Origin of the sequence: Nocardia vermiculata NBRC 100427, from assembly GCF_001613265.1 — a bacterium.
GTDB classification, from domain to species: Bacteria; Actinomycetota; Actinomycetes; order Mycobacteriales; family Mycobacteriaceae; genus Nocardia; species Nocardia vermiculata.
On record NZ_BDCA01000016.1, the window covers coordinates 1 to 55,917 of the forward strand.

60 protein-coding genes and 1 pseudogene (1 of these 61 only partly in view) are annotated in these 55,917 nt (G+C 66.0%); 31 read left to right on the forward strand and 30 right to left on the reverse strand.

All coding sequences use genetic code 11. From position 1 onward, the window contains the following. The 3 genes from NV2_RS31735 to NV2_RS17300 all read left to right on the forward strand — a co-directional run. The coding region (locus NV2_RS31735) for a hypothetical protein (protein WP_168436173.1) at nt 1-196 on the forward strand (196 nt) is incomplete at its 5' end. A gap of 234 nt (nt 197-430) precedes the next feature. Then, nucleotides 431-1,690, forward strand: coding sequence for a carotenoid oxygenase family protein (locus NV2_RS17295; protein ID WP_067875052.1), 1,260 nt, complete (start codon nt 431-433; stop codon nt 1,688-1,690). 19 nt (nt 1,691-1,709) lie between these two features. Beyond that, nucleotides 1,710-2,618, forward strand: a complete 909-nt coding sequence (locus tag NV2_RS17300) for a GntR family transcriptional regulator (protein WP_067875055.1) — start codon at nt 1,710-1,712, stop codon at nt 2,616-2,618. Nucleotides 2,619-2,644: 26 nt separating this feature from the next. Here NV2_RS17300 and NV2_RS17305 read toward each other — a convergent pair whose 3' ends face one another. Then, the gene (locus NV2_RS17305) at nt 2,645-4,540 is read right to left on the reverse strand and encodes an alkyl/aryl-sulfatase (RefSeq protein WP_067875057.1); all 1,896 of its coding nucleotides are present in this window, start codon (nt 4,538-4,540) and stop codon (nt 2,645-2,647) included. Between the two features lie 723 nt (nt 4,541-5,263). Between NV2_RS17305 and NV2_RS17315 the strand changes: the two genes are divergently transcribed. Beyond that, the gene (locus NV2_RS17315; protein ID WP_084474938.1) at nt 5,264-6,811 is read left to right on the forward strand and encodes an MFS transporter; all 1,548 of its coding nucleotides are present in this window, start codon (nt 5,264-5,266) and stop codon (nt 6,809-6,811) included. Between the two features lie 216 nt (nt 6,812-7,027). Here NV2_RS17315 and NV2_RS17320 read toward each other — a convergent pair whose 3' ends face one another. Further along, the gene (locus tag NV2_RS17320; RefSeq protein ID WP_067875066.1) at nt 7,028-8,275 is read right to left on the reverse strand and encodes a hypothetical protein; all 1,248 of its coding nucleotides are present in this window, start codon (nt 8,273-8,275) and stop codon (nt 7,028-7,030) included. A 130-nt stretch (nt 8,276-8,405) separates the two neighbouring features. On the opposite strand from NV2_RS17320, the gene NV2_RS17325 reads away from it, so the two are divergent. From NV2_RS17325 to NV2_RS17345, 5 genes are all read left to right on the forward strand, one after another. Beyond that, nucleotides 8,406-9,557 carry a sensor histidine kinase gene (locus NV2_RS17325; protein WP_067875069.1) on the forward strand — a complete coding sequence of 384 codons (1,152 nt, stop codon included), beginning with the start codon at nt 8,406-8,408 and terminating at the stop codon, nt 9,555-9,557. Beyond that, nucleotides 9,554-10,210, forward strand: a complete 657-nt coding sequence (locus tag NV2_RS17330) for a response regulator (protein WP_218018998.1) — start codon at nt 9,554-9,556, stop codon at nt 10,208-10,210. Before NV2_RS17325 ends, NV2_RS17330 begins: the two co-directional genes overlap by 4 nt. Nucleotides 10,211-10,323: 113 nt before the next feature. After that, complete coding sequence (locus NV2_RS17335; protein ID WP_168436172.1) at nt 10,324-10,974, forward strand: GOLPH3/VPS74 family protein; 651 nt, start codon at nt 10,324-10,326, stop codon at nt 10,972-10,974. 112 nt (nt 10,975-11,086) lie between these two features. After that, a complete protein-coding gene (locus NV2_RS17340) occupies nt 11,087-12,739 on the forward strand; it encodes a carboxylesterase/lipase family protein (RefSeq protein ID WP_084474941.1) in 1,653 nt (550 codons plus the stop codon). Continuing rightward, complete coding sequence (locus NV2_RS17345) at nt 12,739-13,380, forward strand: hypothetical protein (RefSeq protein WP_067875081.1); 642 nt, start codon at nt 12,739-12,741, stop codon at nt 13,378-13,380. Before NV2_RS17340 ends, NV2_RS17345 begins: the two co-directional genes overlap by 1 nt. A gap of 363 nt (nt 13,381-13,743) precedes the next feature. Here the strand turns inward: NV2_RS17345 and NV2_RS17350 are convergent, their stop codons facing one another. The 3 genes from NV2_RS17350 to NV2_RS17360 all read right to left on the reverse strand — a co-directional run bounded on the left by NV2_RS17350 (nt 13,744) and on the right by NV2_RS17360 (nt 15,132). Beyond that, nucleotides 13,744-14,064, reverse strand: a complete 321-nt coding sequence (locus NV2_RS17350) for a DUF222 domain-containing protein (RefSeq protein ID WP_245662647.1) — start codon at nt 14,062-14,064, stop codon at nt 13,744-13,746. A 92-nt stretch (nt 14,065-14,156) separates the two neighbouring features. Then, on the reverse strand, nt 14,157-14,402 hold the full coding sequence (locus tag NV2_RS17355) for a nuclear transport factor 2 family protein (RefSeq protein ID WP_084474944.1): 246 nt from the start codon (nt 14,400-14,402) through the stop codon (nt 14,157-14,159). A 55-nt stretch (nt 14,403-14,457) separates the two neighbouring features. Next, the gene (locus NV2_RS17360) at nt 14,458-15,132 is read right to left on the reverse strand and encodes a LysR family substrate-binding domain-containing protein (RefSeq protein WP_245662648.1); all 675 of its coding nucleotides are present in this window, start codon (nt 15,130-15,132) and stop codon (nt 14,458-14,460) included. A 57-nt stretch (nt 15,133-15,189) separates the two neighbouring features. Here NV2_RS17360 and NV2_RS17365 point away from each other — a divergent pair, with 57 nt between their 5' ends. Beyond that, entirely contained in the window at nt 15,190-15,501 is a 312-nt protein-coding gene (locus tag NV2_RS17365) for an EthD family reductase (RefSeq protein WP_067875090.1), read from the forward strand. A 31-nt stretch (nt 15,502-15,532) separates the two neighbouring features. On the opposite strand, the gene NV2_RS31465 is transcribed toward NV2_RS17365, so the two are convergent. Both NV2_RS31465 and NV2_RS17370 read right to left on the reverse strand, forming a co-directional pair. Further along, nucleotides 15,533-15,691, reverse strand: a complete 159-nt coding sequence (locus tag NV2_RS31465; RefSeq protein ID WP_157102953.1) for a hypothetical protein — start codon at nt 15,689-15,691, stop codon at nt 15,533-15,535. A 222-nt stretch (nt 15,692-15,913) separates the two neighbouring features. Continuing rightward, nucleotides 15,914-16,498, reverse strand: a complete 585-nt coding sequence (locus NV2_RS17370) for a TetR/AcrR family transcriptional regulator (RefSeq protein WP_067875093.1) — start codon at nt 16,496-16,498, stop codon at nt 15,914-15,916. Nucleotides 16,499-16,615: 117 nt separating this feature from the next. Here NV2_RS17370 and NV2_RS17375 point away from each other — a divergent pair, with 117 nt between their 5' ends. Further along, nucleotides 16,616-18,208: an FAD-dependent monooxygenase gene (locus tag NV2_RS17375; protein ID WP_084474946.1), complete on the forward strand. Its 1,593-nt coding sequence runs from the start codon at nt 16,616-16,618 to the stop codon at nt 18,206-18,208. A gap of 76 nt (nt 18,209-18,284) precedes the next feature. Here NV2_RS17375 and NV2_RS17380 read toward each other — a convergent pair whose 3' ends face one another. After that, nucleotides 18,285-19,070 (reverse strand): SDR family NAD(P)-dependent oxidoreductase, encoded by a 786-nt coding sequence (locus NV2_RS17380; protein ID WP_067875098.1) that lies wholly within the window; start codon nt 19,068-19,070, stop codon nt 18,285-18,287. Between the two features lie 267 nt (nt 19,071-19,337). After that, a complete protein-coding gene (locus NV2_RS17385) occupies nt 19,338-19,961 on the reverse strand; it encodes a TetR/AcrR family transcriptional regulator (protein ID WP_067875100.1) in 624 nt (207 codons plus the stop codon). A 114-nt stretch (nt 19,962-20,075) separates the two neighbouring features. On the opposite strand from NV2_RS17385, the gene NV2_RS17390 reads away from it, so the two are divergent. The 3 genes and pseudogenes from NV2_RS17390 (at nt 20,076) to NV2_RS32980 (ending at nt 21,843) form a co-directional block, all read left to right on the forward strand. Further along, nucleotides 20,076-20,297: a hypothetical protein gene (locus NV2_RS17390; protein WP_067875103.1), complete on the forward strand. Its 222-nt coding sequence runs from the start codon at nt 20,076-20,078 to the stop codon at nt 20,295-20,297. Nucleotides 20,298-20,578: 281 nt separating this feature from the next. Further along, a pseudogene (locus NV2_RS32975) lies at nt 20,579-20,962 on the forward strand (carboxylesterase family protein); the annotation flags it as partial. Nucleotides 20,963-21,096: 134 nt separating this feature from the next. Further along, nucleotides 21,097-21,843, forward strand: a complete 747-nt coding sequence (locus NV2_RS32980; protein WP_067875105.1) for a carboxylesterase family protein — start codon at nt 21,097-21,099, stop codon at nt 21,841-21,843. Nucleotides 21,844-21,888: 45 nt separating this feature from the next. Here the strand turns inward: NV2_RS32980 and NV2_RS17400 are convergent, their stop codons facing one another. The 6 genes from NV2_RS17400 to NV2_RS17425 all read right to left on the reverse strand — a co-directional run bounded on the left by NV2_RS17400 (nt 21,889) and on the right by NV2_RS17425 (nt 27,377). After that, nucleotides 21,889-22,725: a class I SAM-dependent methyltransferase gene (locus tag NV2_RS17400; RefSeq protein WP_067875107.1), complete on the reverse strand. Its 837-nt coding sequence runs from the start codon at nt 22,723-22,725 to the stop codon at nt 21,889-21,891. Nucleotides 22,726-22,845: 120 nt separating this feature from the next. Then, nucleotides 22,846-23,487, reverse strand: coding sequence for a TetR/AcrR family transcriptional regulator C-terminal domain-containing protein (locus tag NV2_RS17405; RefSeq protein WP_157102954.1), 642 nt, complete (start codon nt 23,485-23,487; stop codon nt 22,846-22,848). After that, nucleotides 23,484-24,389: an alpha/beta fold hydrolase gene (locus NV2_RS17410; protein WP_168436171.1), complete on the reverse strand. Its 906-nt coding sequence runs from the start codon at nt 24,387-24,389 to the stop codon at nt 23,484-23,486. Before NV2_RS17410 ends, NV2_RS17405 begins: the two co-directional genes overlap by 4 nt. Nucleotides 24,390-24,664: 275 nt before the next feature. Continuing rightward, a complete protein-coding gene (locus tag NV2_RS17415) occupies nt 24,665-25,849 on the reverse strand; it encodes an NAD(P)/FAD-dependent oxidoreductase (protein ID WP_067875115.1) in 1,185 nt (394 codons plus the stop codon). 80 nt (nt 25,850-25,929) lie between these two features. Further along, nucleotides 25,930-26,889 carry an RNA polymerase sigma factor SigJ gene (gene sigJ, locus NV2_RS17420; RefSeq protein WP_210749626.1) on the reverse strand — a complete coding sequence of 320 codons (960 nt, stop codon included), beginning with the start codon at nt 26,887-26,889 and terminating at the stop codon, nt 25,930-25,932. A gap of 77 nt (nt 26,890-26,966) precedes the next feature. Next, nucleotides 26,967-27,377, reverse strand: a complete 411-nt coding sequence (locus NV2_RS17425) for a winged helix-turn-helix transcriptional regulator (RefSeq protein WP_067875118.1) — start codon at nt 27,375-27,377, stop codon at nt 26,967-26,969. Nucleotides 27,378-27,444: 67 nt separating this feature from the next. Here NV2_RS17425 and NV2_RS17430 point away from each other — a divergent pair, with 67 nt between their 5' ends. The 3 genes from NV2_RS17430 (at nt 27,445) to NV2_RS32285 (ending at nt 30,957) form a co-directional block, all read left to right on the forward strand. Then, nucleotides 27,445-28,338 carry an NADP-dependent oxidoreductase gene (locus tag NV2_RS17430; RefSeq protein WP_067875121.1) on the forward strand — a complete coding sequence of 298 codons (894 nt, stop codon included), beginning with the start codon at nt 27,445-27,447 and terminating at the stop codon, nt 28,336-28,338. A 112-nt stretch (nt 28,339-28,450) separates the two neighbouring features. After that, on the forward strand, nt 28,451-29,995 hold the full coding sequence (locus tag NV2_RS17435) for an ArnT family glycosyltransferase (protein ID WP_067875124.1): 1,545 nt from the start codon (nt 28,451-28,453) through the stop codon (nt 29,993-29,995). A gap of 83 nt (nt 29,996-30,078) precedes the next feature. Next, nucleotides 30,079-30,957 (forward strand): GNAT family N-acetyltransferase, encoded by an 879-nt coding sequence (locus NV2_RS32285; protein ID WP_245662649.1) that lies wholly within the window; start codon nt 30,079-30,081, stop codon nt 30,955-30,957. A gap of 142 nt (nt 30,958-31,099) precedes the next feature. Here NV2_RS32285 and NV2_RS17445 read toward each other — a convergent pair whose 3' ends face one another. Beyond that, nucleotides 31,100-31,429, reverse strand: a complete 330-nt coding sequence (locus NV2_RS17445; RefSeq protein ID WP_067875126.1) for a hypothetical protein — start codon at nt 31,427-31,429, stop codon at nt 31,100-31,102. A gap of 89 nt (nt 31,430-31,518) precedes the next feature. Here NV2_RS17445 and NV2_RS30905 point away from each other — a divergent pair, with 89 nt between their 5' ends. Continuing rightward, nucleotides 31,519-32,031 (forward strand): GNAT family N-acetyltransferase, encoded by a 513-nt coding sequence (locus NV2_RS30905; protein ID WP_157102955.1) that lies wholly within the window; start codon nt 31,519-31,521, stop codon nt 32,029-32,031. 98 nt (nt 32,032-32,129) lie between these two features. On the opposite strand, the gene NV2_RS33055 is transcribed toward NV2_RS30905, so the two are convergent. After that, complete coding sequence (locus NV2_RS33055; RefSeq protein WP_245662650.1) at nt 32,130-32,297, reverse strand: VOC family protein; 168 nt, start codon at nt 32,295-32,297, stop codon at nt 32,130-32,132. A gap of 342 nt (nt 32,298-32,639) precedes the next feature. Between NV2_RS33055 and NV2_RS17460 the strand changes: the two genes are divergently transcribed. The 4 genes from NV2_RS17460 to NV2_RS17475 all read left to right on the forward strand — a co-directional run bounded on the left by NV2_RS17460 (nt 32,640) and on the right by NV2_RS17475 (nt 35,251). Beyond that, on the forward strand, nt 32,640-33,164 hold the full coding sequence (locus NV2_RS17460) for a helix-turn-helix domain-containing protein (protein WP_067875452.1): 525 nt from the start codon (nt 32,640-32,642) through the stop codon (nt 33,162-33,164). A gap of 14 nt (nt 33,165-33,178) precedes the next feature. Continuing rightward, a complete protein-coding gene (locus NV2_RS17465; RefSeq protein ID WP_067875131.1) occupies nt 33,179-33,499 on the forward strand; it encodes a VapC50 family PIN domain-containing toxin in 321 nt (106 codons plus the stop codon). A 20-nt stretch (nt 33,500-33,519) separates the two neighbouring features. Beyond that, nucleotides 33,520-34,380 (forward strand): protein kinase family protein, encoded by an 861-nt coding sequence (locus NV2_RS17470; protein ID WP_210749625.1) that lies wholly within the window; start codon nt 33,520-33,522, stop codon nt 34,378-34,380. A gap of 103 nt (nt 34,381-34,483) precedes the next feature. After that, complete coding sequence (locus NV2_RS17475) at nt 34,484-35,251, forward strand: class I SAM-dependent methyltransferase (RefSeq protein ID WP_245662651.1); 768 nt, start codon at nt 34,484-34,486, stop codon at nt 35,249-35,251. A 12-nt stretch (nt 35,252-35,263) separates the two neighbouring features. Here the strand turns inward: NV2_RS17475 and NV2_RS17480 are convergent, their stop codons facing one another. Beyond that, a complete protein-coding gene (locus NV2_RS17480) occupies nt 35,264-35,971 on the reverse strand; it encodes a protein kinase family protein (protein WP_067875134.1) in 708 nt (235 codons plus the stop codon). A gap of 167 nt (nt 35,972-36,138) precedes the next feature. Between NV2_RS17480 and NV2_RS17485 the strand changes: the two genes are divergently transcribed. Continuing rightward, a complete protein-coding gene (locus tag NV2_RS17485; protein ID WP_067875137.1) occupies nt 36,139-36,384 on the forward strand; it encodes a hypothetical protein in 246 nt (81 codons plus the stop codon). A 181-nt stretch (nt 36,385-36,565) separates the two neighbouring features. Here the strand turns inward: NV2_RS17485 and NV2_RS17490 are convergent, their stop codons facing one another. Then, nucleotides 36,566-37,480: an NAD(P)H-binding protein gene (locus NV2_RS17490; protein WP_067875140.1), complete on the reverse strand. Its 915-nt coding sequence runs from the start codon at nt 37,478-37,480 to the stop codon at nt 36,566-36,568. A gap of 61 nt (nt 37,481-37,541) precedes the next feature. Between NV2_RS17490 and NV2_RS17495 the strand changes: the two genes are divergently transcribed. After that, nucleotides 37,542-38,243, forward strand: a complete 702-nt coding sequence (locus NV2_RS17495) for a helix-turn-helix transcriptional regulator (RefSeq protein WP_067875145.1) — start codon at nt 37,542-37,544, stop codon at nt 38,241-38,243. A gap of 7 nt (nt 38,244-38,250) precedes the next feature. Here NV2_RS17495 and NV2_RS17500 read toward each other — a convergent pair whose 3' ends face one another. After that, nucleotides 38,251-39,393, reverse strand: coding sequence for a macrolide family glycosyltransferase (locus NV2_RS17500; RefSeq protein ID WP_067875147.1), 1,143 nt, complete (start codon nt 39,391-39,393; stop codon nt 38,251-38,253). A gap of 161 nt (nt 39,394-39,554) precedes the next feature. Here NV2_RS17500 and NV2_RS17505 point away from each other — a divergent pair, with 161 nt between their 5' ends. Continuing rightward, nucleotides 39,555-40,730, forward strand: a complete 1,176-nt coding sequence (locus tag NV2_RS17505) for a serine hydrolase domain-containing protein (RefSeq protein WP_084474953.1) — start codon at nt 39,555-39,557, stop codon at nt 40,728-40,730. 14 nt (nt 40,731-40,744) lie between these two features. Here NV2_RS17505 and NV2_RS17510 read toward each other — a convergent pair whose 3' ends face one another. After that, nucleotides 40,745-41,308 (reverse strand): dihydrofolate reductase family protein, encoded by a 564-nt coding sequence (locus tag NV2_RS17510; protein ID WP_067875150.1) that lies wholly within the window; start codon nt 41,306-41,308, stop codon nt 40,745-40,747. 126 nt (nt 41,309-41,434) lie between these two features. Further along, nucleotides 41,435-41,821 carry a DUF4143 domain-containing protein gene (locus NV2_RS30915; RefSeq protein WP_084474956.1) on the reverse strand — a complete coding sequence of 129 codons (387 nt, stop codon included), beginning with the start codon at nt 41,819-41,821 and terminating at the stop codon, nt 41,435-41,437. Nucleotides 41,822-41,998: 177 nt separating this feature from the next. Between NV2_RS30915 and NV2_RS17520 the strand changes: the two genes are divergently transcribed. Further along, the gene (locus NV2_RS17520) at nt 41,999-42,571 is read left to right on the forward strand and encodes a TetR/AcrR family transcriptional regulator (protein WP_245662652.1); all 573 of its coding nucleotides are present in this window, start codon (nt 41,999-42,001) and stop codon (nt 42,569-42,571) included. Between the two features lie 34 nt (nt 42,572-42,605). Here the strand turns inward: NV2_RS17520 and NV2_RS17525 are convergent, their stop codons facing one another. Further along, a complete protein-coding gene (locus tag NV2_RS17525) occupies nt 42,606-43,460 on the reverse strand; it encodes a class I SAM-dependent methyltransferase (protein ID WP_067875463.1) in 855 nt (284 codons plus the stop codon). Between the two features lie 243 nt (nt 43,461-43,703). On the opposite strand from NV2_RS17525, the gene NV2_RS17530 reads away from it, so the two are divergent. Continuing rightward, a complete protein-coding gene (locus tag NV2_RS17530; protein ID WP_067875157.1) occupies nt 43,704-44,225 on the forward strand; it encodes a GNAT family N-acetyltransferase in 522 nt (173 codons plus the stop codon). A gap of 163 nt (nt 44,226-44,388) precedes the next feature. Then, the gene (locus NV2_RS17535; RefSeq protein WP_067875160.1) at nt 44,389-45,417 is read left to right on the forward strand and encodes a glycoside hydrolase family 113 protein; all 1,029 of its coding nucleotides are present in this window, start codon (nt 44,389-44,391) and stop codon (nt 45,415-45,417) included. Between the two features lie 115 nt (nt 45,418-45,532). Here NV2_RS17535 and NV2_RS17540 read toward each other — a convergent pair whose 3' ends face one another. Together NV2_RS17540 and NV2_RS17545 are read right to left on the reverse strand one after the other, a co-directional pair. Continuing rightward, nucleotides 45,533-46,621: a sensor histidine kinase gene (locus tag NV2_RS17540; protein WP_281198543.1), complete on the reverse strand. Its 1,089-nt coding sequence runs from the start codon at nt 46,619-46,621 to the stop codon at nt 45,533-45,535. 29 nt (nt 46,622-46,650) lie between these two features. Beyond that, nucleotides 46,651-47,316, reverse strand: coding sequence for a response regulator transcription factor (locus tag NV2_RS17545; protein ID WP_067875465.1), 666 nt, complete (start codon nt 47,314-47,316; stop codon nt 46,651-46,653). Between the two features lie 114 nt (nt 47,317-47,430). Between NV2_RS17545 and NV2_RS17550 the strand changes: the two genes are divergently transcribed. The 3 genes from NV2_RS17550 (at nt 47,431) to NV2_RS17560 (ending at nt 50,312) form a co-directional block, all read left to right on the forward strand. Next, nucleotides 47,431-48,000: a D-alanyl-D-alanine carboxypeptidase family protein gene (locus NV2_RS17550; RefSeq protein ID WP_245662653.1), complete on the forward strand. Its 570-nt coding sequence runs from the start codon at nt 47,431-47,433 to the stop codon at nt 47,998-48,000. Next, on the forward strand, nt 47,997-49,376 hold the full coding sequence (locus NV2_RS17555; protein WP_067875168.1) for a hypothetical protein: 1,380 nt from the start codon (nt 47,997-47,999) through the stop codon (nt 49,374-49,376). Before NV2_RS17550 ends, NV2_RS17555 begins: the two co-directional genes overlap by 4 nt. 177 nt (nt 49,377-49,553) lie before the next feature. Next, nucleotides 49,554-50,312: an SDR family NAD(P)-dependent oxidoreductase gene (locus tag NV2_RS17560; protein ID WP_067875170.1), complete on the forward strand. Its 759-nt coding sequence runs from the start codon at nt 49,554-49,556 to the stop codon at nt 50,310-50,312. Between the two features lie 431 nt (nt 50,313-50,743). On the opposite strand, the gene NV2_RS17565 is transcribed toward NV2_RS17560, so the two are convergent. The 5 genes from NV2_RS17565 to NV2_RS17585 form a co-directional block, all read right to left on the reverse strand. After that, the gene (locus NV2_RS17565) at nt 50,744-52,060 is read right to left on the reverse strand and encodes a lipase family protein (RefSeq protein WP_245662654.1); all 1,317 of its coding nucleotides are present in this window, start codon (nt 52,058-52,060) and stop codon (nt 50,744-50,746) included. A 117-nt stretch (nt 52,061-52,177) separates the two neighbouring features. Next, nucleotides 52,178-53,557, reverse strand: a complete 1,380-nt coding sequence (locus NV2_RS17570) for a phosphotransferase family protein (RefSeq protein ID WP_067875173.1) — start codon at nt 53,555-53,557, stop codon at nt 52,178-52,180. A 76-nt stretch (nt 53,558-53,633) separates the two neighbouring features. Next, a complete protein-coding gene (locus tag NV2_RS17575; protein WP_067875176.1) occupies nt 53,634-54,548 on the reverse strand; it encodes a hydroxymethylglutaryl-CoA lyase in 915 nt (304 codons plus the stop codon). Continuing rightward, nucleotides 54,545-55,816, reverse strand: a complete 1,272-nt coding sequence (locus tag NV2_RS17580) for a CaiB/BaiF CoA transferase family protein (protein WP_067875179.1) — start codon at nt 55,814-55,816, stop codon at nt 54,545-54,547. The genes NV2_RS17575 and NV2_RS17580 overlap by 4 nt, the downstream gene beginning before the upstream one ends. A gap of 84 nt (nt 55,817-55,900) precedes the next feature. Then, nucleotides 55,901-55,917 carry the 3' portion of a TetR/AcrR family transcriptional regulator gene (locus NV2_RS17585; protein WP_067875182.1) on the reverse strand. Its footprint extends 619 nt past the window's final position, so 17 of the gene's 636 nt are visible here — the last part of the coding sequence; the start codon falls outside the window, past its right edge — the gene reads right to left on this strand; it ends in the stop codon at nt 55,901-55,903.

Sequence of the window (55,917 nt, forward strand, 5' to 3'; positions counted from 1 at the left end):
CATGGCCCTCAACGACTTCAACGAAGATCCTTCGCCACACACCAAAGCCATCGTGCTAGACCTTGTGGCGCTCTCCGTCATCGCGGCGACTGTGGTCGCGTTGGTTGTCGCCGGCGCAGCGAATGCCGCTGTGCTGATTGCCGCAGGCGGGCTGATCACCACCTGCTTCCGAGTCTGGCGTGCCGGCCATAAATAGAGCAGCCACTCTGAGCGCCCTGGCCCCGACAACAGCTCGTGCGCAGTGGGACGCGAGGACCGTAGCGCAGTATCCGGGGGCTGATCGAGTTGGCCCCCTCACTCCCAGCGGCCCTCCGTACATGTAGCACTTTTGTATCCGGGACTCGGGACGTCCGCGGCCTGTACTAGTACACAGCGTGGTGATTATGTTGTGCGGGAGCGTCTTTGGACCGCCCGTTTCTACGGTGTTCTCATGAGGTATCTGGAAGGTCATTTCGCGCCGGTAGAGGCAGAGGTCACGGCCTACGATCTGCCGGTGACCGGGCATATCCCGGCTGAACTCGGTGGCCGGTACGTGCGTAACGGTCCCAACCCGGTGAGCGTGGAGGATGCGAGCGCTCATGTGTGGGGAGTGGGACAGGGGATGGTGCACGGGGTGCGGCTACGCGATGGGCGGGCGGAGTGGTACCGCAATCGTTTCGTGCGTGTCCCGGGATTCGCGCCCATGGTGCATGTGATCGAGCATGGGGGCCGGACATTCGCCATGGCGGAGGGCGGAGTTCCGCCGGTGCTACTGGACGACGAGCTGAATACCGTCGGATTCTGCGAGTTGGGCGCTACGGCGGAGGGTTTCACCGCGGGGGCGCACTCCAAGCACGACCCGCGGGCCGGTGAGTTGCATTCCCTGTCTTATATGCCCGGCCGTGAAGTCGTGCAGTACATCGTGACCGATACCGCGGGGGAGGTGGTTCGCGCAGTACCGATCGCGATGCCGCGCAGCCCGTTTCTGCACGACTTCGCGCTCACCGCTGACCATGTGGTGCTCTGGGATACTCCGCTGGGCTTCGACGGATTCGACTGCCGATGGCTGCCGGAACACCCCACCCGTGTGGGCGTGATGCCGCGGACGGGTGGTGAGGTGCGCTGGCACGATATCGACCCCGTGCATGTCAGTCATACGCTCAACGCCTACGACGACGGCGATTCGGTTGTCGTGGACCTGATCACCGCCCAAGGGCCGTTCGATCCCGCCGACCCGGGCGCGATCCGTCCGGTGCTGGATCGTTGGACGATCACCACCGACACGGTCGGGCAGCAACGCATCGACGACCGGCCGCAGGACTTTCCCCGGATCAACGACGCCTACGCCGCGCACCCCCACCGCTACGGCTACTCCGCGGCGACGGCTCTGTACGGGATACCGTTCGTCCCCGAGGGCGCGGCCCCGGACGGGGCCTTCACCAACGCGCTGGTCAAACACGATTTTGTGCGGGGTACCGCGGAGGTGCACGCGTTCGGGGCGGAGGAAACCGGGGGAGAGGCAGTGTTCGCGGCGACCGGGCCGGGCGAAGACGAGGGATATCTGCTCAGCTATGTCCACGATCCGAACCGCAACGCTGCCGATCTGGTCGTGCTGGCCGCTCAGGACTTCACCGGTGAACCCGTCGCGCGCATCCACCTGCCCGCCCGTGTGCCACTGGGCCTGCACGGCAACTGGCTGCCCGACCACTGACTCGTGCCAGCATGATGGGGTGACCGATCCCCGACCGCCCTACCTCCGAATCGTCGCCGAGATCGAGCGGCGCATCGCCGTGGGAGAGCTGCGGCCGGGAGACCCGGTTCCTACCACCAGGGCGATCGCGCGCGAATGGCGCGTCGCGATCGCCACCGCCACCAAGGCCCTGACCGCGCTCAAGCACTCGGGCGCCATCGAATCCACCTCCCGCGTAGGCGCTGTCGTCGCTACGCGCCGGTTGCCCGCGCGCACGGCCGTGGGGCTCGAACGCGAGCAGATCGTGCAGGCAGCGATGCAGATCGCCGACAGTCGCGGCTTGGCGGCACTGTCGCTGCGGGCAGTGGCAGCCGACCTCGGCGTCGCGACGATGACCGTGCGCGGCCACCTCGACGGCGACGCCGAACTCACCCAACTACTCGCCGATGCCGCGTTCGCCGAGATCGACTATCCCGAGCCGGCACCGGGGTGGCGCTCACATCTGCGCGTGGCCGCACAACTGCAATGGGATGTCTACCAGCGCCATCCCTGGGTGCCGCCGCTGGTGTCCATCACCCGCCCAGCCACCCTGCCGGCGATGATCGCCTACGGACTGTGGACGCTGCGCGCCTTCGACGGCCTGGACCTCGACTCCTCCACCCGGCTCCATGCCTACGTCACCCTGGTCAACTATGTGCGCGGCACAGCGATGAACATCGAAAGCGAAGCCCGCGCCGAACTGGACACCGGAATGACGAGCAAACAATGGGGCGCTGCCCGGCTCGCCGTCGATCGACCGCTGATCACCCAGATCACCGAACCGAACGCGGAAGTGAATCTGGAGTCGTTGTTCGCGTTCGGACTGGAACGGCTGCTCGACGGTCTGACCATGGTGATGACACCGCCGAAGACGCGAGGACCGCGATCACACCTCGGTCCACAGCACTGATCAACAGGCCGTGTGTCCGGCGGGGATCAGGTCGGTGTGACGATCGCGAAGTCCGGGTCACCCGGGTCCAGGACCGCGGCAAGTCGTGTCAGGACCGACGCGTCCCCGCTCACCTCGATCCCGGTGTCCGCCAACTTCTCCGCGGAGAGCCCGCCCAGCGCCAGGGCGGGCAGGGTCCGTGTGGTTGCGGTCAGCGTCGCGTCGGCGTCGCCCTGCTGGGGGCGGCCACTGTAAGTGAGCACGCCATTGGCAAGCCGCAGCCGGAACCGCTCGCCGGTGTCGCTGAGTACGACGTCGATGGTCAGGTTCTCGTCCCACGCCGAGGGGCCGTCGACCTGGATGGCGATGGCGTCGAACAGCATCTGCGGGGTGAGTGCGGACACGACATCGGCCGAGGCCGACACCGTGGGGGTGCCGAAACGTCCCTCACGGAGCTCGGTGGTGCCGGAGAGAAAGATGTTGCGCCACACGCCGTTCTCCGCGCCGTATCCGAGTTGCTCGAAGGTGTCGGCGAGCAATGCGCGGGCGGGCTCGTGATCAGGTTCGGCGAATACGACGTGGCTGAGTATTTCCGCCGCCCACCGGTAGTCGCCCGCCTCGTAGGATTCGCGGGCCTTGGCGACTACCGCGTCGGCGCCCCCGCCGAGTTCGACGTAACGCTTACCCTGCTCCTTGGGTGGGTGCTGCCACAGGTGGGCGGGATTGCCGTCGTACCAGCCCATATAACGCTGGTAGATCGCCTTGATGTTGTGGCTGGCCGACCCGTAGTACCCGCGCGCGTGCCAGGCGTTCTCCAAAACGGGCGGGAGCGGGAGTTCTTCGGCGATCTCGATCCCGGTCCAGCCCTTGTTGATCAGACGCAGCGTCTGGTCGTGCAGGTAGGCATAGAGGTCGCGCTGGGCGGACAGGAACTGAACGACCCGTTCGTTGCCCCACATCGGCCAGTGGTGCGAGGCGAATACGACCTCGGTGTCGGCGCCGAACAGGTCGATGGTTTCGGTGAGATAGTTCGACCAGGCATGCGGGTCCCGCACGAGCGCGCCGCGCAGCGTGAGCAGGTTGTGCATCGTGTGGGTCGCGTCCTCGGCCGAGCACAACGCCTTGTGCTGCGGGAAATATACGAGGAACTCGGCCGGCGCCTCGGTCTCCGGGGCCATCTGGAAGACCATGCGGACCCCGTCGACGGTCTCCTCCTGACCTGTTTCGGTGATGTCCACTGTCGGCGCGATGAGAGTGATGTTGCCGGTCGCCACCGTTTGTGCCAACCCCGTCCCCAACGCGCCGTGCACGCCACGTGCGAGCGCGGCGCCGAACATGTAAGCCGAGCGCCGCGCCATCGCCGTACCCGCGTACACGTTTTCCGACGCGGCGTGCTCGGTGAATCCCTCGGGCGCGATGATCGGAACCCGGCCCGCGTCGACCTCCTCCTGCGTGGTGACACCGCGGACGCCACCGAAGTGATCGACATGCGGGTGGGTGTACAGGACACCGGTAACCGGGCGGTCACCGCGATGCTTGCGGTACAACTCCAGAGCCGCCGCAGCGGTCTCCTCGGTGACCAGCGGGTCCAGCACCAGCACACCCGTGTCGCCCTCGATGAACGACACGTTCGACAAGTCGAAGCCGCGAACCTGATAGATCCCGGGCACCACCTCGAACAATCCCTGGATGGCGTTGAGCTTGGACTGCCGCCACAAGCTCGGATTGACCGTGTCGGGCGCATCCCCGTCGAGGAATGCATACGTGTCGTTGTCCCACACAACCCGGCCGTCCGCGTCGCGGATCGCGTTCGGAACACGACGGCCCACCAGACCGCGAGTGGCATCGTCGAAGTCCTGATTGTCGGAAAATGGCAGTGTGTCCAGCAGCGCCTTCTGCTGGCGGACCACGGTCTCGGATGCCGACTTCGATGTGGTGTCCATGCCGCGAGTATCGAGCACCGCGACGGCCGTTACCTCACCTGTACAGGGTGAACTCGGCGGGCTTTGGCCACTCACTGCCGCGCGGGAGCGTGCACGATTCGCGTCCATCCCCGCGCGGTCGTGAACACCGACCAAAGTCGATGCCGACAGAGACTTTGGCTGGCGCACCCCTAGCCATCGGCCCGACGCTCCGGCGTCCAGTGAGCCACAACACTGGCCGTCGTCGCGTCGTAAGTCGTGCCCTCGATTGCACCGGGGGTGGAAAGGTTGGGAAAAATGGTCCGAAACACTCTTGTCAAGGTGAGTCGTGTGCTGGCAGTCAGTGCTCTTCCCCTCACTGCGACAGTCATTTTCGCCGGATCGTCCGCCGCTGACGCCGGCCCGGCCGCCGCTGCGCAGGCCGCGCCTGTGGCCGGCATTCCGCTGGAATCCGAGGACATCACTACCAACCCTGGTTCCCAGTATCCCGACCCCGTGCTGAACGGCGCGGCTGCGGGTGCGGCTATCGGGTCGGCGGTGGGGTTCTGGACAGGGTCAGGCGGGCCCATCCTCGGGGGCCTGGTCGGTGCTCTGGTCGGCCATTTCAACCCCGACGCAGTCCCTCAGGTTCTTCCCTGACGTTGCCGACCGGCTTCTTCATCGCCCCGGGGGCGGTGGCTCTCGCCTTCCCCGGGCCGATCTCCCGGCATCGACTGTGCCCACAGATCAGAAAGACGAACTGGCATGTCACCATCCTCCGCGCATGGCACATCTGCGATTGCTTCGCCACGGCTGGCCCACCTCGCACTACCGGTCATCTGCCTGGCCCAGCTCATGCTCCTGCTGGATGTAGCGATCGTGAATGTCGCCCTGCCGCCGATCCAGCACGACCTCGGATTCAGGGGCTCGACCCTGGCATGGGTCATCGACGCCTACACCCTGACCTACGGTGGACTACTGCTCATCGGCGGACGGTCTGCCGACTTGTTCGGGCGGCGACGCATGTTCATTGTCGGCGTTGCGGTATTCACGCTGGCGTCGCTGATGTGCGGGCTGGCCACGGCGCCCGGCACGCTGCTCGGTGCGCGGCTGGTGCAGGGCATCGGCGCGGCGATGGCGTCACCGGCGGCGCTCTCGCTGATCACCACGATGGTCCCGGCGGGACCGGCCCGCAACAAGGCCATGGTCCTCTACGGTGCCATGGGGGGACTCGGCGCGGTGCTGGGTCAGGTGCTCGGCGGGGTATTCACCGGTGCCTTTACCTGGCGATTGATCTTCCTGGTCAACGTGCCCGTCGGAATACTGCTACTCGCTCTGGCACCGATCGCACTTGCCGAAACCGACCGTGTTCGACGCGTACTCGACCTACCTGGCGCACTCGCCGGCACCCTGGCACTGATGAGCCTGGTTTACGGCACCATCCACGCCGGCACCGACGGATGGGGCGATCCGATCACGGTGGGCGCCTTCGCCACCGCGGCCGTGCTGTCGGTGGTATTTCTCTGGGTCGAGGCCACCGGTACGCAGCCCATGCTGCCGTTGTCGCTGCTCGCTCATCGCGTGCGGGGCGCGGCGTGCCTGAGTGCCATGCTGCTGTTCGCCTGCATGTACCCGATCTTGTTCTTCCTGACCAAGTTTATGCAGGACGTTCTCGGCTTCGGCCCGATGAAAGCCGGATTCGCTTTTGTTCCTTCCGGTTTGGCGATGCTGGCGTTCGCGGTGACGGCCCGTCGCCTCATCGCCACAACCGGCCCCCGGCCCCTGGTTGCCCTCGGCGCGGTCATGTGTGGTGGCAGCGCGCTGCTGCTCACCGGAATGCAACCCGACGGGCACTACGGCACGGCGGTCGTGATTGCGTTGATTCTGCTCGGTGGTGGTGTGGCCATGGCGATGGTCGCCAATACGCCGCTCGCGGTCATCGACGTCGACGCCGAACATGCCGGTGTCGCCTCTGCCATGCTGGGTACCGCGCAACAGGTCGGCGCAACCCTCGGCGTCGCCGCTCTGGCCACAATCGCCGCTCAGACTACGAACGGTGAAATCGAAGGTGGGGCAGTACATGTGGATGCGTTGACCAACGGGCTGACCACCGGGTGGGCCGTCGTCGTCGCTCTCGCGGCTGTCGCGCTGGTGGTGACGATCGCCGGCGGGCGAAAGCCCCGGGATCTGCGTGATCAATACACGAGTCGCGGCCGGTACTATGCCGTCCCCGCATCTCGCAGCGTTCGAGACCGGGGTGTTGCCGACCCGGTGACAACAGCCGAAACCCGCCCGGCGGAAGAGGAATTCTGATGTCGACAACGAATTATGAGGCTGCACAGCGGATTCCGGACGGGTCCATGCTCGATCGAATGATCGGTGACGCCATGGGAATCCCGAATGTGCAGTGGACGGCGACTCGACCCCAGGGTCGCCGGAATCTCAGCGTCGCGCTTGTGTTGTGCATAGCCGCAGCGGGTTTGGCCGCCGCACTGCGTGGCAGCGCAGCGCGGCGGCAGGAGCGGAAGACTACCGGGTCAGGGTGGCGAGCCATGCGGCGATCTTCGGGAAAGCGGAGATCGCGGTGCCGTTGTGGTCGAGTGGGCCGACGTTGATCAGTTCGGCGTGCGCGCCGCCCGCGGCCAGTTCTTGTCGGCAGCGTTCGGAATTGGCGAAGGCGACGTCCTTGTCTTCGGTGCCGTGGAAGAGTTCGACCGCGCCCCGCGGTGTCCAGCCGCTGCACAGATCGTCGTTGGCGGCCATTTCTTCGGCGAGATGTCTGTTGGGCTGCAACAGTTTCTGGATGAATTCCGGCCGCAGGAGCTGCTGCGGCGAGTCGGGCAGCGCCGGGATTATTTCGTCGAAGGAATGCGATCCGTCGAACAGTGCGTCCATGGTCCGGTCGTAGGGTGCGTTGAACGCTTCGCCCGGGGAGTCGTAGAGGTGGTACGTACGGTTCCAGGAGGTGGTGAAGTAGGCGAGATACAGGGTGGCTTCGTGTGGGTCGAGGCGGCCGTCGAGGGCGGCTTCGAGTTCCGTGCCGAACAGGTCGTGTGGTCCGGCGACGGCAGCGATCGCGCCGAGCGACGATCCGGGCTCGGTGCCGTTCTGAAGTGCGCGGGCGACCGGCATGGTTGCGTGCCCGCCTTGCGAGAATCCTGTGACGTTGACGGCCTTGCCGAGCCGACGGTTCTGCTGGCGCGCCAGGGTGCGGGTGGCGGTAAGACCGTCGAGAGTCGTATTCACGGTGGGCTCGGCGAGCAGGTAAGCGGGGTAGCCGTCGCTGAGGCCGAGTCCTTGATAATCCGGCGCGGTAGTTGCTTGCCCGGAGCCGGCGAGCAGGTAGACAGCGGCACGGTCCGGGGAGTCGGTAACCGACGCCGCGGCGGCGCGCACCGGGTTTGTGCCGTGCAGGTAGGTGGTGACCGGTAAGTCCGCGTGCTGTGATGTCTGTGGGATAGCCACGATGCCACTGACGACGGTCGGCGCTGTGCGGTCGTCGATGCTGCGATATCGGATGCGGTAGGCGTCGACACCGAAGTGGACGGCGGCGGGGTCGAAACCCTGTTGCCGAACGTAGTCGCTGACGTGGGCGGCGTCCAAAGACGCCAAGGGCTCAGCCGAAACGAGCCGACCCCGATCGTTTTTCGGACTGTCGCCGGTAGCGTCGGGTTCTTTGCCGCAGGAGGTGAGCGCCAGCGGCAGTGCGGCCGCGGCGCAGGCGAGTGCCACGATGGTACGGAATGGACTGCGGTCGGGCCGCCGTTCGATGTTCATGGCAGCCAGCGTCGCGAGCCGGGAACCGACAGGCGTCGGGCGAACGGCTAGCGGTGCGGAGCTATGGTCGTAATCGCCATCGACTTTGGTCTATGGCCGTCACGTACGAGGGCGCCCTAGGCTGCAACGCGTGCTGCGCCCCGATCCGACGACCGATGACCGCTCGCGTCGTTCATCCCGTCTGCCCGCCGTGGTGATGGTCCTCGGCGCAGTGCTGTCGGCGTCCACCATGGTCGGCCGGATCGAAGCGGGTATCAGCGGATATGAACTGTCGATTGGCGTCATGGCCGGTGTCCTGGGGTTCGCGCTGCTGGTCGGCGTCGGCCGGTGGCCGCTGTGGTGTGGGCTGGCTCTGGGTGCGCTGGCCACGGTGGCCGGAACCGTGACGACGCCCGCGACCATGGCCATGGTGGTGGTTGCCCGCTGGGAGCGCCCGGCGATCGTCGGCTGGGTCGCGGCGGCCGGCGCTGCCGGGCATGCGGTGTACGGCCTGTGGCGGCCGCTGCCGGGGCTGTCCTACGGCTGGTGGCTGGTGCTGGATATATTGGTGTATGCCGCGCTGGTCGGGTGGGGTCTGCTGATCAAGGCTCGGCAGGAACTGATCGCCTCGCTGCAGGATCGGGCCCGGCGGGCCGAAGCGGAGCAGGGGCGCCGGGTGGCGGAGGCCCGCGCCGCCGAGCGCACCGCCCTGGCGCGGGAGATGCATGATGTTCTCGCGCACCGGCTTTCGCTGGTAGCCACCTATGCGGGTGCGCTGGAGTACCGGGAGGACGCGAAGCCGGCACAGGTCGCGAAGGCCGCCGGGGTGATCCGCGAGGGCGTGCATCAGGCGCTCGGGGAACTCCGTGATGTGATCAACGTCCTGCGCGACGATGAGACGGCCGACCGGCCGCAGCCCGGCCTCGCCGAGGTGGCGGCGCTGGTCGCGGAATCGCGGTCGGCGGGCGTCGCGGTCGATGTCGACGACGAGGTAGCGGACAAGGCGTCCCTGCCCGCGGCGGTGGGCCGAACCGGCTACCGGATCGTCCAAGAAGGTTTGACCAACGCGCGAAAGCATGCGGCCGGACTGCCGGTATTCGTCGGCATCGGCGGCGCCCCGGGCGCGGGGTTGCAGATCGAGATCCGCAATCCGACCGGCCACGCTCCTGCGGAGGCTCCCGGGACCGGCACCGGGTTGGTTGGGCTGACCGAGCGGGTACGGCTCACCGGCGGCCGCCTCGACCACGAATTCACGGCAGCGGGCGAATTTCGTGTGCATGCCTGGCTACCCTGGCCGACGTGAGCAAAGAGGTCCGGGTCCTCATAGCCGACGACGACGCGCTCGTTCGGACGGGATTGACGATCATGCTGGATGGCGCGGGCGATATCGCCGTTGTCGGCGAGGCCGCCGACGGCGATGCTGCGCTGGAAGCGGTTGCGGCACATGCGCCCGACGTGGTGCTGATGGATATCCAGATGCCGAAGATGGACGGTGTCACCGCCACCGGAAGGCTGCGCGCACGCAGCGCGGCGCCGCCCGCGGTCATCGTGCTGACCACGTTCGACACCGACGAGAACATCCTGCGGGCGTTGCACGCCGGCGCGGACGGCTTCCTGCTCAAGGACACCCCGCCCGCGGAGATCGTGGCGGCCATCCAGCGGGTGGCCAGCGGGGATCCGATTTTGTCCCCGCAGGTCACCCGCAAACTGATGAACAAAGTGACCGCCGATGCCGGCAGCTATGAGCGAGCCCGGACCGCGTTCGCGAAGCTCAGCGAACGTGAACTGGAGGTGGCGCTGGCCATCGCTTCCGGCAAGCCCAACGCCGAGATCGCCACCGAGCTCTATATGAGCGTGCCCACCGTCAAAGCGCACGTCTCACACATCCTGACCAAACTCGCGCTGGACAACCGCACCCAGATCGCCCTCGCCGCACACGACGCCGGACTGGCCTGACGAGAAGTCCGGACCGCGCACATCCGTCGGTAGGGCCGTGCTGAACCAAAGTCGGGGCCTGGGTCGACCTTGTGCGGAAGCGAACGGGCGGCATGAGTTTCCACGATGTATGCATGACGGAATCATTGCCCGCGAAGGCCTATCTGCTCGCATACCGGACCGATCGCCGAAGGGTCCGCGATCGCCACCTTCTCGGATACCTCGTCCGCGCTGCCGCATTGGCGGACCTGCTGCTGCGTGGTCACATCGTCGATGTGGGCGGCGCCGCTCGCGTAACCGGAGCCGGTGGCGCCACCGGTGATCCCGTGCTCGACGACACGCTGACCATGATTCGCGCCAGCCGGCCACGCCAATGGCGGCACTGGATCCGCAAAGGCCACCTCGAGGCGTTGCGGCTGGTGCAGGCTCAGCTGGTCGACGCGGGTGTGCTCGTACCCGAGCCCGGACGAGCGATGGGTGTGTTGCCGGTTCATCGCACGGTAGTCCGGAACCGGACGCACCGGCTGAGCTTGTGTTCGGCGGTCGACGGCGCTCTGCGCGTGCCGGGTGACACCGCCGCGATCGCGCCCGCGGATGCGGTCCTCACCGCGCTGATTGCGGCGGCCAAGCTTCACCACGTGGTGTCTCGCGAGGCCCGGCACCACCACCGGTCGCGCCTCGACACGCTGGCATCGAGTGCGCTACCGGTCGTGCGAGCACTGCAGGTGACAGTGCGCAGACAGCGCACGGCGCGTGTCGTCGCCATTGCCGGGCCACACCAATGACGAAGTACCACCGCGGCATTCGCCTCCGGGATGTGGTACCCGGCCGATGCGGCCCGGCGTCGAACGATAGGAACTCGGCCGTGAGCCGCGGCGTGAGCAGGGATGGTCTGACATGAAAACGAAACTATGGCGCACGCTTTCGGCGCTGCTGGTCTCGACGACAGTGCTTGCCGTAACTGCTTGTGGCGCAGACGCCTCGCCCGGAGACGCCACGGGCGATGGTGGTAGCCGACCAGCCCCGGGCCGGGGCGGTAGCGCGGTGGTGCGGACCGAGGGCGGCCTCGTGCGCGGGTCCGTCACCGATATCGCGCGTGTATTCCGGGGGATCCCCTACGCGGCACCGCCGGTCGGCCCCCTGCGTTGGCAGGACCCGAAGCCCGCCGCGGCATGGAACGGCGAGCGCGACGCGACGAAGCCGCCGCCCGCATGCGCGCAGAATCCGGGCGCGGTGCCCGGGGGCAGTACCGCCGAGGACTGCCTCTACCTGAATGTGACCGTGCCGTCCGGGAAAACCACCGGCCCGAAACCCGTCGTCGTGTGGATACACGGTGGCGCCTTCGTCAACGGCACAGGTAGCAGTCTCGACCCGGCACGGATCGCACAGCGCGGCGACGTCGTCGTGGTGACAATCAACTACCGGCTCGGCATGCTGGGCTACTACGGGTTGCCCGGGCTGCCCGGCTCCGGCACATTCGGGCTGAGTGACCAGCAGGCCGCGCTGTCGTGGGTGCAGCGCAATATCGGTGCCTTCCAGGGGGATCCGGGCAATGTGACGCTTGCGGGGGAGTCCTCCGGTGCGATGAGCAGCTGCGCCCAGCTCACCTCGCCCGGCGCAGCCGGGCTGTTCCAGAAGGCGGTGCTGCAGAGCGGAGCCTGCAATGTCAGCTGGCTCGACAACTTCGACGAGCGGCACAAGAAGGCCGGCGCGGTCTTCCGGCCGCGCAGCGAGATCGAGGAGCGGGGGAGGAAGACCGCGACCGAGCTCGGCTGCGGCGGTCGCGACCCGGCAGCGGTCATCGACTGCATGCGCGGGCTTCCGGTAGACAAGCTGATGCCCGTGCTCGGCGGCTTCGTCAACCCCGCCTTCGACACGCCGGTCCTTCCGGTCGACCCGATCGACGCGTTGGATAAAGGGCAGTTCATGCGGGTCCCGATCATTTCCGGGAACACCCGCAACGAGGCCACCCTCAACGCGGTCTACTACGACTACCCGGAACCGGTGACGGACCGGACCTACGACGAGGTCCTCACCGAGACCTTCGGCCCCGACCGCGCGAAGGTCGACGCCGAATATCCGCGCTCGGCATACGGTTCGGCGGCAGAGGCGTTCGCCGCGGTCATCACCGACCGCAAATGGGCCTGCACCCAGTACGATTCATCGCGCAAGCTGGCCCGGTACACTCCGGTGCACCAGTTCGAATTCGCCGACCCGAAGCCGCCGTCGCTGCTCCCGGAACCGACGAAGATGCCGATGGGCGCCTACCACTCGTCGGATGTGTTGTCGCTGTTCGATATCGCCGGCCTTTCAGTGCATTTCACTCCCGAGCAGCAGCAACTGTCCGATCGGATCATCGATTATTGGACGAGTTTCGCCAGAACCGGTGATCCGAACGGTCCTGGGCGGCCGGACTGGCCGACGTTCCGGGCCGACGTGAACCCGCCCTACACCCAGGCCCTCGCCCCCGGTGCGAGCGGTGTGGCGCGAGTCGATCTCGCCGCCGAACATCACTGCGGTTTCTGGGCCGGCATGAGCCGCGGGGGCTGATGACGATGCTGGAAAGTCAGCTGTACGCGGCGGTCTATCTGTGCGCGTGGACGGTTCTGGCGTGCGTACCGGCCCGGCGTCCACGGTGGCGGGTCCCCGTGTGGGGTGCGGCGTTGTTCACCGTCGTCAGCGCCGGGTGGGTCGCCCAACTCCTCGAGCCCGGATTACTGACACGGGCCGAGCGCAGCGCCATGCTCATCCGGCAGGGCGAGGTGTGGCGGCTGGCCACATCGGTGGTGGTGCAATACGGCGGCTGGTGGGGGGCGGGTTTCAACTTGGCAACCCTGGCCGGCAGCGTCGTCTTCACGGCGCGAGTACTCGAATGGCGCTGGGGCATAGTGTTGTTCGTCGTGGGCGGGATTGCCTGCAACTGTGTCCTCGTCGGTGTGGGCGGGCCGGACGACGCGGGGAGCTCCCTGGCGACAATGACCCTGGCAGTGGCCGGGGCAACGGCAACCCGGGCGGCACCACGGGCCGTGTCGCTGCCCCTCCGTATCGGATTCGCCGTGATCGCGGTGACCCTGTTGATCATCGGCGATCAGCACGCAATCGCGGTGACGCTCGGCCTGGGAGTCGGACTCGCTCTGCGCTCAACACAGATTGCGGAATTCCGGGGCACGATTACCAGCTGTGGGTCATGACCAGTGTTCCGCGCCTGAAATACATTGCAGATATCGGGCGAGGGAGTCGAGGATCTCCTCGGCGGTCTTGCGCCAGACGAACGGGCGCGGGGTGGTGTTCCATTGGGTCGATCCAGGTGCGGAGGTCTTTCTCCAGTGCCGCAACGCTTTTGTGGACACTGCAGCGCAGGAGTTGCTGGGTGAGGAGCCCGAACCAGCGTTAGACCTTCCGGACCGTCACTGATCGACAGGTCGACATCTGTTTCTGCCAGCCGGATACCGGTCACCAGCTCTTTGGCTCCGTCGAAGGATGCTGGGGTGCGAGCGCCTGTAGGTGCAGCGCGCCCAAGCGCCGCGCCGAGCCGGCTTTGCGGGCGCCGCCGATCAGAGTGGCAGCGGTGCTACCGCCCGCCATGCCTTTCTGGCACGTGAACGGGCTCGCGGAGCGGCATATCCGATGCGCCGGCGTGCCTCGGAGGCGCTGATTCGCAGTAGATCACTCAACAGCTCCGCGGTGTCGCGGTAGCCGGTGTCGACGGCGAGGCCACGACGCTCGGCCTCCGCGACGGCCCCGGCCATGGCTGCACCCAGCTGGTGTCGGCGGCGTTCGGTTTCGACGAGGGTGCGTAGCAAGTCGACATCGGCCAGTTCCGACCAGCTTCGTGCCGGAGCATTCGGTGCCAGTGCAGTCGAATGTGTGTTCACACGAGCCACTCTATCCCATTGTCGAACGTTTGTTCGATAGATCTGGATGTGTCGCTACCCCCGGCTGCCGCGCTGCAGGTCAGTCCCCGGAATCAGGACGCCTCGGGCGCTGCGGATTGTTCCGGTGCGGCTGCGGTATTCCAGACGACCTCCGGTGAACCGGTCAGCGGAGCGGTGTCGAAGCAGCGCACCTCGTAGGTGCGTTCGGCGAACTTCCGCCCGTCCGCGGTACGCCGGTAGCGGCCGTGGAAAAGCGCGTAGGTGAATACCGACCGGCCGTCGTTCAACCGTCCGAGCTCGCAGATGTAGGCCCGGCCGGTCGCGGTGTCACCATCCAGCTCGACCGACCCCGCATGTGTGGTCCGGACGAAGTACTCCCACTATTGCGGCGCGTCAGTCCGGTAACCAGTGCAGCTCATGTGCCAGGGCTTTGGCGATGGTGCGGACACGGCGATGCAGCGGTGACTGCACGTGCGGGAGGACCAGATGGATGGTCAAGGTGGGTGCGCCCCGCAGCGGTCGCCACGTGAGACCGGCCGGTTGTGTCGTCACCGCGACTTCACCGGCCGGAGCAAGGGTGAGTCCGTCGCGTAGATCGCGCTGAGATATATCGAAAGATACTGCGGGCGTGTGGAACCGGGGTTTCGGCTGGGTGTCACGGAACAGTTCGGACAGCTGGTCGTGGATCACGGGGGTGGCTGTACGGTCGGGGAGTCGCAGCGGATACGAGGCCGCATCGGCGATCTCGATCTCGGGGTGTTCGGCCAGTGGATGGTGCTGTGCCAGTTGGACCCCGATGCGCTCGCGCCGCAGCAGGAACCGGCGCACGCCACGACCCGGCTGTTCACCGCGGGTGATTCCCGCATCGATGCGGCCGTCGGCGACCGCGGGGGAGATCTCCGGTGTCGCCATCGGGACCGCGCCGACCTCGAGTCCAGGGCTGCTGCAAATGAGCCTGTCCACCAGGGCCGGTGCCGTCTCGGCCCCTGTGCTGAGGCTGTATCCGATGCGCAGCGTGCCCAGTTCACCGGCCCCTGCATTCCGTGCGGTGTCCCATGCGCGGTCCACCGACCGAGGTTCCGGCCATCACACTCACCCACATCCCTGATCTGGACGGAGGTCGTCATGCATAAGACGGTGGTCCTGTATCCCAAGCCTGCCGACCCTGACCACTTCCGTGACTACTACGTGAACAACCACCTTCCGCTGGTCAGGAAATGGCCCGGCGTGCTTGCGTGGCGCTACAGCTTCGACGTCGCGGCGACGAACGGGGAGGCGCCGTACTTCGCCATCTTCGAAGCCGACTTCGCTGACGCCGCCGCCCTGGCTGCGGCGCGGTCGTCGCCGCAAGGCCGGCGGCTGGCCGCCGACGTCGTCAACTACGCCACCGGCGGTGTGGTCGTCATCGACTATCCGGTGCAGGACGGCCCCGGGTGAGGGTGTAGCCCCTGACATCCGCACATATGTGTCAGATCGTCCCGGATGAGATCGCGGCCAGGATCAGTGCTGCTGCGCTGTGCGGGGAAGTGGTGCTCGTATCGATCCGAAGGTCTGCGTCATCCCAGACTTCGTATTCGCGAGTCTGGATCGCTCGCCAGTCGGGAAGCTTCAACCCTGCGACATCCACGACTCGATTCTCTGCCCGGTCGCGGTGAGTCTTTGGATCGCTGCAGTACAGCTCGGCTTCGAGTAAGGCCGCCCCATGCGCTTCGGCCAGAGGAGGACGAGCGTCGGACGGGGCATCACGTCAGGATAGTGAGGTTGTCGCGGTCATAGGCCCAGCAGATGCCGAGGGGCCGAGCCTCGCAGAGAAGACCGTGCCGCTCTGCCGGCCTCGGGAGGGCCGGGGTCAGGCCACGCCGTGCATGCCGTGTTCCAGCAAGGCGAAGATCGCATCCAGGGCGGCGCGGGGATCGGGCTCGCCGCCGGCGAATTGAGGAATCTCGAGGACGTAGCGCGCGACGGCACGGGCGGTGATGTCCTCGGGGGGCCTGCCCAATTCGGCGGCGATCGCAGCAGCCAAGGGGGCCTCGCACCGGATCCACAGTCGGCGCGAGTATTCGCGCAATGCGGGGGTGTTCATGATCAGCTCGGTGCGCCGGCGGATCTCCGGGCTCGGATCGGTGAGGAACAGCCCCCGCCCCAGCAGGAACTCGCGCAGCGCTGTCATCAGTGACTGTTCGGCCGGGCGCTGGGTGACCGCGGTCAGCAGGCTTTCGAGACGTTCGGCACCGTCGTCGAACATCATGGCTTCTTTGCCGTCGGGAACGTGGCGAAACATCGTCGGCACCGAGATGTCGACCGCGTCGGCGATTTCTTTCACGCTGACCTGGTCGTAGCCCTTCTCCAGAAACAGCTGCTCGGCGGCGTCCGCGAGGGCGCGGCGGGTCTGGGAGTTCTTCCGGGCGCGGCGTCCGAGTGGTTCAGCAGGCATGGACCCAGGCTAGCAGAGAGCGAAAGTGAGTTAAATACGTAAGTCACTTGTGTTTGTTAGTCAGTTGTGCTTTCCTGGAATGGAGATACCAGCGAGACCTCGGAAGGGATGATCGAAATGAGCGTCAACGAACTCGAACAGACACCGGTCCTCATCGTCGGCGGAAGCCTCGTCGGACTGTCCGCGGCGGTTTTCCTGTCCTGGCAGGGCGTGCCCGTCGTGGTGGTCGACAAGCACTACGGCAGCTCGCCGCACCCCCGGGCGATCGGTTTCACCACCCGCACCATCGAGCACTTCCGTCAGACCGGCGTCGAGGTGCCCGCCTCACTGCAAGGCATGAAACCGCCGCGGCGCGCCCGGGTGGAGAGCCTCAGCGGCACCTGGTTGGAGGAATATCCCTGGAGCCCCGGTGGCAAGGGCTCCTACGGCGCCGACCAGTCGCCGGTCCACGCGATCGCGATCACCCAGGACAAACTCGAACCGCTGCTGCGTGAGCGAGCCCGCGAGTGTGGTGCCGACTTGCGTCTGGGCACCGAACTGCTGCACCTGGCTCAGGACGACGACGGAGTCACCGCGACGTTGCGCAGCCGTGACGACGGCCACGAGTACGCATTGCGTGCCGGCTATGTGGTGGCCGCCGACGGTGCGGACAGCCCGGTGCGCACCGAGCTGGGGATCGAGCGTCACGGCGTCGGCCCACTGTCGGTGCAGCGCAGCATCTTGTTCCGTGCCCCGCTCGAGGAGTACCTGCAGCACGGCGTGGTCCAGTTCGAGATCGAGCAGCCGGACTTCACGGCGTTCTTGACCACCTACTCCGATGGTCGGTGGGTGCTGATGCTCCCCGATGACGTCGAACTCACCCCCGCCGAGCAGATCGAAACAGTGCAGCGCGCGATCGGCCGTACCGATATCCCCATCGAACTTGTCACCACCGGGCGGTGGAAGCTGGCCGGTCTGATCGCCGACCGCTTCTCACAGGGACGAATCTTCCTCGCCGGTGACGCAGCGCACCAACTGCCGCCCAACCGCGGCGGGTACGGCGCCAACACCGGTATCCACGATGTGCACAACCTGGCCTGGAAACTGGCCGCGGTGCTCTCGGGCGAGTCGGACCCGCGGCTGCTGGACACCTACGACGCCGAGCGCCGCCCGACCGCAGACCTGCGTCACGATCAACTGTTCGCTCGCGCCGACTACAAGGCCTTCTTGACAGTCGATACCCCGGATACCCCGGTGCTCGACGATTCGGCCATCGAGTTGGGGCAGCTGTACCGCTCGGCTGCGGTGCTGGGTGCGGACGCGTCCTTGCCGCCCGCGCAACTCCCCGAGCAGTGGGCCGGTCAGCCCGGTACCCGCGCCCCGCACCAGTGGGTGCGTATCGGCGACGACAAGCGCTCCACGCTCGATCTGATCGAACGCGACTGGGTCCTGCTCTCAGCCGATGAGCGTTGGGCCGCAGCAGCCGCCCACGCGAGCGCGCAGCTGGGCATCGGAGTCGATTTCCAGCAGGCCGGGACCGACGTCGAGTTCGACGACCAGGAGGCGTTCGAGCACGCCTACGGCATCGAGTCCACCGGGGCCACACTGATCCGGCCCGACGGCTACATCGCCTGGCGGACCCGCGTCGCCCCGGATGATCCCGCCCAGGAACTGACCCAGGTCCTGGGTTCCCTCACCGCGGCCGCCCGCGCCGACTCCACCGAGAATTGAGGTGATCGCTATGAATGCCACACTGCTACAGCGAATTCAGCTTCGGCACCAAACTGTCCACCGGGGCGGCCACCTGTCACATACGTTGCGACGAGATGTTGCCACCATCGACGACGAGTTCGGTGGCGGTGATGTAGCTGGCTTCGTTGGACAGCAGGAAGCGCACTGCCTGAGCCACTTCCTCGGGTCGGCCCAGGCGCTCGAGCAGGATGCGGCGTTCGAGTGCACCTTCGGGCAGGGCGTCGACGGTCGGCTGCAGCATGGGAGTGAGGATCATTCCCGGCGAGACGCAGTTGATGCGAATACCGCTCGGCCCGAGCCGGTCTGCGAGGGAGCGGACCATCGACAGCATGCCGCCCTTCGCCGCCGTGTAGACCGGATTGATGGCATTGCCCAGGGTGGCGTTGATCGACGCGATGCCGACGATCGCTGAACCCTGGTTCTCCTCGAAATCCGGAAGTAGTTCCTTCACCAGGAGGATCAGCGGCCGCAAATGTGTGTTGATCCCGCGGTCCCACACCTCGACGGTCACGCCGTCGAGATTCCCGGAGTCGACGATGCCCGCGGCGTGGACAAGTCCGCCGATGCTCGGGAGTGCCGTACGGGTGGTGCGCAGTGCGGCGGCGTAACGGTTCGGATCGCTCAGGTCGACACCGACCCCGACAGCCTCGATCCCGAACTCGTCGGCGATCAGGGCTGCTTCGGACACCGCCTTGGCTTCGTTGATGTCCCAGAGCGCGACCGGTCGTCCGACCTGCGCCAGGGCGCGGCCCGAGGCCAACCCGATACCGGACGCACCGCCGGTGACGATGACGCCCGTCGTCAGTGCGGCGGGAGTGTTCCCGGATTCATTGGCAGTCATCAGTGTCCTACCTTTCCGGCGGGGCCCACGGGTCCATGTACTTCACCATTGTCTCCTTCTGCCTGGTTGTTCGGTGATCAACGAGCCTGTTCGGGCAGCTGACCGGCGAGAATGGTGTCGACCACCTCGTCACCTAGTTCCTGCCGCAGCCGCTTCTGCACGACCCGGCCTGCCTGAAAGTCTCTGTCATGGTGTCGAAGCTAAGTGCCCCGCGACGCGAACCGAATCCGTCCTACCGATCAATGGGATTTCGGTTCCTGTGCCGGATCAGATATCTGCCTCGGCACGAGTGTCGTTGATGAAGATGCGGTCCAATTGCATATCGATCAGTGCGACAGCGCGCTCTGTGGACAGCTGCTCGAGCAGAACCCGAGTCTGCAGACCTTCCGTGCCGGCCAAGAGGAACATCGCTTCATCGGTCGGGTCGGCTTCGTTTCGGACCTGACCGAGCCTCTGCCCTTCAGTGATCAGCTCGGCGACCAGGTCGGCCAGTGCGGGCGGCGCATCCCGGGCCACCGAGGTGAGGGTGGGCTCGGTGAGAAAGCGGATGAAATACGCCGCGTACACGATGTGGCGGTTACGGCGTTCCTCATCGAGCGGCAGCATTTCATGGAGGACACCCCGGACGACCGCGCGCATGCCGGGGGACTCACCGAGGGCCGCCATGCGTTGTTTGGCTTGCTGTTCGGCCTCGTTGTTGAGGATTTCCAACGCGCCGAGCAGCAGCTGATCGCGAGTGCCGAAGTAGTACTGCAGAAGTCGTGCCGAGACTCCGGCCTCCGCGGCGACCAGGCGCAGCGTGACCTGCTCCAGCCCACCGCGTCCGGCCAGCCGCCACACCGCTTCCGCGATCTGGTGGCGGCGCAAATCGTGGTCGACCTGCCGAGGCATGAGCCCTCTCCTTTCGCCAGGTCAGTTTATGGTGCGATCGTATCAACAACCTGTTATGGTTCGATCGAACCATAACGGCGAAGTGCTCCCCGGGAGCGATGGGAGAAGGCAGCAGTGCGTCACACAATCACCCTGGTCCTGGGAATGATCCTGCTGGTGCTCGGCGTGCAGAGTGCCATCCGGCTGCTCGCCGACCACCAGAACGGTGGCTTGCTCGGCGGGCTCCCGGGCGGGTTTCCGGTCCTGCTGACCTGCTACGTCGTCATGGGAGCCGCAGGCGCGGCCCTGGCCGGGTGGGGCAGTCGCGGCGCCAAACGAACCGAGCGCGGTAAGTGAGCCGCCGTCGAGCCCTGGCCGCCTACATACTTGTTGCGCTACTCGGGCTGATCGCGTGTACATCGCCGGTCGATGACCCGAGTGACGCCGTCGTCGCCACCGAGTCCGGGAAGGTCCGCGGTACCGGTGGTGATCGTGTGCACCAGTTCCGGGGGATCCCCTACGCGGCCGCGCCGATCGGCGAGAAACGTTGGGCTGCACCGCAACCTGCAACCGACTGGACCGGTGTGCGCGATGCGACGAACTCCGGGCCGGCTTGCATGCAACCGGAAGCGCCCGATATGCCATCCGGGGTGCCGCAGAGCGAGGACTGTTTGACCCTCGACGTGACCGTTCCCGCGGGACCCGGTAAGAATCGTCCGGTCCTGGTGTGGCTTCCGGGTGGTGGCTTCATCACCGGCGCGGGCTCGATCTACGATCCGACACGTCTGGCGCAGTCCGGCGACGTCGTGGTGGTCACCGTCAACTATCGGCTGGGTGTGTACGGCTTCTTCAGCCACCCAGCACTTGGCGACAGCAACTTCGGGCTCCAAGATCAAGTGGCGGCGCTGCGCTGGGTTCGAGCCAATATCGCCCACTTCGGCGGGGATCCGAATCTGGTAACCCTGGCTGGAGCCTCGGCCGGTGCGATGAGCGCCTGCACCCTCATGACAGCGCCGGAAGCTCGAAACCTCTCCACCGCGCGATCATTCAGAGCGGTTCATGCCGAACCAACCATCCGGCCGGGGCTCTCGGGGAAGGTATCGGCGCAATCGCGACCTGGCAGCCGCTCACCACCATCCAGGGCGCCGGCCAGGCTTTGGCCGAGCAGTTGTCCTGCACCGACATCGCGTGCCTGCGTGCGTTACCCGCCGAGACGCTGCTTCCCTACACCGCCATGTTTCCGCTTGTCGCGTACGGAACGCCGCTCGTCCCAGTAGAACCCAGCAGTGCTTTCGCCGCCCGGCAGCAATCCGACATCGCACTGCTGCAAGGCAATACGCTCGACGAACACGCCGAGTTCACGGTGGCGGCCTTCCCTGAACCGATCACCGCCGACCGGTACTCGGCCATTCTGAGAACCGCGTTCGGCGACGCGGCCGATCTCGTCGAACAGCGGTACCCCGTAAACGCGTTCACCTCGCCGACCGCCGCGGCAAGCCGGGTGTTCAGCGACCGCGATTGGATCTGCGGTTCCTGGAGATCCGGCCGTGACCACGCCGAACGGGCCCCCACCTACGCCTACACCTTCACCGACCCCACCGCCCCGACCCCGGGCGGAAACCCGGTGCCCGCACTCCTGCAACCTGCGACCGTCCACGGATCAGAGACGTACTTCCTGTTCGACTTCCCCGACGGCCCCGCACTCACCACCGCTCAGGGCTCCCTGGCCGAACAACTCGTCGGCTACTGGACCCGATTCATCCGAACCGGCAACCCGAACGGCGACTCCGCGCCGACCTGGCCCCGACTCGACGCTTCAGATCTCGCCCTGTCGCTCGAGCCCGACGCAATCGAACCCTTCAACATGCGGACCACACACCACTGCGACCTCTGGGATAGGTAGGCCGCTGTCGCGCGGCACTCGAAAGCCGCTGTGCTCGCCTGGAACTCAGCCGGCCCGGCGCGCGACGATCGCGAAGTTCAACGGTATGCGTGGCAGGTCTGCGGGCAATGTCCAGCCACGCGGTTCGGGAACCAACGCCGGGAACGCCGGCCAATCCATGTAGGGAAGCTCGTGAACCGCCTCGATGCGCAGGCCTGCTTCCAGGAGCGCGGTGAGGACTTCACCGAGATCGTGGCGCCACTCGTAGTTCGTTGTCTGGCGAATCGCCACGTCGGTGTTCTCGGTGTACGTACCGTCGTCGTCATAGGTGCGGGTACCGCCACCGGAGAGGTAGTCATCGCTGATGGTCCACGGCTCGAACTCCATCGCCCCCAGTATCGGATGGTCGTCTCGGATCATGAAGACGCCACCGGGTGTGAGTAGATCGTGAATGGACTGCGCCCACCCCGACAATTCCGGCAGCCATACGATGGTCCCCGCGCTGGTGACAATAGTGTCGAACTGCTCGTCGATCAGGGAGGATGCGACCCGGGCATCGCCCTGCACCCAGGTGACTGCCTGACCGTCTCGTTCGGCGATCCGTTGGGCGTGGCGCAGCGAATTCGGCGACAGATCCAATCCGGTGACCCGGACGGCGCCGAGTCGTGCCCATGACACGGTGTCGGTCCCGATGTGGCACTGCAGATGCAGCAGTGATCGACCGCTGACCCCCGAGGACGGCAGGTGTGGTTGCAGGACCGACAGATCGTTTCGGACCACCGACGAGATCAGTGACCGGTCCGCCAGGAAGCCCTCCACGTCATACATCTGTGACCGGGCATGGATGTCTGCGCGTTCGTCCCAGTTCTCCTGGTTACGGGCCAGTGCATCACCGTGATTCATCGAGCCGCCTTTCGTCCGCTCGGTGACTGCCGCCAATGCTGCATATAGCAAGGAGACCACTTGTGTGACCGCTCGGCATCACAATTTCGGTCCTTCTGGATATCGACGCGTAGCGGTTCGTCAGGGGTTTCCAGGGGCGAGATGGCGGCTGAATCCGTCGAGCATGGCGGTGAGGCCGAGGTCGAAATGGTCGGTGCCGGCGGTAGCGTCCGCTGCTGCCGCGAGTGGGGTGTGGTCGGGGGAGTCGGGTGCCGGTTTACGGCTGCGTCCGGTCACCACAGTCGCCCAGCCCATCACATGTCCGATCGTGTACTCGCGTAAGCAGCGGGTGAGCTGCAGGGCGACCGCCGGGGTGAATCCGGCCTCGCACAGCCGGTCGAGCATTCGGTCGCCGATCTCGATTGCTGCAGGCGCGCGGACCGGGCGGCTCGCGAACACCGGCACGGCGTGCGGGTGGCGCTGCAGGGTGACGCGCAGCCGGTCGGCATAGTCGCGCATCAGCTCCCGCCAATCGGCCTGCCAGGCAAGGTTGTCGAGGTCCATCTCGGCCGACAGCCGGACCGCGACCGCGTCGAAGAGGCCCTGCTGATCGGTGACATGCCGGTAGGCGGCCATCGGATCGGCACCGAGCGCGGCAGCAAGCTTGCGCATGGAGAATCCGTCGAGGCCGGTCTCATCGATCACCGACAGAGCTACTGCCGCAATGTAATCGCGGTTCAAGGCGGTTCTTACCGTGCGCTTCGGTGCCTTGTCCGCGCTCACGAGGTCAACTCCGCGAGCGTCTCCAGCAGCTGCTCTGCGAATTCACCGGGGTCGGTCTGAAAAGCGGTGTGCCCGCCAGGGAATTCGACGCATGTGGTGCCGAGCCGCGTAGCCAGCGTTTCAGCAGCGACGAAATACGGGCGGCCGGAGCTGTCGCGGCCGACGGCTGGCCGCCACCGCACCGGAGTCGTTCGTAGTGCGGTGAGGTCGGGCTGGTAGTCGAAACAGAAGCTGGGCAGTTCCCGCCGCAGCAGCAGATCGGTATTGCCGAGTATGCGCGTCATCGGCGACGGCGACCGCCCGGTGATCCGGTGCACGGTCCGCGCGACTGCCAGCGCCGCGGTGCTACCTCCTGCGAGTACCGCCTGCCCTGCCTGCGACCGCAGCGGCGCGGGCAGGTGCGGCGCGGTCATCACCCCGAATGCGGCGAACGCCCGCATCGGGCTTTTGTTCACAGCCAGCTGATGGATGCGCTCAATCTCCTGCCGCGCAGGACTATCGGCCGGCAACAACTGCACCAGCGGTGGTTCGTGCACGATCGCGGCCAGCACTCGCTCACTGTGCCGCGCGATCATCTCCAGGGCGATGATCGCCGCGCCACTGTTGCCGAACACCAACGCCCGGTCGATGCCGTAGGCATCAAGGATCGCCACGACATCGGCAGCCTGTGTGGCGACATCGATAGCGGTATCCGGTTCGGTGAATGCGCTGCGGGAATTGCCGCGCCGGTCGAATGTGATCACTCGGTAGCGGTCGGCCAGCAACCCGACCACCTGCTCGTACATCGCCACGTCACCGCCGCCCCCGGACACCAGCACCAACGCTGGGCCCGACCCGGTCGCCTCCGTGTACAACCGGACGCCGGTCGACTCGACCATCCGCACCGTTCGCTCTTCCGGCACCGGCACCTCCATCGCATCGTCTACAACGTAGATGAAGTCTACAACGTAGATTCGGCCGGCGCTCTGGAGTGAACGGGCTTCCATTTCGTGCACGACAATAAATAGTGGCATGCGCATGTAGTAATGGTATCGATGGTGGACTCACTGGTCGTCAACCGACCGCACACGCTAGCGCCTGGTGGATGAGCTGATCCGCTGCGGCGCAGCATGTTCGGGGCCGGCGCTCCCGTCGCCCTCGAGCTGGACGGATCTGCGCCGGCCCCGTACCCGCGAACTCAGACGGTCGTGACCGGTGCCGCATCGTTCACGATCAGGCGCCGCCGCAGACTCGGCAGCATCAGCGTCGGATGATTGACACCCCACGCGGTGGCCTTGCAGATCAGCTCCTTCCTGCGCGCTCCCTTGCGGCCGACGTCGACCTTCGCGGTCGGCTGATCCTCCTTCGTCACGTCCTGCACGATGGCATCGTGGCGGCCGAGGCTGATGCATTGGCTGTTGTAGCCGATCGGGGCGTCGGGAACCTCGCGTCCGGTCAGCCGGGCGGCGATGACATCACCGCCCAGCCAGGCCATCGGGGTCGCGGTGGCGCAGCCCATGCGCAGCGTCTTGCCACCCACGCCGGCGACGTGCGCGGCATCGCCGACGGCATACACGTCCGGGTGCGAGACCGAGCGCTGCGTGGCATCGACGACGATGCGCCCGGCATCGGAGACGGTGAGCGTGCTCGCCGCCGCGATCGGGTGCACCGCGAAACCTGCCGTCCAGACAGTCGTCGACGCCGGAATCGCTGTTCCCGAGCGGGTGGTGACCCCGGCCTCGGTGACCTGGGTGACGTCGGCGCCCTCGTGCACGGTGATGCCGAAACGCTCGAAAGCCCGGTGCAGGTGGGCCTGCGCCTTCTCGTCGAGCCAGTCGCCGACACCGCCGCGCGCCACGATGGCGACCTGCACATCCGGATGCGCCTCGGCGATCTCGGTCGCCGCTTCGATGCCGGTGAGTCCGCCGCCCACGATCAGCACGGTCTCACCCGCTGTCATCTCGTTCAGGCGCGCCCGCAACCGCAGCGCGGCCTGCTTGCTCGCCACATTGTGTGCGTGCTCGGTGACGCCGGGCACGCCGAAATCGGCGATGGTGCTGCCCAGCGCGTAGACCAGGGTGTCGTAGGCCAGCGTCTCGGTGCCGGTCTCGTCCCGCAGTTCGACGGTCTTGCGATCCGCGTCGACCGAATCGACCCATGCGATCCGCACCCGAACACCGGTGCCCGCGAAGATCTTCCGCAGCGGACGGACCGGCAGGTCCTGACCGGCGGCGAGCTGGTGCATGCGGATCCGTTCGACGAAATCGGGATCGGAATTGACCAGCGCGATCTCGATGTCGTCACGGTGCAGTCGCTTGGCCAGCCGGCCCGCGGTGACGGCTCCGGCATACCCGGCTCCGAGGACGACGATGCGATGTTTCATGGTGTGCTCCTGTCTCGGTGGGTTCGATACCTGAACCGGACAGGGCTGCGAATACTGACAGTCGTCGACTGTGACGTGCATCACCAAGGCTTGGGTAGTGGTGCTCCCGGTGCGACAGAGGCCCACTGACGGTTGGCGTAGGCCAGCTTGTCGGGATTGGCCTGACCGTGGATTGCGGCGATGCCGTCGGCCGTCGCCTGCAACACCACCATGCCGACCAGCCGATCCTCCGACACCAGCACCAGCGCGGGCATGCCGTTGGCAATGGTCGCGAACATGTCCGGCGTGCCCCCGAGCTTGTCCCACGAACTGTTCGAGGGCTTGATCGCCAGCCGCAGGAACCGCGCGACGCGTTCCGCACCGACAAGCGGCCGGTTCAGCGTCGTGATGAATGCGCCGCCGTCACCGATGATGGCCGCATCGTCGGTCAGCAGCGATACCAGAGTCTCGGTCTGCCCACTGACCGCTGCGGCCAGGAATTCCGCCACGATCCGCCGAGCAGCATCCTCGTCCACCTCGATACCCGCCCGTTCCCGCGCGAGATGCTGCTTGGCGCGACGGTAAACCTGCTGGCAGTTGGCCTCGGTGAGGTCGAGCAGATCGGCGATATCGCGATGCGAGTAGCCGAACGCCTCACGCAGCACGTACACCACACGCTCCTTACCGGTGAGCCGTTCCATCAGCGTGAGCATCGCGAACGACACCGACTCCCGCTGCTCCACGGTCTCGGCCGGCCCCAGCATCGACCCACCCGCCAGCACCGGCTCCGGCAGCCACTGCCCCACATAGGTCTCCCGCCGGGCGCGAGCCGAGGTCAGCTGGTTGAGGCACAGATTGGTGAGCACCTTCGTCAGCCACGCTTCCGGCGTCTCCACATACCCACGATCGGCGGCCTGCCAGCGCAGATACGTCTCCTGCACCGCATCCTCGGCATCACTGGCCGAACCCAGCAGCCGGTAGGCGATCGCCTCCAGCCGGGCCCTCGAGTCTTCGAACGGCTCGGCCTCCCGCGTGAGCAACATGCCGTTATCGTCGGCCATCCATGACGGGTGTGTCCATAGTCGGCCCGACGGCGCACGCGGATCTGCCGGAGCTCCCGGGGCGATGCTCGTGGTGGTCAGTCGGAGGCAGCTGCCTCACGTGCATCGAATTGCTGTCGCGCCGAGGTGATCTCATCGGCGTTGCGGGTAGCCCATTCGCCCAACGTGTGCGTGATCCGACCGAGATCGATGCCCATATCGGTGAGGGAATATTCGACCCGGGGTGGGATGGTGGGGTAGACCACGCGGCGCACCAGGCCGTGACGTTCGAGGTCGCGCAGCGTGCGAGTGAGCATCTTCTGGGTGATGCCGTCCAGACGCCGCCGCAGATCGTTGAACCGAACCGGGCCCTCGCTTTCCCGCAGCGTGCCCAGTACCAGAATGACCCATTTGTCGGCGAGTACGGCGAGGGTGTCGCGGGCCGGGCAGCGCGTGAGGTAGCTCTCCACCAGGCTCGGCGAACCACTCGTGACCTGCGGAGTATCCATGAGGTGCCTCGGTATCACGAAAGTGCCTACTGTTGTAGCGATACTAACCGGGCCGAAGATCGTCGCCATGAAAGCGATCAGTCAACGAGTGCTCGGCGGTCCGGAAGTACTGGAGATCGTCGAAGTCGACACACCACAGCCGGGGCCGGGGGAGGTGCTGATGCGCGTCGCCGCCACCTCGGTGAATGCCGCAGATTGGAAGTTACGCGCGGGTGTGGTGGATCGGCTAGGCCCACCTCCGTTCACGTTGGGGCTCGATGTGTCGGGAACTGTTGCGGCCGTCGGCCAGGGAACCACGGACTTCCGGCCCGGAGACGAGGTGTTCGGCATGGTGCGCAGCCGTTCCGGCGCCTATGCCGAATACGTTGTGGTGCCGGCCGATTCCTTGGCTGTGAAACCTGCATTCCTCGACCACGTGCATGCGGCGGCGCTCCCGACCGCGGGGCTGACGGCCTGGCAAGCGTTGCGCGAGCTGCAACCCGGGCAGCGGGTGCTCGTGCATGCGGCGGCCGGCGGCGTCGGACACTTGGCGGTGCAGATCGCCAAAGCCCGCGGAGCGTTCGTGATCGGTACCGCCCGCAGCGCCAACCACGATTTTCTTCGCGAACTCGGCGCCGACGAGGTGATCGACTACACGACGACCGACTTCACCACGGCAGCAATCGAAATCGACGTCGTCCTGGACCTGGTGGGCGGCGAATACGGCCCTCGCTCTCTGACAATTCTGCGGCCCGACGGCCGGCTCATCGATACCCAACGCGACGACCCATTGGACGACCCGCGTTTCTACCGGCACTTCGTCGCAGCCTCCGGAAGCGATCTGGCCGAGTTCACCGACCTCGTCGCACACGGAAAGCTACGCGCCGAGGTAGCGCAGGTCATGCCACTGGCAGATGCCGCCAGGGCGCACCAACTCAGCGAATCCGGTCGAGTCCGCGGCAAGCTCGTGCTCACCCCGTGAGGTGCGACGCCTCGCCCGGCTCGTCGTTCTCGCGTACAAGGTCTGTCGTGGCCGTCACGGCTGAGGAACTCACAGACCACCGAAAACCAGCCCGCCGGTCGATAATCGAGAGGTGAGTGACATCAGCACACCGGAGGTAGCCTCGCGGGGCCGTTATCGCAGCGCCTGTGCCGAGATCTGGCCGCTGATAGCGCTTGCGGCAGCGATTTTCGGAGTGCTGATGGTGTGCTCGCATCGATACGGCTTCCATCGCGACGAGTTCTACATCCGGGAATCCGGGCGCCATCTGGCATGGGGATATCCGGATCACCCGCCGCTGAGTCCACTACTGGCGCGGATCGCCGACGAGATCGCACCGGATTCCCTGGTAGCACTGCGTATTCCGGCGATGTTGGCGGCTGCCGTCACGATCCTGTTGGTCGGTCTCATCGCCCGCGAATTCGGCGGTGACCGGCGCGCACAATTGCTCGCCTCGGCAATCGCGGGAAGCTCCATCCTGGTCCTGGCCTCCGGCCATATCCTGTCCACCGCGACACTCGATGTCGCGTTCGCCACCGCACTGGTGTTCCTCGTCGCCCGCCTGATGCGAACCGGTGATCAGCGGCTATGGGCGGTCGCCGGGATCGTGCTCGGTCTCGGCCTGCTCAACCGGGTGTTCCTCGCCGTCTACGCCGCGATGATGCTCGCCGCGCTCATCTCCACCGGCCCGCGAGAAGTGCTGCGCGGCAAATGGTTGCCGATCGGGGTGGTGCTGGCCGTGGTGATCGCGGCACCGACGATCGTCTGGCAGGCCCGCAACGGGTGGCCGCAGTGGCAGATGGCAACCGAGATCAGTGCCGACAACAGCCGATGGGAACTGCTGGCCTTCCAGCTCGTCATCATCGGCCCGCTACTGCTGCCGGTGTGGCTGGCGGGCCTGTGGTGGCTGCTGAAACGCGATGTGCGCTGCTTCGGTGTCGCTTTTCTCGCCCTCCTGGGACTACTGCTGATCACCAGCGGTCAGCAGCATTATCTGGTCGCCGCCTACCCGCCGGTGCTGGCTGCGGCCGGTATCGCCGCCTCACAATGGCTCGCCGGCAGCGCCCGTAGGTTCCGGGCGATCGCGTTGTCCACGGTGCTCGCCGTTTCCGCCGCGATCGCAGCGGTGTTCGCACTGCCGGTCCTGCCGGTATCGATGCTCGCCAACACCCCCGTGGTCGACGTGAACGGGGAGCTCGGTGAACAGATCGGCTGGCCGGAGATGGGGCGCACGGTCGCCGAGATCGTCGATCGACTACCAGCTACCGAAACCGTTGTGGTGGCCGACAATTACGGCCAGGCCGGGGCGATAGCGCAGTTCGGCCCCGACTTCTCCACCCGGACCATGCCCTTCCCGCCCGTCTACAGCGGCCATCAGGCCTACGCCTGGTGGGGCCCGCCTCCCGAGCGGTACACGACCGCTGTCGTCATGGGGACCGACGCACCCTCGAGGGTGCCGGCCTGGGCCGAACAAGCCTGCGGCCGGCTCACCGAGGTCACTGCCGTGCACAACGACCACGGAATCGACAACCAGGAGAACGGCACCCGAGTATTCCTCTGCCAGAACCTGACAGCCTCGTGGACGGACCTGTGGCCGACGATTCGCCGCATCGGCCCCGCCGATCTCCCGGAATCCTGACACCGGCACCGAAATCAGCGAGCGAAGGCACCTTGCGGCGACCGAACTCGCACATTCTGCGGGGGCTAGGGCATGGATCGAAAGTGCTGGTCTTCGGCGAGTCGCTACCTAAAATGGCGTGCGATCTTCGCGCAGTCGTGGTGGGATCAACCGTCGTGAATGATTTCGCCCCCGACGAAGCCGAATTGCAGGACAGGATGGAACGGAACCTGGCGGAACACGCCTGTCATCTGCACCGGAGTATGTCTGGCGCGACCGTCACAGAGGCTGGTGACCTCCTGGTCGCGGACAGCGGCCTGGACGACGACACATTCAACATCGTTGCCGCGGCCCGCTTCACCGCCACCGACGTCACTGCCCGCATTACCGAGACCGCGGAGTTGCTTGCCGGTACCGGCCGTCCTTTCTCCTGGTGGGTGGGGCCCGCCTCGACACCGGCGGACCTCTCCGACCGCCTGACAGCGGCCGGTCTGCCGGTATCCGAACACGAGACGGCGATGTGGGCCGAACTGGACGACACCCCGTCACCTTCCGTCACCCCGGGACTGGACATCCGGATCGTGACCACACCCGAACAGCTCGCCCACTACGCCACAGTCCTCGCCGCGAACTGGAACCCGCCCTCCGAAACCGTCCGACGCTTCTTCACCCAGGCCGCTTCGCAAGCACTGGCGGCGACCTGCCCGGCCCGGTACCTGGTGGGCTACGTGGAGGACCGCCCCGTCTGCTCCGCAGAAGTGTTCCACCACGCCGGAGTCGCCGGCATCTACAACATCTCCACCCTCACCGACCACCGCCGGCGCGGCTATGGCGGCGCCATCACGCTCGCGGCCCTGCGCACGGCCCGCGAGCGAGACCACCGCATCGCGGTCCTCCAGGCGTCGGCCGACGGCGAGCCCGTCTACCGCCGCCTGGGCTTCCGCGCCTGCGGCCAGTTCGCCGAACATGCCGTCAACCCCTGAACCGCCAAGCCTCCGGGCTGCCCGTCCACCATCCTTGAACGGACCGCCACAACCACTCGTTGACGGCCGCTAAAAGAATGTCCGCGACATCGCACGGCCGTCAAACCCTTTTCGTGTCTGCTACTCCTTCAGCAGAAATGGATCAGGGCAGTACCTGTGGAACCACATCCGGGTTCGCAACGCCAACCAATGCGCCGATCAGCCCACCGAGAATCGGGCCCCCGGAACCGGTGGCGGACCCCACGGCCGAGCCGATCCCCGCACCGAGTGCCGCACCATTGAGGACCGGATCCGAGTATTGGGCATCAGGATTGGTCGCAACATCTTCCGGCTGCAGCGGAATCCCCTGCGAAACAGGAGCCACCTGCGCCGCAGGGCCAGCGGCCGCGGACGCCCCGCCTGCGAACACAGCCGCAGCAGTCAGCGGCAATGCGGCGACAACGAGAGTTTTGACGAGGGAATTGCGAAGCATTACATACCTTCCGGTTTACCCGACCCAGAGCTCAGAACATTACCGCCGAATTCCGGATACCCCATTCATGGGAATGCGAAGCTGAGACGATGCTCGATATTGCCCGCGCCCAGGCTTGCGACATCGATCGGATCATCGAACTTCGTCACAACGTCGAAGAGTGGCTCGCGAGCCGCCAGATCGTGCAGTGGACACCACGCGAGATCCCCGACTCTGTGTTTTGTGACCAGGTCGCGGCCGGCGAATACTACGTCGCTCGCCTCGAAGGATTGCCCGGAATTGTGGGCGCATGCCGGTTGCTCTGGGCTGATCGTGCACTGTGGCAGGACGAGGCTTTCGCTGGGTACGTTCATGGGCTGGTTGTTGATCGAGCGCACGCGGGCACAGGGATCGGCGGTGCACTACTCGACTGGGCGGGTCGTACTGCCCGCGCAGCGGGTGCCGATCGGTTGAGGTTGGATTGCGTCGATACCAACACCGCATTGTGTGCGTACTACCGTGCTGCCGGATTCATTCAGGTTGGCCATCGCAGCATTGGCGCCTCTCGTGGCGTTGCGCTATTTCAGCGGACACTCACCGAGCCACTGATCTGCGATCGGTAAGGAGAGAGACGCCAGGGAGTAGCTCTCGCTGAACCTGCGGTCCGTCAATCGAGAGCCGACCTGTTCCGCTGCAACGCAGTACTTTCGAACGCGCGGTCTTACTTCGCCGGCCTGCTTGGGACGGTGAGGCAGAAAGGGTGCCCCGACGGGTCGATCAGAACCCGCCAACGGTCGGGTGCCGATTGGAATTCGGCTTTGCTTGCGCCGCAGTCGATTGCCGCTCTCTCGGCTATGTCGAGATCGTCGACGAAGAGATCGAGATGCATTTGCTTGGGGATCTGGTCGCCGGGGGTGTGTGGTTCGCCACGAGTTCGATCGTCAACATCACACCACCGCCCCGGAGAACGACCAGCTCGTCGGATTCGTACTGAACTTCGAATTCCAGCAACGCTCGATAGAACTGTCCGAGGTGGTGCGGGTCCCGGCTGTCGAGAGAAATAGCACCGAATCTGGCTATCGCGGTCATGACGCCCCCGTACTCGTGGCCCCAATGGTACGCCGGGGCAGGTCCCACGTGGCCGGCTCTCGACTTCGAACAGTCGCACGTGCGATACTAGCGAAAGATTCGAAAGTCACTTTCGGAAGTTTCGAATAGTGTGGAGGTGAAGATGGCAACTGTGGTCGAAGAGCGGACTTTCGTGCCTGAACAGGAGCATGAGCAGGAGCTTTCGTCGCTGCTGGACTTCATGGCCAGGCACGTGACAGGACAGGAACGTCCGCTGCGATACGCGCTGGTCGGAGCCAGTGAAGCCGACCGGATCGAGTTGCCGCGCGAGGTACATGAGGCGTTGGTGCAAGTGGTGGCGGCGATGCAGGCGGGTAAGGCGGTGACGGTGGCGCCGCGCAGTATGACGCTGACTTCGCAGCAGGCTGCCGACCTGCTCGGCGTGAGCCGCCCGACAGTCATCAAGTTGATCGAACGGGGTGAATTGTCCGCCGAGCGGGTCGGTTCTCGCCATCGACTGAAGCTGGACGATGTCTTGTCCTATCAGGAGGCGCGCAAGATCCGCCAGTACGACGCCATCGCGGCGACCTCGGTCGATATCGACCCCGAAGAAGACCCGGCGGTGGTACGGGATCGGCTGAAGCGTGCGCGTCGCGAGATTGCGGCACGGCGGCGGCCGCGAACCTGAAACATTCAGCCACCGTGTTCGCAGCCGTCCTCGATACCTGTGTCCTCTACCCGAGTGTGCAACGCGACTTCCTGCTGTCGCTGGCGGGGGCGATCGTCACCGACAACGTGAAGGACTTCCCGACCGGTAAGGTTCCTGACCACATCCAGATCATCAGGCCCGCAGTATTTTCGGCGAACACCGTTTGCACTTCTCCGGAAGGTGCCTTGCGCGCGCTGCAGCAGATGAGCAAGCGTCGACGGAACCCACCACAGAGTGTGGACGATCTGCTGGAGATTCTCGAAAATCGTTATGGCATGGTGGAAACCGTCGACCTAATTGTCGCTGTGCGGTGATCGATGGCGGCGGTGACGTGATGTCCACGGTGAACCTGTTCGAGATGCCGCTGTTCTGCCAGTACGGCGTGGGCCTTATCGGCGGTCCGGGTTTCGGGGCCTGGCGCGAGCTCGCCGGGCACATCATGACGACCGACTGGATGCTCGCGGGCGAATACGAAGGGTTCCCGCTGATGTACCACTGGCGGGTGCTGCCGGACTCGACGCCGCTACCGGACGAGTTGGCGAATATCGATCGTGCCGTTGCCTATTGGGACGGTCGACCGCAGGTGCGGAACCGCATCGAAGCGCTCCGGGACTCTTCGGCGAGCATCGCGTTGTTCCTGGAGTACATCCCGCAGAACCTGCACGAGTGGTTGACCGCTCAGCTCGAGGTGGGCGGCGAGACAGCCGATCGGGCCTGCGTGATGGTGGACCAAGAGCTGGAGATCGGTACCGCGTTCATGAACAGCAGCGGGCTGCTGCATCTCGACGCGCACTTCGGGAACATTCTGACCGACGGTCGGCGCCTCTACTTCGGTGATTACGGCCTTGCGTTGTCCTCCGGGTTCGACCTTTCGTCCGAGGAGTCCGCGTTCTTCGACCGGAACCAGAGCTACGACCGCGGCTACACTGCCACCTACTTCGTGAATTGGCTGATCACCGCACTGTATGGGCTCCGAGGTGAGGAGCGTGCCGCGATGGTTCGCGCCATCACCGAGGGGGAATCTCCGGTGGACATTCCGACGGAAGCCGCCGCGGTCCTTGCCAGGCACGCAACGGTCGCCGCGGTGATGTCCGCATTCATGCAGGCGTTCCAGCAGAAGAGCCGGAACACGCCTTATCCGGACCAGGAGATTCGCCGCTTGCTGAATGGTCGGGCCGTTCCAAGCGTCAGGTGAGCCACGAGTTCTCGAACCCCGAGGAAGGAAGGTGCACCACCGCACGCCTCACTATCCAGTTCTTCGTGACCACCAGCGCCCCACGAGTAGGTAGATTGGCTGTGTGATCGAGCCGCCACGTCGGGCAGCGGCCGCGTCGAACTGGTTCGACCGAGGTGGGCGGGCTTACGCGCGGTTCCGTCCCGAGTATCCCCCGCACCTGTCGACGTTTCTGGCTTCATCGGCGCCGACCACCGACCTGGCCGTCGACGTCGGCTGTGGCAACGGCCAACTCACCACCCAGCTCGCTCCCCATTTCGGCACCACGCTCGGCATCGACCCCAGCGCCGACCAGATCGCGAACACCCAGCACCACGAACGAGTCCGCTACCTGCAGGCCCCTGCAGAGAACCTCCCGGTCCCGGACCACAGTGCGTCGCTGATCACCGCCGCCCAGGCCGCGCACTGGTTCGACCGGCCGGCCTTCTACTCCGAGGTCCGTAGAATCGCGGTCCCCGGAGCCGTGATCGCCCTGATCAGCTACGGCGTGATGCGCCCGGAACCCCTTCTGGCACAACGCTTCGACCACTTCTATCACACCGAGATCGGACCGTACTGGCCGCCGGAACGCGCTCTCGTCGACACCGGATACGCCGAGATCGACTTCCCCTTCGAGGAATTCCCGGCACCACCCATGCAAATCGAGAAGACCTGGACGCTGAACGAGATGCTGGGCTATGTCTCGACCTGGTCGGCAGTCCGCCGCGCCGAACAAGCCGGCGACACCGCGGCCCTGCACGCCTTCGCCACCGATATGACCGAACTGTGGGGCGACCCCACATCACTCCGTCAGGTCAGCTGGCCTGTCGTCATGCGGCTGGGAACCGTGTAACACCACTGCCTTTCACCGCCCGGCGGCAAGTTGTCCCCGGTGACGTGCCACCCACGCGTGCGCGGCGCGAACCATATCCACCGTTCCGGTGTTACGTAGCGCGACCATGGCCGCGTCACCTTCCGCTGCGCCGGATTCGATCCCACGCCGGCAGCGCTCCTGCCACCACAGGATCGTGTCGACGACCGCGTCGCGATCGTCGATACCGTAGGCGTCGCACAGCGATTGCAGCCGGTCTGCCGATGCCCGGACCTCGGCGTCAGGCCCGAGATTCAGGTACTGCCAGCACATGTGCGCGACAGGTGCTACGAGATCCCAGTCGATGAAGGCAATCGGACGGTCCGGAACAGCAGCTGAGTACACGGTGTTCTTCGGCGACAGATCGTTGTGGCAGACCACCTCCTGGTCGCCGGCCAACGGTGTTCCCGCAGTGAGGTCGTGAAACTGGCGCACCAAGCGCGCGAGCAGCGTGAGGCCCTCCAGAGAATGCCCCGGGTGTCCGTGGCTGTCCGCAGGTGTGCACCCGCCGAGGTAGGAGAGCACTTCGCGCCCCTGCCCGTCGATGCCGAGAAACCGCGGTGCGCCCGTCCAGCCCTGTTGTTCGAAGATCACCAGCAGGTGGTGGACAAAATCGTCACGCGGGCCGGGTAGTCGCCGGACGGTCTCACCGACCCGGACAACCTGGTTGATAGATCCTCCGCGCAACGGAATCTCGCTCATGACTCCATGCAGAATAGCCAAAACCTGTCGGTGCCTGCTGGGATACTTCTGGAATGGGGTATGAGGTTGTCCGGGGGACCGGTCGCAGAGGCAAGATCGGTGGGACGTCGGTGCGCGGATACACCCGGTTCCGTGATCGACCCGCGCCCCGGCCACGGAACCGGTCCATGTATTTCCACGGCCACCGCAGCGGATCAGCCGATCCGATCCTGTGGGTCGCCGGACTGGTCGTCGGCGGTGTGGTGGTGGTGTTGGTCGTGCTTGCTGTTACCCATCTCCATCCCTCACCTCGTCCGGACAGCGACACCGCACCGGCGGTCTATGCGCCCACTGCGCCCGCAGCGCCACCGCAGCAGATCCAGCCGACTCAAGCCGCGCCACTGCCGTGCTACCCGTTCCAAGCCGCCTGCTGAGCGCTCTCATCGAGCCGGGTACGCCGAGATCGACTTTCCGACGAATACCGGGCGCCACCACCGGTCATGAAACAGCGGGGCGGCCTGCTCCAGGACATGACGGAAGATCGTGTTGAATGTCTTCACCACGCTCACGCTCGCCGGGGCCGCCTTCGCGGCTTCCTGCGCGATCGAAGTGCCCTTACCGTGGGGCAGTCCGTTGCGTTGCGGAGCAAACCTTGTCGGAGCACAACAGTGGCCTGAGTACGTCGAAGGACCAGCTGCCCAAACTCGTGAGCGTGGTCGTGGTGGCGTCGCGGGGTTGCTCGGGCACGAAGTCGTCGCGCAGCCCGGTCGACATCCCCATAACGGCCTCGACCTGCCGTTCACTCATGCCCGCGGCAGTGAGAACGGCACGCATGTCGTCGTCGCTGATCCGCCGAGCGCGGGCCTGATGCCCGGTGACCTCGGTGACGATGGCCAGGGCGTCGTCCCAGCTGAGGTCTTCGGGTCCGTGCACGGCCTGCACGTGCCGACCCGACCAGTCCGGTCGCAGCAGCCATGTCGTTGCGACCTGGGCGATATCGGCCGGCGCCACCCACGGCATCGGCTGATCGGTGGGCAGCACGATCGGTACCTCCCCGGCATGCAGCTGATCGATCTGCAGCAGCAGGTTGGAGAAGAAGAATCCGCACCGCAGGTGCAACACCGATGCGCCGGAGTCCTCGAGTAGTTGTTCGACCCGGGCAAGTCCGTCGATATCCCCGGCGCCGTAACGGAGTTCGGCTCCGACGCTGCTCTGCAGCACAACTCGACCGACGGCGGACCTGGCCACCGCGGTGGCGATCGAGGCACCGAATCGCTCGTAGTCGGCGATCGGGTCGTCGGAAATCACCGAGGGGATCGTCACGAACAGCGCGTCGACCCCGTGCAGCGACTCTTCGACGGCGGGCTGGTCGGCCAAGTCGACTATCCGGAGGTCGACGCGATCGCGCAGCGCGGGGTCGATGCTCTCGGGTCGATGAGCCAGCACCCGCGGCCTGACGCCGGCACGGATCAAGTTGTGAACGACGTGGCGGCCGACGTTGCCCGATGGTGCGGTGGTGGCGAGTTTCATAACTCCACGCTATCGACAGTTGTGGCCGCTTCACGGCCACAACTCGAGCGATCATGAAGTCATGGAGTCCGATGTCGCCGCGCGTACCCTCCGGCTGTTGATCCTGCTGCAGAGCAGGCCCGAATGGCCGGCGACCGAGCTCGCAGCACGCCTGCAAGTTCCGGCCCGCACGTTGCGCAGGGATCTGCAGCGGCTCACCTCGCTCGGCTACGAGGTGGTGAGCGTCCGTGGGCCCGGCGGGCACTACCGGCTGGCGGCCGGAAAGCGGCTGCCGCCCATGGTTTTCGACGAGGACGAGGTAGTCGCCTTGGTCGCCGGGCTTCGGATGGCCGAAAGTGGCCCCACCGCCGAGGCCGCCGCACGCGCCCTGGTCAAGCTGCGTCGCGTCCTGCCACCCCGCCTCGCGACCCTCGCCGCCGATGTGGCCGGCGCCAGCGAAACCCTGATCCTCGACGACACCGACTCGAGTGATGACGTCCTCGCACCATTGACTGCGGCCGCCGCCGCGGACCTCCGCACCCACTTCTCCTACCTCGACCGCAACGGGATCGGTTCACGGCGGTGCGTGGACTCCGTCCGTTGCCTGTTTTCCCGCGGGCAGTGGTATCTGCTCGCCTACGACCAGGACCGCGACGACTGGCGAGTCTTCCGCGTCGACAGGATCCGTGATGTCGTCGGCGACCGGCCCACCCAGCGGCGGGGTCCTCCTGCCGAAGACCTCGCAGCCTGGATGCGCAGCGACTTCGGAAGACTGCCCTCGTGATAATGAATCACGTTCCGGCGCACAGGCGTTCGATGGCGTCGGCTGCCGCCTCGACCCCGCCGTTGCGCCGAACCTCGTCCTGCAGTGCGCGGGCCCGATCCGCATGCCCCAGTGCGACCTCGACCGCCGCGCGCAGGCTCGCGCCGTCCAACGGTTCGGCCGGCTGCACTCCCGCGCCGATGTCCACGAGCGTCGCCGCGTTGAGGAACTGGTCGACCGCCTGCGGTAATACGACGGTCGGTACCCCGAACCACAGCGACTCCGCCGCACTGCCCATCCCGGCATGTGTCACGAAAACCGATGTGTGCGCCAAGACATCCAGCTGCGGTTGGGTGCGCGCCGCGGTGACGCCGGCGGGGAGCGGGCCGAGCGCGGCCGGGTCGACCTTTCCGGTAGTGAGTACCACTCGATAGTCACTCGCCAGCGCCTCGATGCACAGCCGATACAGATCGAGCCGGTCGGTGTAGGCGGTCCCCAGTGACAGGTACACCAGCGGCCGGTCGTCACCGGGCTCGGGCACCCAGCCCATGGTGCGGTTCGGATCGATGCACGGGCCCGCGAAGACATACCGGTCGGACACTCGATCGGCGTTCGGCTGCAACGCTTTCGGGATGAGTACCACGCACCGATCGGGCTTGCCCAGGAATTCGTCGGCGTCGATGTCCATGTCGTTGTCGGCCAACCAGGAGCGCAGCGTGGCGTAATAATGCTGTCCGCTCGGTGAGGCCTTCAACTGCGCCCGATGCTCCGCCATCTCCTCCTCGATACCCTCCCACGCGACATACGCGGTGGAGAGCTGAACTGCGGGCACACCCCACCGGTGCGCAGCGACCCGGCCCGCCAGCCCGCCGATGTCGAAGAGCACCGCATCCGGCTCGGCGATGCGCTCCAGCATCGGCCCCAGCACCGTCATCGCGTCGTCGAGAAACACCTGCATAGCCGCGCCGGTGTCCTCGGGCCAATGCTCGTCCGCATCCGGCATGATCGACTCGTGGGTGACGACCTCGGCGCCGGTCGCGGCCACCAGTTCGGCAAGCCGATCCCCGACGACATAGCTGACGCGATGCCCGCGCGAGACCAGCTCGGAGATCACGGCGAGACCGGGGTAGACGTGGCTGGGTGCGGTGACACCTGCCATGACGAAATGCATACAGACTGCTCCTTCGAAACGATTGAGCCTCGGGGCAGTATCCGACAGCCCCGCTGCTGGTGTCGATCGATTTTCCGTCGTCGCACGGTGGGGGATATCCCGGTCCGAAATTCAGGGTGATGCCGGATGTGTCCGGCCGGCGCCGAAACTAGCGTTCAGTCGTGACTTCGACTGTCTCACTGCGTCTCGCCGTCGCCCTCGGTGCTGTCGCGCTGCTCGCGGGCGGGGTGACCGCGTGTGCCGAGCCGGCCGATCTCTCCTCCGGAGAGCAGTTGCGCCGCGATGTCGAGGCGATCCATGCCCTCGGTGTCAGCGGTGTGCAAGCCCGCATGATCGGACCCGACGGCCGGCCGACGGTCGCTACCAGCGGTACCGCCGACGTGAACACCGGCAGCCCCGTCGCACCCGACGGCTACTTCCGTATGGCCAGTACATCGAAGACATTTGTCGCGACGGTGATCCTCCAACTGGCAGCAGAGGCCGCGGTGTCCCTGGACGACACGGTCGAGCACTGGCTGCCGGGAGTGGTGCAGGGGAACGGCAACGACGGCAACCGGATCACGATCCGGCACCTGCTTCAGCACACCAGCGGAATCCACGACGACCTGCCCGGGTACACCACGCCGGACGAGTACTACCAGCAGCGCTACGACGTCCACAGCCCCACGGAATTGGTGGCCCGCGCGATGGCCCAGGCACCGGGCTTCGCCCCGGGGGAGGGCTGGGAGTATTCCAACACCGGCTACGTCCTGCTCGACATGATCATCGAGCAGGCCACCGGTCGCCCGGCTCACCAGGAGATCGAAGACCGCATCGTGGTGCCCCTCCACCTCGACCGGACGCGCTGGATGGGCACCTCGCCCGCCCTGCCCACACCACACGCGCGGGCTTACCAATACTTCGGCCCCGATTCCGAAGTGGATGTGACCGACCAGATACCGGTGGACCCGAATCTTTCGTGGGTCACGACCACCCAGGACGAGAACGACTTCTTCCGCGCCTTGCTCGAGGGCCGCCTGCTCCCACCGCAGCAACTGGCCGTGATGAAGCAGACCGTCCCCGTGAGCGAAGAGGTCCAACAGATGTGGCCCGGCGGCCGTTACGGCCTCGGCCTGGTTCAACGACCTCTCGGCTGCGGAGGAAGCTACTGGAGTCACGAGGGTGGGGACGGCGGCTACATCACCCTCAACGGCGTCACCGACGACGGCCGGCGAAGCGTCGTCGTTGCCATGTCCGAGGCACTCGGTGACACCCCGGAGCACGTCCTCGACCAGGAGAACGCAGCCAGTGCTCTGATCGACCACGCACTGTGCGGCGGAGCCCACCGAAACCGCTGATCGTCTCGGCGCGCTCAGCGCCTCGTCTCGTACCTGGCCATGATCACGCCGTCGGGGAATGTCCGCGTCTCCACGAGGTTCAGATTCACCCAGTTGTCCAGCGTGGTGAAGAACGATGTCCCCGCGCCGACCATGACCGGATGGGTGACGATCTGGTACTCGTCGACCAGACCGGCGCGCACCGCCGCACCGGCGAGGGTGGCGCCCGCGATGCCCATCGGCCCGCCGTCCTCCGCCCGGAGCCGGGTGATCTCCGCGACCGCGTCGCCGGTGACGAGACGGGAATTCCAGTCGACCTTGTCGAGCGTCGAGGAGAACACCACCTTCGGGGTGTCCCGCCAGTTCCGTGCGAACTCGACCTCGCCCGGGGTGGCGCCGGGCTGCTCATCGCCTGTCGGCCAGTAGGAACTCATCGTTTCCCACAGCTTCCGGCCGTACAGCATCAACTCGAGCCCCCGGTCCTGTTCGAGCCACCACTGGAACAGTTCATCGCTCGGTTCGCTCCAGCCGATGTCGTCGCCGGGCGCGGCGATATAACCGTCCAGGGTCAGATTCATGCCGTAGGTCAGTTTCCGCATGCCGTCAGCCTTCCGTGAGTCGGTCTCGGGGATACAGACCGACGGGCCACGAGAAATTCATCGGTGCGCGAGGTCGTCGACGGTGGTGTCGGCGCGGGTATCGCCCTGCGCGCCCCGCATCGAGTATCAACGACCCCGAGGATGTGCGTTCCATAGCGCGGCTACCGGGATCGCCCGAAACTTCGGCCCGAACGGCAACGTCTCGGTGCCGGTGTACAGCACATACCCGGCGATCAGGTCTTCGCCGAGCCGTTCGGCCAGGTGCCGTAGACCACGGAAGTCGTCGCCTTTCACCGTGGTTGCGGCTTTGACCTCGATGGCGATCACCTCTCCCCGGTTGTTCTCGATGATGATGTCCACTTCGACGTTGTTTCGCGTGCGATAGTGGAAAATCCGCGCATCCTGCCTCTGGGCAGGCCGAGCGCGCTGCCCGAGCAACGCTTGGTGTACGGCTGAATGCGCGTGCCGGGGAAGGATTCGCCCAATTGGTGAGGAGGAGAATGCCGAGGTCATTACCAAAATATTGCACGGTGCGTGCGTGTTCTGCCGCTGAGCGTGTGCGTGTTCTGCCGCTGAATCTGTGGACTCGTCCGGGGGTCGAGTAAGACAGTTCGATAGACGTTCGGCGCACGAAGCACACCATGACGAGTTTGCAGACGCTTGGTGGTTAGTAACTGATAACTTTCCGTCATGGTTGCGAGGATGAGTGGCGCCGCGCGGCGTGCCCAAGTGCTGGATATCGCGGCGCGGGAGTTCGCGGCGCACGGGTTGCACGGGGCTTCGACCGAGGCGATCGCGCGTGAAGCGGGGATCACGCAGGCGTATGTGTTTCGGATGTTCGGGACGAAGAAGGCGCTGTTTCTGGAGTTGGTGCGTGGAGCATTCGAGCGGCTCAGTGATGCGATGCGTGAGGCGGGGGAAGGGAAGTCCGGTCTGGAGGCGCTGTCGGGGATGGGCGCCCAGTACTTCGATCTGCTCGGTGACCGGACCGGATTGCTGTTGCAGCTCCAGGGTTTCGCCGCGTGCGGGGATCCGGAAGTCAGGGATGCGGTGCGGGCGTGCTTCGCTCGGTTGTGGGACACCGCTCAGGACGGGACCGGGGTGGAACCGCTGACGGTGAAGGCATTCCTCGCATTCGGGATGCTGCTGAACGCGGGTGCCGCGATGGATGTCGAGCAGGTGGACGCGGCATGGGCCGATGGTGTACGCACTCGGATTCACTCCGGACTGTTCGCGCACATCACCGCGGAAACGAACGGCTGACCGGCCGTTTCGTCCCATCGTGCCGTTGAGCCGGTCAGTTGTCGGCGCGGAGGATGCGGCTCGCACGTAGGGCGTGCGGATTTTGCTGCTGGAATTCTGCCGGTCCGTCCAGGTAATGGTCGATCAGTTGCGCGGCCGAGTAGTCGTCGATCACCCTCAGTCCGAGGGTGCGAAGCTGCGCGGATATGTCGGTGGGGGTGAAATAGCTGAACCAGGGCTCGCCGGCCGCGGCAACGCGCGCTTCACGCTCCTGTAGCTGTAGCCGGTCCTCGTCGGTGTCCGCCGGTTGTAGATAGTCGAAGATGACCTCGCTCGGCTGGGCCTGATCGGCGATGTAGTGCAACGTCTTTCGCGCAGCATCCGGAGTCAGGTAGAACACGACTCCGAGCCATACGAACACCGCGGGTTCGGAACGGCTGAGTCCGGCGGATTCCAGTTGTGTTGCCAGTACGTCGGTTTCGAAATCAACGGGAACAAACGTCAGTGATCGCGGGGCTTCGATTCCGGCCTCGGCGAGGCGATTGCGTTTCCACGCCTGGGTGGCAGGATGATCCACTTCGAAGACCCGCAGCTCCGGGTGTGGATTGCGGAAGGCGAAGGTATCCAACCCTGCCCCCAGGATTACGACCTGCCGTACGCCTGAGGCTGCTATCCGGTCTTCGGCGAATCGCGCGCGAGCGGCGAAGAACAACCGGCGCGGCCGATACGTGGTGCCACTACCCGGTCGATCCTCGGTCGGCTCGGTGCCGCCGGCCAGTTCCTCGGCGGTGACACCGATCAGCGATGAGACCACCGGGTCGGTGAGGATGCGCGGTTGGTCGGCGATCTGGTGATACGCGCGGGCATAGGCCGTCGCCAGCGCCGTCCGACTCGGTCCGCCGCGATCCATGCCCTGTTCCTCGTTCGCCATGCCCGCGAGCCTACAGGTTAGTTGTTAGTAACCAGTAACTAGTGGCTCACGCTTCGGCGCCACCGGTCGGTAATGGGTAGTGTCGACGCGCGAGGTTCGCGCAAGTAGGTGCCTGGAGGTTGATGAATATGACTGTGCACAGCTGTGTTCAGAATGTCTTCCTCCGGCCTGTTGCAAGGTAAATGCAGGGCCGGGTCACCTTCGAATGACAAGGACCCGAACGTGTCTCGTATTCTCGCCAATGATCCCACCTGTCTGATCACCGACCGTCTCGCGCTGCGCTCCTGGACCAGGGCGGAAGCCGCAGCTGTGCTCGATGATCACCGGCAGTCCGACTGGGCGGAGGATTTTCCCTCCGAGAACGACAAGGTGATTCCCGCGCTGTTCGCCGACCATCCCGCTTGGCTGGGGGTCTATGGGCAGCGGTTGATCATGGAACGCGCCACCGGGCTGGTGGTCGGCAGCATCGGGCTGTTCTGGCCGCCCGAGGACGGGCAGGTCGAAATCGGTTACGGCGTGGTGACTTCGCGAAGGGGGTTGGGGTATGCGGCGGAAGCGACGCGAGCCCTGACCGAATTCGCCTTGGCTGCACCGGAAGTACGCGCCGTACTCGCCAATGTGGAGTTGGCGAATACCGCCTCGGTGCGGGTGTTGGAGAAGGCCGGATTCGACAAGGTGAGGGAGGAGCGCGGCGCCGAGGGTGAGCGTCTGGCTTGCTATCGCTTTGCGCCCGGCCTGCTGTAGTTGATGACGATGCCGGTCCCTACCAGTGCGGGGCCGGCATCGTCCACCATGTGATGCCCCTTCGGGCCTGTCACCGCGGGATTCGCGTCAATTTATGTTGACATTACTCGATGTGTCAACGTAAATTGACATCGAAGGGGTGGCGCGGAGAGGAGAAGGGTTCGTGCGGCGACGAGGTGTCAACTACGACGTCGGTATCGAGTTCGGGCAGCGCTACCATTCACGCCCGGTGTTCGACCCGGAGGTGACGCGGCGAGAACTGGCAATCATCGGAAAAGATCTGCACTGCAACGCGGTCCGGATCACAGGGACGGATCCGGACCGGTTGTCGGTGGCGGCCGAGCAGGCACTCGATCTCGGGCTGGAGGTCTGGCTGTCGCCCCAGCTGCACGACAGATCTCCCCGGGAGACACTGGACTACATCCTGCGGTGCGCCGAGGTTGCCGAGCGTGCCCGGCAGCGCCGCTCCGCGGTGGTATTCGTGCTGGGGTGTGAGCTGACGTTGTTCATGAAAGGCATTCTGGACAACCACAACTCGATCGAGCGGTTCAGCAGGCCGACCAGATTGTTGGCCACCGTGCTGAAGCTGAAGGTGCTCGGGTCACACAACAATCGATTGAACGCGTTCCTGGCCGAGGCTGCCACTGCGGTCCGTAAGGTTTTCGACGGGCCGATCAGCTATGCGTCGCTGCCGATCGAGGCCGTCGACTGGACCCTGTTCGACATCATCGGCGTCGACCACTACCGCGCGAAGCGAAACCGCACCACCTACGGCCGATCACTGCAGAACCTGTTCGACCACGGCAAACCGGTCGTAGTCACCGAGGTCGGTGTGTGCGCGTACCAGGGCGCCGAAGATAAGGGGCCGCGCGGATTCATGATCGCGGACTTCGCCGTGGACCCACCCCGGTTGAACGGCGACTACGTCCGCGACGAGGCGATGCAGGCCAGGGAGCTGACCGAGATGCTCGGTGAACTCGAGACAGCGGGCGTCGACGGCGCCTTCGTATTCACCTTCGTCACGCCCGCACTTCCACACCGCAAACAATCACGAATGGACCTCGACCTGGCCGGCTACGGCCTGGTGAAAAGCTACGACGACCACAACGGTGAGACCTGTCCCGATCTGCCGTGGCAACCGAAACAGTCTTTCCATGCGGTAGCCGACTACTACGCCCGGAGCGCGCGGTAGTGAGTCCGATGTCGACGGCAGCATGCGCCGGCCGACTCGCGACAAGGCATGACGTGCGGTCGCATGGGGTGACGGGGGAGCGGCCCTGCTGATGCAGTGGCACTCTCCGGCACTATCAGCTGTCGGCATCCGGTGGTGCGGCAGGTAGCTGCACGGTCACCCGGAGTCCGCCGGACGGGCGGGGAGTGAGGGTGAGGGTTCCGTCGTGGGCTGCGGTGATGCTTGCGACGATGGCCAGGCCCAGCCCGGCGCCCGCGTGGTCGGCGTGCACGCGTTCGGTGCCGCGGCGAAATGGCTCGGCGAGCGTGGCGACGGCCTGTGGTGCGAGTTCCTCGCCGGTGTTCTCGACAGTGAGTACCACTGTGCCGGGGTGCGCGCTGGTCGTGACCCATACGGTGCCGTGACCGGGCAGGTTGTGCACGATCGCGTTGTGGATGAGGTTGGTGGCCAACTGCAGCAGGAGGGCGGGCGACCCGGTGGTCGGGGCGATGTCGCCGGCGGTTTCGATGGCGATACCGCGTTTTTCCGCGAGCGGGAGAAGTGTTTCGGCGGCTTCTTCGGCCATGAGGGACAGGTCGACCGGTGCTCGGGGGAAGAGTCGCTGTTCGGCGCGACTCAGCAGGAGTAGTGCCTCGGTGAGGTCGATCGCTCGGGTGTTGACGGTGCGAAGCCGTTCGACGAGTTCACCGGCGCGGTGGTCGGGATCGTTGTGCGCGACCTCTAGGAGTGCCTGGGTGATCGCCAGCGGGGTGCGCAGCTCGTGGGAGGCGTTGGCCGCGAACCGCCGCTGTTCGGCCACATGTGCTTCCAGCTGGGCGAGCATCGTGTCGAAACTGTCGGCGAGTTCACGGAACTCGTCGCTGCGCCCCGGCAGTCGGATTCGCTGGGAAAGCGACCCGTTCGCGGCGGTCCGGGTGGCCTCGGTGATTCGAGTCAGCGGAGCGAGCATGCGGCCCGCGAGAATCCACCCGCCGACCAGGCCGAACACCAACAGGAACCCGAGCACCAGGATTGCCGCCGGGACGAAGACGGCGGAGCCGAAACTGTGCGGGTCGAAGACGCGCCGGAAGTCGGACAGGCCGGGAACGAAGAGAACATTCGACCGTCCTCGCAGGAGGAACACCCACACGGCGCCCAGCAGCAGGACACCCGCGAGCATGAGGAACCCGACGTAGCTGAGGGTCAGTTTGAGGCGAACACTCACACCCGGCGCCCTGTCCACGGCCGTTGCCCTCAGGTTCCGGTGTCGATGCGGTAGCCGACACCGGACACAGTGGCGATGAGCCACGGCTCGCCGAGCCGTTTACGCAGCGCCGAGACGGTGATGCGCACGGCGTTGGTGAACGGGTCGGCGTTCTCGTCCCACGCACGCTCCAACAGCTCTTCGGCGCTGATGACACCACCTTCGGCAGCGACGAGCACTTCGAGTACGGCGAACTGTTTGCGGGTGAGCGCCACATAACGACCGTCGCGGTAGACCTCGCGGCGGAACGGATCCACCCGCAGGCCGGCGATCTCGCGCACCGGGGGCCGGTTGTGGACTCGCCTGCGGTCGAGTGCGCGGAGCCTGAGCGCGAGTTCACGGAGTGCGAACGGCTTGGTGAGATAGTCGTCGGCGCCGATCTCGAAGCCGGAAGCCTTGTCATCGAGCCGGTCGGCCGCGGTGAGCATCAGGATCGGCATACCGCTACCGGATGCGACGATGCGCTGGGCGATCTCGTCGCCCGAGGGGCCGGGGATGTCGCGGTCGAGGACCGCGATGTCGTAGGCGTTGATGCTCAGCAACTCCAGGGCCGTGTCACCGTCGCCGGCGATATCGGCCGCGATCGCTTCCAGGCGCAGCCCATCGCGAATGGCTTCTGCCAGGTAGGGCTCGTCCTCGACGACCAGCACACGCATGCTCTCGATGGTACGAGGCACCACATTTCGTCAGCGTATCGAAAATCGGATACAGGCCGGCAACACCGTGGCGCCTTGACTGGCCCTATGAGTCGAAGAACCGGATTAGCAACAGTGCCTCGCAGGCTGGCCGCGACCGGTCTGCTCGTCGCCACTACCGCGGTCACGCTGGTATATCAGTCGGCGCCGTCGTCGGTGCGCCTGGTCGGTGATGTGCTGCGCGGCGGCCGGGCGGCCCTGCACGAGGGTGAGCTCCCGAGCGGCGTCACAGTGTTCTCGAACGAGTACCCCGGCGTAGCCAACCTGGCACCCGATCTGATCGGGGCCCTGCGCGCCGCGGCGGCCGATGCGGGTGCCGAGGGCATCGAGTTCCGCGTCAACAGTGGCTGGCGCAGTCGGGAGTATCAGAATCGACTGCTTCGCGCGGCGGTCGCCAAGCACGGCTCGACGCAGGCAGCCGCCCGATTCGTCGCGACCGCTGACACGTCCGCGCACGTGACCGGTAATGCGGTCGACCTCGGTTCCGATGCCGCGGCGTGGCTGTCCGCACACGGCGCCGCATACGGACTGTGCCAGATCTATCGCAACGAGCCTTGGCACTACGAACTGCGCCCCGAGGCGATCGAGCGTGGTTGTCCTGCCATGTATCCCGACCCGGCACACGACCCCAGGATGTGGCAGTGACGACGACGGCGGCGGAGACCATCCAGACCATCCCCATCGAAAGAATCGAGCCGGTTCGGTATCCGCGATGGAACCCATTCACCCGCATCGCGTTCCGGTTCTGTTTCCTGTATTTCGGCTTGTTCTGTGCACTGACTCCGCCGATCGTGTTCGACCTGACCGGCCCGATCGGCCGCCGACTGGGCCACGACGTCCAGTTCTGGCACATCCGGAAACTGCAGCCCGTGCTGAACTGGGTGGGCCGGGAGGTCTTCGGTACCGAGGTACAGCTGTATCCGACCGGAGTCGGCGACCAGGCGATCTTCTGGGTGCTGCTGTTCTGCATCTTGGTCGTGGCGGTGGCCGGGACCGCAGTGTGGTCGGTACTGGACCGGCGCCGTACGCACTATCGCACCCTGGCGGGCTGGTATCTCGTCGCCATCCGGATACTGCTGGCCGGCCAGCTGTTGAGTTTCGGCTTCGTGAAAGCGATTCCGACGCAGATGCCCGAGCCATCGCTGACCACGCTGCTCACCCGGTACGGCGATCTCACTCCGATGGCCGTGCTGTGGTCGCAGGTAGGGGTGTCCAGGCCGTACGAAATATTGCTCGGCGCAGCGGAAATCACCGCGGCGATCCTGCTGCTGATACCGCGTACCGCCCTCCTCGGCGCGATGCTGGCGCTGATCGACACCTTGCAGGTCGTCGTCCTGAACATGACCTTCGATGTGCCGGAGAAGATCTCGTCCACGCATCTGCTGTTCATGTCGATGCTGTTGTTGGCGCCCGAGACACAGCGGCTGCTGAGAATGCTGCTGTTCGACCGCACCACCGCGCCGTCCACCGCGCCGTATCCTTTCCGCACCACAGCATCTCGCCGGATCGCCGCGCTGCTGCAGGTCGCGCTCGCCGTCTGGATGACGGTGGCACTCGTGCACAGCGGTTGGCACGCCTGGCGTTCCGGCGGGCCCGACCGGCCCAAGCCGCCGCTGTACGGCATCTGGTCGGTGTCGCAATACCTCCGCGACGGACTACCGGTGCCACCGCTGGCCACAGACGAAACTCGCTGGAAAACAGTAGTGTTCGACTACCCGCGGACCCTCACCTATCAGCGGATGGACGGGACCCTGGCGAGCGCTCCCGTCGATGTGGACACCACGTCTCATCGGATCCGGCTGCTCGAGGGCGCGCCGCGGTCCCGGCCGATGGCGCCATCCGATCACACCCGGAACCCTTCGGGTTCACTCGTCTTCCAGCAACCCGCACCGGACGAAGCCGTACTCACCGGAGAGCTGGACGGCCACCAGGTCACGCTCACGCTCGACCGGATCGACCCGGACAGCTTCCCGCAACGAAGTGCCGGGTTCCGCTGGGTGCAGAACCGTCCGAACTTCTGACCGGGCCCGCACCTGCGCGTGCAGCGTTCGGTGATCCATAGGTGTCGGTGGACGGCCGGTTCCTGGCGAGCGGGACGTTCCCCATTACGCGAGTGTTCGCAGAATAGCCTGACATCGAAACGCTGTGACGACTTCCGGTGACCGTGAGTTACCGTACCTGAGCGCAAGGATGGACCCATGGAATATGCAGGAAAATCAGTGCTGATCACCGGTGCTGCTTCGGGAATCGGATACGCCACGGCGGAATTGTTCGCCCGGGCAGGTGCCGATATCGTCGCCGCTGATATCAATGAAGACGCACTGCTGACGGCTACGCGCACGTTGGGATCCGAAGCGCGGGGGCAAGTCTTCGGCGTGCCGTGCGATACCGCGGACCCGGATTCCTGCGCGCAGCTCGTCGCACGCGCGGTGGATCATCTCGGCAAGCTGGATATCGTCTGCAATATCGCCGGTGTCCTCGGCAACGGGGCCACCGAGGATCTCCCCGATCAGACGTGGCAGAAAGTACTGGCAGTAAACCTCGACGGCCCGTTCTACATCAGCAAACGCGTGATCCCCCACCTTCTCGAAACCCGGGGCAGCATCGTGAATGTGGCCTCCGCGGCCGGCCTGGTCGGGGTCCCTTACGGCGCTGCCTACAGCGCGTCCAAAGCAGGTGTCATCGGCTTGACCAAGGCCCTCGCGGCCGAGTACGCGCGCCGTGGTGTCCGCGTGAACGCGGTATGTCCCGGGCATGTCCTGACCCCGATGACGGCCGGAGGAGGCGGGTTCGGCCCCGACGTCGATACCGACCTGCTCGGCCGCCTCTCCCCGCTGACAGGTAAGGGCTCCGAACCAGGGGAGATCGCGGCGGCGATCGCCTTCCTGTCCGCCGACACTGCCCGCAATACGACAGGGGCAGTTCTGACCATCGACGGTGGTCAGACGGCAATCTGAGCCCTTTCACGTGCCTGACCACCCAGAGCTGGTGTTCAATCGCCGGGTGACCGTGCCGCGTAGACGATTACCCGTTCCGGTGAGATGGCCGGCAGCAGCCTTGGCGGCATCCCCCACGGCATCGTCGAGTCGTCCGAAAACCCGAGCCAGTCCCGCGAACACAGCCCGAACCTACTGTCGGGCCGGTAGCGGAGCAGACCGAAGCATCGTGTTCCTATCATCCTGCGAGGACCGACTGGATCGGACGGTCTATGTCGAGTCGATGCCCACTGGATTCATTGTCGAGTGGCTCCATTTTCCGGTCTTCTCAAATTTGGGGACAGCTCACTCGGTGGGATGTGTATAGGCAGCTGTGCGTCGCAGAGGGAACCGGTAGCCGACGAGGAGGCCCCGGGTATCGCGGGGCCTCCTCGAGGTTCTTGTTCTCCGGTTCAGATCGCCGGATCCAGCGAATTGCCGGGCGCAATGGTCCCGCAGCTGGTCGGTGCGGGTGCCCCGGCGAAGCGGTCGTTGATCCAGAGCAGTGCCTCGGGCAGCCAGGCGATCGTCGACGGGACATGGCTGAGCATGTCGTACTGGCGGTACAGGATCGACGGGTTTCCGGTGGCACAGTACTGGCGGGCCAGGGTGCGCACGTCGCCTGCGACCATGACGCCGTCACCGGGGCCGGCGACCGGGTTGCTGTTGTTGGTGCCTTCCAGTGCGCCGTTCGCGCCCTGGCCGATGAACATCGGGGTGGTCGGGGTCGGTGCCAGGCCCATGTCCACCTTGCGGACTGCTTCGACGAACGGCGGCACGCTGTTCGGGTCGGCATATTCGGGTTTGACCATCTGTGCCCAGGTCAGGCCCGGATACTGGAACAGCACATTGGCGATGGACGCGTACTGCATCTTGTTCGCGATCTCGGCGCCGAGCGGGCTCAGGTAGGGGGAGAAGTCGATGTCGTAGGAGCGGCCGATACCGATCACCGCCATGGCTGCGACACCTGCCCAGCCGACACTGCCGTCGATGTAGCGCAGGTTGCGGGCCGGGTTGACCAGCACGCCGCCCTCGGCCGCACCGACCAGCTGCCGGTCGACCTCGGGGGCGTAGGCGGGTGCCAGGGCGGCGGCCCAGTTGGTGGCGATCGCACCGCCGGAATAGCCCATCAGGGCGATGCGCGTCTGTTCGTCGAGCCCGACCGCGGCGGAATGTGTTGCGGCACGGATGGAATCGAGAGTGTTCATCCCGTACTCCGGACCCGCGGCGAAATCGGCGGACTGACCTTCGGTGTCGGCGATGATGATCGTGTAGCCCTGAGCGAGCAGCGGTGCTACCAGCTGGCCTTCGACATTGTTGACCGCGCCACCGAAGGACACGTCACCGGCCACCGACCGCGAGGGGCTGTCCTCCGGATTGAGCGAATCGTAAAACGATTGGTACGCGACGGCTTTCGTCGGATCGACGCCGGTCGGTGGCAGCAGCACCGAGGTGATGTTGATCGCCGGCCGCTGCTGCGCGTCGGTGGTGCGGTATTGCAGTTGCACCGCCGTGATCGGCAATGGGATGCCGGCCATGTGGTACGGCAGGGTGCGGGTCTGTAGGACGGTGCCGGGGGCGATCGACGACAGCGGTGCCGAACCCGCATATTCGTAGAACGGATCCGATGCGGCCTGTGCGCTCGGCGCGAGCCCGGTTGTCGACCCCAACAGCAGCGACACCGCCGCAGCGGCGGTCGCGATCTGCAGGACGATTCGCCCTCGTTTCACGTGAGTCCCCTTCTACCCAAACCGGACACTAATCTCCGGTTACTGGCTAGTAGTGTGAACGCAATCACCCTGTCACGTCAACATGGCAGAGATCAAGGGCGTGTCGATGCGCCGGGCTCAGCGCAGGTGTCGCGGATTCGCGATGCGTAGGCGGGCGAGCACCGCGGTGGACATCGCCTGCCGCACTGCGGTATCGGTGTATTCGAGCGCACCGGTACGTAACCGCTCGGCCAGGTCTGCCTCCGACTCGCAGCCCAGTGCCCCCAGCAGCGAGCGCACCTCGTCGGTGGCGGCGGAACCGGCAGCCGTCTCCCGCCCGGCGATGCCCAGCAGATTCGCGCACACCCGCAACAGGTAACGCGCGCGTGCCTGTTCGGGACCCAATGCCGGACCGATATCGGTGGCAAGGGTTTCGGAAACGAGGGTGAGGATTTCGGTCGGGTCCGGACGGTCGTGCACGGTCGGCGTGGGCGATGGGGACGAGGAACCGGTACCCGACTCGTCCAGCAGGTCGAGCACGGCCAGTAGATCGTATTCCGATTCGCAGACCCGGCGGCCGATGGCGGCGAGTTCGAGGGAACGCTCTTCACCGCTGAGGTACCGATTCGCCTGAAAACGGCTCAGTACCAGCCACTTCAATGTCCCGAACGCCTCCCACCAGTGCAGCTCGGCCGCGCTCGGCCGGTAGCCGGTGGCACGTTCGTAGCCGTCGAGTAGTTGCTCGCGATCGCCCAGCCCGCCCACCGGCGCCGAAGCGCCGAAACGCCAGGCCCGCACACACAGCCAGCCCAGGTCTTCGATCGGATTACCGAGATGCGCGAGTTCCCAGTCGAGCACCGCCCGCATACCGTCCGGAGCGATGAGGAAATTACCGAGCCGGAAGTCACCGTGCACCAAGGCCGTCGGATGGGTTGTCGGTGGGTTCTCGCGCAGCCGGCGCAATCCGGCTTCGACGGCCGGGCGCGGGTCACGGAGGTCGCGATAGATCTGTTCGATGGTGTCCAGCGGGTCGTGGTCGTCGAGATCGCGCAGGGTATCGAGTGGAGTGCGGTGGATCAGTCCGGCGACATAACCGAGTTGCTCGGCCAACTGCGGACGCACCGCCTCGAATGCCGAATCCCGCTGCAACTTACGCGGAATCGATTCACCGTCCACCAGTTCCATCAGCAGATACGGCGCATCGATTCCGGGTGCGGTGGCACCGTCGGCGAGGACAGCGGGCACCGGGACCCCGGATGCACCCGCGGCTCGCAGACAGGCCGCTTCGGCGTGCATCCGGGCCGCATCGCCGTGTCCGGGCGGATCGCGGCGCAGCACGGCGCGGACGGCGGATCCATTGCGCGCCTCGACCGCGTAGACCTGCCGGCTGGCACCACCGGTGAACTGCCGCAACCTGATATCGGTGATCGCGGTGCCGAAGATATCGTTCAGCAGTGAGCGCACCCCGTCGGCGAGCGTAACTCCGTCGGCTGCTGCCGAATCCGGTGTTACAGCCACGGCGCCGCCTCGGGGGAGCGGAGCAACCGGCGTGCGGTCGGCATGCGGTGCACCTCGTCCGGCTGGTGGACCGACATCAGCGGTTGTCTCCCTCGTTCGATGGCCGCAGACGACCGCCCGCGGCGAGCAGGTTGCTGGCGGCAGGCTTGCCGACGAGCCGCGACACCAGCCGTGCGGCGTCGAGCGTTCGGTCGATATCGATGCCGGTGTCGATGCCACCGTCGGAGAACATGTAGACCAGTTCCTCGGTCGCGATATTGCCGCTCGCACCGGGGGCGAACGGGCAGCCGCCGAGACCGCCTGCCGCGGAATCGAAGCGGCGAACACCGTGTTCGTAGGCGGTCCAGGCGTTGGCGAGACCTTGGCCGCGGGTGTTGTGCAGATGAATGCCGAGTTCTGTGGCGGGCGCCACCGCCCGCACCCGGTCGATCACTTCCGCGGTCCGCATCGGTGACGCGGTGCCGACGGTATCGGCGATGGCCAGCGAATCCGCACCGGACGCCATCGCCTGCGCCGCGATCTCGGCCACCCGTTGCGGCGGGGTGCGACCGTCGAACGGGCAGTCGAAGGCGATCGCGATGATCACCTCCAGCGTGCCACCGGCGGCATGCACCTGCTCGGCGATGGGGGCGATGAGCGCGACCGAGGCGGCGCTGTCACGGCCCACATTCGCGATGCTGTGCCCGTCGGAGGCCGAGACGACATATTCCAGGCGGCGCACGCCGGCGCGCAATGCCCGGCCGACCCCGCCGCGGCCGGCCACCAGTGCGGAGAATTCGACACCCGGCCATCGGTCGAGTTGTGCGGCAACGGCTTCGGCATCGGCCAGCGCCGGGACGGCGCGGGGGGACACGAACGAGGTGACCTCGATTCGGCCGACTCCCGTCGCGACCAGTGCGTCGATGAATTCGAGTTTCGCCTCGGTCGGGATCGGGTCCTCGATCTGCAGACCGTCGCGCGGGCCGACCTCGCGAATCTCGACCGCGCTCATGCGATGGTCCCTGCGTCGCGCAGGCCGGCCAGCCGGTCCGAGTCGTAACCGAGCAGGTCACCGAGGACCTCGTCGGTGTGGGCGCCCGGCCTGCTTGCCCCGCCCCAGCGCACACCGCCGGCGGTGTCGCTCAGCCGGGGCACTACGCCAACACCCTTGACCGGGATCGGATCCGCCGGATGCTCGCCCGCGGCGGGCGCGACGTGGTCGACGAAGATGCCGCGCGCGTTGAACTGCGGATCCTCCATCACTTCCGCGACGGTGTTCACCGGCCCGGCGACCACACCGTGCTCGTTGAGTAGTCCGATCAGATCGGTGGCGGTGAACTGCTGCGCCCACGCCGCGATCATCTCGTCGAGTTCGTCCTGCCGTTCACCACGGGCCACATGGGTGGCGTAGCGCGGATCGTCGGCGAGTTCGGGACTGTCCATGGCCGTCATGAGCCGCCGGAACACCGTGTCCTGATTGGCGGCGATGATCACCCACAGCCCGTCCTTGGCCAGGTAGAGGTTCGACGGCGCGATGCGGTCCAGGCGGGTGCCCGAGGGCTGCCGCACATGTCCGGTCTTGTGATAGTCGGGGATCGTGGATTCCTGCACCGCGAGCGAGGCTTCGGTGAGCGCCGCATCCACGATCTGACCGCGTCCGGTGCGTTCGCGGACCAGCAGCGCGGCGAGGACCCCCTGGAAGGCGAACAGACCGGCCAGGCTGTCGCCGAGGGACAGGGCCATACGCGGCGGTGCCTGCCCGGGAAAGCCGTTCAGATGCCGCAGGCCGCTGATGCCCTCGGCGACCGAAGCGTATCCGGCGCGCGAGGCGTACGGGCCGGTCTGCCCGTAGCCGGAGACGCGGGCCAGCACCAGGCCCGGATTGTGTTGGGTGAGAACGTCGTAGCCGAGCCCCCAGCGTTCCAAGGTGCCGGGACGGAAGCTCTCCACCACCACATCGGCGGTGCGTACCAGGTCGAGGAATACCGCCCGCCCCTCGGGGACACGTAGATCGAGGCTCACACATCGTTTGTTGCGGGCGTGCACGGTCCAGAAATACTGCTGACCGCCCGACGCCTGTCCCCATTCCCGCAGCGGATCGGGGCGGTCCGGTGCCTCGATCTTGACCACGTCGGCGCCCATATCGCCGAGCAGCCGGCCGCAGTACGGTCCGGCGATCAGGGTGCCGAGCTCCAGGACGCGGTACCCGTCCAGCGCCCCGGCGGGCGTCTCCGCTGCGCTGTCGTCGCTGTGCGCTGCTGTCTCGTTGTCGTTCGCCATCGCCTCGCTCCTCCACCTCGACGCCGCGCGCTCGCCCACTGCATTCCGCGCGGTCGCATCCGTACTCATATTGTCTGCTTCGGGTCAGGTGTCGTCCGGAT

What these genes read in the sequence shown, in the direction of transcription:
- NV2_RS17295 (WP_067875052.1), top strand. Translation starts at nt 431, where the DNA reads ATGAGGTATCTGGAAGGTCATTTCGCGCCGGTAGAGGCAGAGGTCACG.
- NV2_RS17305 (WP_067875057.1), bottom strand. Translation starts at nt 4,540, where the DNA reads ATGGACACCACATCGAAGTCGGCATCCGAGACCGTGGTCCGCCAGCAG.
- NV2_RS17315 (WP_084474938.1), top strand. Translation starts at nt 5,264, where the DNA reads ATGTCACCATCCTCCGCGCATGGCACATCTGCGATTGCTTCGCCACGG.
- NV2_RS17320 (WP_067875066.1), bottom strand. Translation starts at nt 8,275, where the DNA reads ATGAACATCGAACGGCGGCCCGACCGCAGTCCATTCCGTACCATCGTG.
- NV2_RS17335 (WP_168436172.1), top strand. Translation starts at nt 10,324, where the DNA reads ATGACGGAATCATTGCCCGCGAAGGCCTATCTGCTCGCATACCGGACC.
- NV2_RS17340 (WP_084474941.1), top strand. Translation starts at nt 11,087, where the DNA reads ATGAAAACGAAACTATGGCGCACGCTTTCGGCGCTGCTGGTCTCGACG.
- NV2_RS17345 (WP_067875081.1), top strand. Translation starts at nt 12,739, where the DNA reads ATGACGATGCTGGAAAGTCAGCTGTACGCGGCGGTCTATCTGTGCGCG.
- NV2_RS17365 (WP_067875090.1), top strand. Translation starts at nt 15,190, where the DNA reads ATGCATAAGACGGTGGTCCTGTATCCCAAGCCTGCCGACCCTGACCAC.
- NV2_RS17370 (WP_067875093.1), bottom strand. Translation starts at nt 16,498, where the DNA reads ATGCCTGCTGAACCACTCGGACGCCGCGCCCGGAAGAACTCCCAGACC.
- NV2_RS17375 (WP_084474946.1), top strand. Translation starts at nt 16,616, where the DNA reads ATGAGCGTCAACGAACTCGAACAGACACCGGTCCTCATCGTCGGCGGA.
- NV2_RS17380 (WP_067875098.1), bottom strand. Translation starts at nt 19,070, where the DNA reads ATGACTGCCAATGAATCCGGGAACACTCCCGCCGCACTGACGACGGGC.
- NV2_RS17385 (WP_067875100.1), bottom strand. Translation starts at nt 19,961, where the DNA reads ATGCCTCGGCAGGTCGACCACGATTTGCGCCGCCACCAGATCGCGGAA.
- NV2_RS17400 (WP_067875107.1), bottom strand. Translation starts at nt 22,725, where the DNA reads ATGAATCACGGTGATGCACTGGCCCGTAACCAGGAGAACTGGGACGAA.
- NV2_RS17415 (WP_067875115.1), bottom strand. Translation starts at nt 25,849, where the DNA reads ATGAAACATCGCATCGTCGTCCTCGGAGCCGGGTATGCCGGAGCCGTC.
- sigJ (WP_210749626.1), bottom strand. Translation starts at nt 26,889, where the DNA reads ATGGCCGACGATAACGGCATGTTGCTCACGCGGGAGGCCGAGCCGTTC.
- NV2_RS17425 (WP_067875118.1), bottom strand. Translation starts at nt 27,377, where the DNA reads ATGGATACTCCGCAGGTCACGAGTGGTTCGCCGAGCCTGGTGGAGAGC.
- NV2_RS17430 (WP_067875121.1), top strand. Translation starts at nt 27,445, where the DNA reads ATGAAAGCGATCAGTCAACGAGTGCTCGGCGGTCCGGAAGTACTGGAG.
- NV2_RS17445 (WP_067875126.1), bottom strand. Translation starts at nt 31,429, where the DNA reads ATGCTTCGCAATTCCCTCGTCAAAACTCTCGTTGTCGCCGCATTGCCG.
- NV2_RS30905 (WP_157102955.1), top strand. Translation starts at nt 31,519, where the DNA reads ATGCTCGATATTGCCCGCGCCCAGGCTTGCGACATCGATCGGATCATC.
- NV2_RS33055 (WP_245662650.1), bottom strand. Translation starts at nt 32,297, where the DNA reads ATGCATCTCGATCTCTTCGTCGACGATCTCGACATAGCCGAGAGAGCG.
- NV2_RS17460 (WP_067875452.1), top strand. Translation starts at nt 32,640, where the DNA reads ATGGCAACTGTGGTCGAAGAGCGGACTTTCGTGCCTGAACAGGAGCAT.
- NV2_RS17470 (WP_210749625.1), top strand. Translation starts at nt 33,520, where the DNA reads ATGTCCACGGTGAACCTGTTCGAGATGCCGCTGTTCTGCCAGTACGGC.
- NV2_RS17480 (WP_067875134.1), bottom strand. Translation starts at nt 35,971, where the DNA reads ATGAGCGAGATTCCGTTGCGCGGAGGATCTATCAACCAGGTTGTCCGG.
- NV2_RS17485 (WP_067875137.1), top strand. Translation starts at nt 36,139, where the DNA reads ATGTATTTCCACGGCCACCGCAGCGGATCAGCCGATCCGATCCTGTGG.
- NV2_RS17490 (WP_067875140.1), bottom strand. Translation starts at nt 37,480, where the DNA reads ATGAAACTCGCCACCACCGCACCATCGGGCAACGTCGGCCGCCACGTC.
- NV2_RS17495 (WP_067875145.1), top strand. Translation starts at nt 37,542, where the DNA reads ATGGAGTCCGATGTCGCCGCGCGTACCCTCCGGCTGTTGATCCTGCTG.
- NV2_RS17500 (WP_067875147.1), bottom strand. Translation starts at nt 39,393, where the DNA reads ATGCATTTCGTCATGGCAGGTGTCACCGCACCCAGCCACGTCTACCCC.
- NV2_RS17510 (WP_067875150.1), bottom strand. Translation starts at nt 41,308, where the DNA reads ATGCGGAAACTGACCTACGGCATGAATCTGACCCTGGACGGTTATATC.
- NV2_RS30915 (WP_084474956.1), bottom strand. Translation starts at nt 41,821, where the DNA reads ATGACCTCGGCATTCTCCTCCTCACCAATTGGGCGAATCCTTCCCCGG.
- NV2_RS17520 (WP_245662652.1), top strand. Translation starts at nt 41,999, where the DNA reads ATGGTTGCGAGGATGAGTGGCGCCGCGCGGCGTGCCCAAGTGCTGGAT.
- NV2_RS17525 (WP_067875463.1), bottom strand. Translation starts at nt 43,460, where the DNA reads ATGGATCGCGGCGGACCGAGTCGGACGGCGCTGGCGACGGCCTATGCC.
- NV2_RS17545 (WP_067875465.1), bottom strand. Translation starts at nt 47,316, where the DNA reads ATGCGTGTGCTGGTCGTCGAGGACGAGCCCTACCTGGCAGAAGCCATT.
- NV2_RS17560 (WP_067875170.1), top strand. Translation starts at nt 49,554, where the DNA reads ATGGAATATGCAGGAAAATCAGTGCTGATCACCGGTGCTGCTTCGGGA.
- NV2_RS17575 (WP_067875176.1), bottom strand. Translation starts at nt 54,548, where the DNA reads ATGAGCGCGGTCGAGATTCGCGAGGTCGGCCCGCGCGACGGTCTGCAG.
- NV2_RS17580 (WP_067875179.1), bottom strand. Translation starts at nt 55,816, where the DNA reads ATGGCGAACGACAACGAGACAGCAGCGCACAGCGACGACAGCGCAGCG.